The sequence below is a fragment of the Paenibacillus sp. SER-28 genome, from assembly GCF_052906305.1.
In genome coordinates this window covers 749,423-807,093 of sequence record NZ_JBRECM010000001.1, presented here as the reverse complement: position 1 = coordinate 807,093, position 57,671 = coordinate 749,423, and the positions used below count along the sequence as shown (strand labels likewise).

The following is a 57,671-nucleotide window of genomic DNA, read 5'->3' as shown; positions in this document are numbered from 1 at the left end:
CGGTCCGGATCTCAGGAGACAGCTCCTTAGCCCGGCGTAATGCGGCACGCTCAAAAGAGGTTAATACCACCTCTCCCTCCATCCCTCTCATCACAATTTCACGGAGTACGGCTTTCTCCAATCCTGGATACATATCTCCCGCTGTTTTAAGCTCAATATTGAGCGATACGCGGCCACGACATAAATCCAGTACTTGTGCGAGGGAAGGGATCATTTCTCCACGGTATTCTGCACTTTTCCAGCTACCAGCATCAAGTTGTTGCAATGCTTTCCAGTCCGAATCCTTTACTCGCCCTGTACCATTCGTCGTTCGCTCCAGCGTAAAATCATGAATTACCACCGGAACACCGTCCTTTGACAGCTGTACATCCAGCTCAATCCAGTGTACAAATGGCTGCTTCAACGCAAGCTTAAAGGCTGCCATCGTGTTCTCGGGAGCAATCCCCGAAAAACCGCGGTGAGCCACGCACAAATGATTCATCTTGTTATGACCTCCATCCACAAAGGAGTCCCTCATACGATCGTTCCGTCAATTCCCATATAAAAAATTTCTTTTCGAATTTCTATTGAGCGCTTACTGTACCATCCGTCCCTATCGAGACATTTCCCGGTGACAGTGCCGCCACTCTTTGCAAAATTTTGCTGGCCTCCGTATCCTTCAATGGGATTGGTTGACCTAGCTCCGCCCGGTAAGGGGTCAGCTTCATTTCGCAAGCCCCTTTTCGGGTACAGGTTGCCTGAAATATCGCTGTATCCCAAGTGGCTGGCACCGTTGATTTAGAAAAAATAAAATTGCCTGTGCTGTATGCGATCCATTTACCTTTATATTGTTCCATCCCTTGAAGCACATGTGGATGACCGCCAATGACAAGATCAGCTCCAGCATCAATAAAAGCGTGCGATAACTCGGTTTGATGAGGCTCAAGTGCAGTAGCGCGCTCCTTCCCCCAATGGGCAATGACAATCACCAGATCGGCCTGCATTCGTGCCTCACGGATGGACTTTACGATAGCGGTCGAATCATAGGCTCCTGCTACACCGGGCAGTTTGGCGCCCGCATTCCAGTTGGCTTCAGGCATGACACGTGTAGTCCCCAACAACGCAATTTTAATCCCTTTACGTTCAAAATAATGCGGCGCATACGCTTCTTTTGCATTACGTCCAGCTCCAGCATGGGCAATACCTTTTTCATCGAGATATTTCAGTGTATCCAGTAATCCGCCTGTGCCCTGATCCAAAATGTGATTGTTGGCCAAATTGACAGCGTCTATCCCTGCCTCAGCCAACGCAGTTAACGCCTTGGGCGAAGATTTATACACATACGTTTTATTTAACGCACCCACACCATTCGTTGTCACGGGCGTTTCCAGATTGGCCATCGTCAGATCGTCTTTATGAAACAAGTTTCCGAGATATTGATATGGAAAATCAAACCCATTCTGCTCCAATCGCTGCTCAACTTTACCGGAAAATTGCACATCCCCTACAAAGTGAAGCGTAACTGTCGGAGAATCTGCATCGTCTGTTTTTGATTTTTTTACATCCTCCGTTCCTCCCTTATCGGCGGATGGATTACCGTCGTATACATCCTTGGACATATCGTTCCCTGCCTGCCCGTCTTTCCCCGAGGATAATTTTGCTCCTGAAGAGCTGCCTTCGGGAGCATTTGTGTCAGACGTTGTCGCGGGACGATGGCTTGTGTCTGAAGCAGCAGAATGCTTCGTTTCATCGTCAGCAAATTGCTTATCTGCATGTGGGCCTTCGTCCAGCTGTTTATTTGACAAGGCTGTATCACTTTCACTGACCGAGGGAGTAGACCTCTCTTCACTAGCAGATCCCGTTTGGATTTTCTTCTCCGTTTGCGAATACCCGCCATTTTCCGCAAGAGAGCCACTGTTGTCGTGTTCAAATATGTAATAATAACCGAAAAGACCTACGATCATAAGCAGTAGGACCAGATTCGTAATGATCCAAGCCTTGCCTATTTTTGGTTTTCTTGCTTTCTTGCAACCTTCATTTCGCTGTGATCTGGGAGGGTACATTCTTCACTCCTTCTATGCTATTGCATTTGCATAACTTCTTTATTAGCTGGCGAATTTTACACCTTCTCCATTATATATCAAATTTCAATATAAATAGAACCCCTCGCATGGATCGCGAAGGGTTCATCATCAAACATTTACACCTCTACCTTAACCGCTTCCTGCTGTGTCGTTTGGACGGCATTAGAGGCCCATTCCTTAGCCTGACGGATGCAGTCCGGTAAACCAATCGCATCATAGCCAGCGCCCAAAACATATACTCCCGGCATGGCAGTGCGTAACTCTTCCCGCAAATCAGCTATAGCCTGCGGGTGCCCTACCGGATATTGCGGCATGGAATTGCGAAGACGTGTAATTTCCGTGAACAGCGGAGTTGCTGTAACTCCCATCATCTCTTTCAAATCCTTACGTACCAGTGCAGTCAGCTCATCATCCGGTAACTCTACAGTGTCTTCAGCTCCTGCTCGCCCTACATAACAGCGCAACAGCACCTTATCGTCCGGGCTAGTATGTAGCCACTTGGCAGACGTCCATGTACAAGCGGTCACGCTGCGTCCTTCTTTGCGAGGAACCAGAAAACCAGAGCCGTCAAAGACGTTCTCAATATCTGTTTTATCAAAGGCCATGACCACGTTTGCTACGGAGACGTAATTAACGGCTTCCAGTGCAGCCACATTGACATGATCTCGCAATAGCGGCGCAGCAGCAAAGTTGGGAGTCGTTACAAAAATATCATCCGCCTCCAGCGTCTCTCCATTGTCCAGCATAACGCGATATGGGCTGCCTTCACTTTCCGTTGTCTTTGTGAATTCAGTAACAGCAATTCCGGTGCGTAAATCACAATCATACAAATCATTCAGCAACGCATGCACCAAACTTTGCAAGCCTTGACGGAAGGTCAAAAAGGCGCTTTTTTTCGTCCCCGTATGTGTTTCAGCTGGTTTTCGACCTGTCATCATCCCGTGAATGAGGCTTCCGTATTGCTGCTCTACCTCAGCAAATTGTGGGAAGGTCGCTTGCAAACTTAGCGTCTTCATGTTGGCAGCATAAATCCCTGCCAGCAGTGGCTCGGTTACATTCTCTAGCACTTCTTTGCCCAGTCGGCGTTCAATAAAATCACCTAACGCCTCATCTCCCGGTACACGGCGAGGCGGAAGGACAAAATCCATCATAGCCCGCATTTTCCCGCCTAAAGAGATCAAGCCGCTACGCAAAAAGGGTTTCAGCTCTGTTGGAATCCCCAGCACCAGCCCAGGAGGCATCGGATGAAGCTGTCCTTCATGCAAAATGTATGTCTTTTTAGCCTCAGGATTTGTGCTCACCAGCTCATGATCCAGCTCCAGCTCTTTTGCTAGGTCTATCATAGCTGTTTTACGGGCCAGAAAAGAATCTGGCCCCTTTTCAATTACAAAACCATCTTTATGCAGCGTTTCAATTTTCCCGCCCAGCACGGAAGCTTTCTCCACCAGCGTGATTCGAGGTGTGTAGCCAGCTTCTTTGTACATTTTTCGTGTATAAAAAGCAGTGCTAAGCCCGGTCAAGCCTCCGCCTACAATTACAATATTACGTAACTTTTGCTCCATTATGTCCTCATCCCTTTTTCCATTGGTCTATGATGACATCACTAAGCGTCTCCATATACTGTGGATCACTGTTGAGTGAATCAATACGCTGAAAACGCATATCCAATTCCTTCGCCAACGCCTGTGCTTCAATATCCAGATCGTATAACACCTCTAAGTGATCAGAAACAAAGCCAACTGGCGCAGCCAGCACATACTCCACTTGCTCCTCTTTAAGGCTGTGCATGGTATCCAAAATGTCTGGCCCCAACCATGGCTCTGCTGTACGACCAGCGCTTTGCCACGTAAACTGCCAGTTGGTAATTCCCGCTTTGTCCGCAACAGCCTGCGAAGTCGCCATTAATTGCTCCACATAAGGATCACCCATAGCCAAAATCCGTTCGGGCAAGCTGTGCGCACTAAACAGAACACGAACCTCATCCCGTTTGGCTCCAGCTTCTTCAAAAAGCGCCAGTTTGGCGTTCACACGCTCAGTCAGCGTCTTAATCAGCTTAGGATGAAGATAATAGCTCTCCACAAATGATATGGCCAGATCCAGTTCCTGTGCCTTAGCCTGTGCGCGCTTAATATAAGTGCCTACACTCATAACGGAATAATGCGGAGCCAGCACGACACCTACCGCTGCACGGATGCCATCTTGCATCATAGCTTCCACACCGTCCTCAATAAACGGTTTGGCATGTTTGAGTCCCTGATAACAGACAAATTCAATGTCCGGGTTGCGATTTTCCCGATTTAAGGTTTCCTGCAGGTTTTGAACCTGCCGATCCGTATTCTGACGCAGCGGAAACACACCGCCCACAATAGCTTCATAACGATCCTTTAATTCCTTTAATTGCTCCGGCGAAGGAGCATTACCACGACGAATATGTGTATAATAGGCTTCCACCTGATCCAGACTCTCCGGCGTCCCGTAGGACATGACCAGTACACCCACTTTGGTTTTCATTAGTAGACCACCTCTTAACATTTCTAATGTATTAATTTTTTGACAAAACCGAACGGGAATACTCATGCACATAATTAGTAAGCTCTCTTAGCTTATCTAGCGAGGCTTCAGGAAATAAACCGTGACCGAGATTGAAAATGTAACCCGGCTCCAATATGCCTTCATCTACAATGGTTTTCGCATACTGCTTGATCACATCGATTGGCGCAGTAAGCACATAAGGATCCAGATTTCCCTGTACACCAAAACCGTTGCCCAAGCGACGACGTCCTTCAGGTATACTTACCCGCCAGTCCAGTCCAATCACATCGGCTTTTAACCCATTCAAGTGTGGAAGCAATTCACCAGAGCTTACGCCCGGGAAATAAATTTTAGGTACATCCAGATCAGATAATTCATGGAAAATACGTGTGATAGTCGGCAGCACAAAAGTTTGAAAATCATAAGGCGAGAGCGCACCTACCCAGCTATCAAACAATTGAAAAGCCTTACCGCCATTAGCGATATGAGCTCGCACGTATGTAATAACCATGTCCCCTAGCTTATCCATCAGGCGATGCCACAACTCAGGCTCTCCATACATCATCGCTTTGGTGCGAATATATCCTTTGGAGGGTCTTCCTTCTATTAAATAGCTTGCAATGGTAAAAGGCGCTCCAGCGAATGTAATCAATGGCACGTTCAGTTCACGGTCCAAAATACGAATCGTTTCCAAAATATGACCCAAATCGCGTTCCACATCAATCGGACGCAACTTGTCTACGTCTGCAGCTGACCGGATCGGATTATCAATAACCGGACCAATATTTTTGACAATATCAAAATCAACCCCTAGCGAGGCTACCGGATTCATAATATCAGAATATAAAATTGCAGCGTCTACCCCAAGCTTGCGCACGGGCATCAAAGTCACTTCTGCGGCCAGCTCGGGCTGGCGGCATATTTCAAGCAACGTGTATTTTTCTTTAATTTTGCGATACTCAGGGTCATACCTTCCGGCCTGCCGCATGTACCATACGGGAATATGATCCACAGCTTGCTTGCGGCAAGCGCGGATAAAAGTATCATTGTAGGTCATGACTTCAGCCTCCAGTTCGAATCATAAATACTATATTTTATTATGCCCTTTTTCAAGAGTCGTAACAACCGCAGCTCTCGAACAAACCATGACAAACCCATGACATTTGGATAAAGTTTCAATGAAGTGTGCTATACTAGAGAAATGGCTTTTTTAAAGCTCGGGAGAAGTTATGCTTTGATAAGTAGGATTTACAACAGGATGAGAATGGGCAGAAAGGAAGTGAAAGCACATTGAAAACGTGGGAGACATGGAAAATCAATCTCATTGTGCTTTGGTTCGGTCAGTTTCTGGTCAATGCGGGTATTACGATGATTACTCCGTTCCTTGCCCTGTATCTGGCTCAGGACCTTCATGTGAAGGGAGAGCACGATATTGGTCTATGGGCCGGAGTTATTTTTGCCGCTAACTTTTTGACCTCATTTATGTTCCAGCCTTTGTGGGGGAAGCTGGCTGACCGATATGGACGTAAAGTCATGCTGCTTCGCTCAGGCTTTGGTATGGCTTTGGTCATCGGATGTATGGGTTTGGTCACCCACCCGTGGCAACTGCTGGCGCTTCGCCTGCTGAACGGTACGATTTCGGGTTTCAATCCGGCATCGATTTCCTTAGTGTCGGGTACCACTCCCAAAGAGCGAACCGGATTCGCTATGGGAATTATGCAATCCGGTCAGATGGCTGGCACGATTCTCGGCCCTCTGCTAGGCGGATTTTTGGCTGACTGGGTCGGATTCAGACCGATTTTTTATATTACAGGCACTCTAATTTTTATAGCCTCGCTTATCGCAATGTTTCTGGTTAAAGAAAATTTCAGCAAAACGGAAGCTGCACGCATACCACAAATTTCGGTTCTTGCCGGATTAAAGGAGTTAAGCCATACGCCCCAGCTTCCGGCTTTGTTCACCGTAACGTTTTTGCTCCAGTTTGCCATGATCAGTACGGTGTCTCTCCTGCCGTTGTATGTGCAAAAGCTGTATGGATCGGCAGAAGGAATTGCGCTGATTGCCGGGTTTGTTACGGCTATTACAGGTGTATCCAATATGGTTGCTGCACCGCTCCTTGGAAGACTGAGTGACAAGATAGGAGCACACAAGATCTTGACCATTGCACTGCTTGGAACGGCGGTTATGCTTATTCCGCAGGCTTTTGTCAATGAAGTATGGCAACTTGTCATTATCCGTTTTTTCATGGGTGTATTTATGGGAGGTCTGCTGCCAAGCGTAAATGCGCTGATTCGCACGTATACACCGGAAGGAATGGAAAGCCGTTCTTTCGGCTTCAATACCAGTTCGCTGGCGCTGGGGAATATGCTGGGTGCTGTCATTGGCGGGGTGCTATCCGGGTTTATCGGCATCGAAGGACTGTTTATCATGTCAGGTGTCCTGTTAATCGTCAACATATTCTGGGTACGCATGAAGCTCTTTGATCGTAAGGCTACGCCTGATTTCAGGTAAGATAACCTTCGGGTAAGACAAGCCCGCCTTAACAGACAAGAACCTCCTTGTTCACACTGCTGTGGACAAGGAGGTTCTTTTTTACATAGCTATACATATGGATGAATGCTATTTAACTCGAGCTAGCGCCAATCCATCGTAAGCTGGCAAAAGCGTGCTGACCAGCCGCGGATCTGTTGCTATCGTCTCGTTAAACCGTCTCACGGCTTGGACGGCAGGGCCGTTCTTATCCGTATTCAGCGTTCGTCCGCGAAGGAAACAGTTGTCTCCCGCAATAATGGCACCCGGATTCGCCAGAGCAATCGCATATTCCAGATACACCGGGTAATTTTCCTTATCTGCATCTATGAAGAAAAAATCGAAAGTTCTTCCCTCTTCCTGAAGTTCCTTCAAGCTGTCCGCTGCGGGTCCGATACGGTATTCGACACGGTCACCGTAGCCGTTGTTTTCCATATGTCGATGTGCCAGCGCTGCGTACGCTTCTTTCAGCTCCAGTGACACAATGCGACCCTTTTCTCCCAGCCCACGGGCTAAACATAATCCGCTGTAGCCGCCTAATGCGCCGATTTCCAATACATGCTGTGCGCCAGATACTTCAATTAGAAAGGTCAACAGTTTTCCGTAAGGATGGGCAACGGATACTTCCGGCATACCTTCTTTAACGATAGCCTCCCTGATACTGCGCAGTGCTTCATCCTCTTGTACCAGCTGGTCTACATATTGTTCAGGCGTCATATTTGGTGTAATTTCCACGGTTCATCTCTCCTTCTTGCTTAATCATAACGTAGGTTGGACGTGGTGTCCTTCGTAAATTTTTTACCTTAATGATTTGTCTCTTCGAGTACAATGACCTATACTATAGGGATTGAACCAAGCTTACATGATTATGGGGACGGAGTGAATACGTTTAATGACTCAACTGCAACTAATTGCAACTGCGCCAATGGGACTTGAAGCCGTCGTGGCCCGGGAACTCAGAGAACTCGGGTACGAAGATCTGACCGTTGAAAATGGCCGCGTCGTTTTTACCGGAGATTATATGGATATATGCCGGTGTAACCTGTGGCTTCGCACATCAGACCGCGTGCTTATAAAAATGGGTGAATTTGCTGCAACTACCTTCGACGAGCTGTTCGAGGGTACCAAAGCATTGCCTTGGCAGGATTGGATTCCTGTAGATGGTGAATTTCCCGTAGAGGGACGTTCGCACAAATCACAGCTTAGTAGCGTACCAGCCAGTCAGGGAATCGTCAAGAAGGCGATTGTAGAGAAACTCAAGGAAACCTACCACACAGATTGGTTTGCTGAAGATGGCCCTCGTTACGTCATTGAGGTCATTCTATTGAATGATCGTGCGTTACTGACACTTGATACGACCGGTCCAGGACTGCACAAACGCGGCTATCGTAAGCTCGTTACAGAGGCGCCTCTCAAAGAAACGATGGCTTCTGCTCTTATTCAGCTTAGTCGCTGGAGCCCTGACCGACCATTCTATGACCCATGCTGCGGTTCCGGTACTTTGTTGGTCGAAGCTGCCATGCAAGCCTGGAACATTGCGCCAGGCCTGAGACGTACCTTTAACTCGGAAGACTGGCCTGTCATTGGCAGAGAATTATGGGATCAGGCTCGCGACGAGGCGATGGATTTGACCCGCGATGACATTCCTTTTGAGATTGCAGGTAGCGATATCGACCCAAATGCCATACAAGTTGCTGAGGCAGCTGTAAAAGCAGCAGGCTTTGCTAAAGACATCCCTCTTAAGGTGATGCCTGTAACTAAAGTCAGACTCGAAGGACAATATGGTGTGATGATTACAAACCCACCTTATGGCGAGAGACTGAGCGAGCAATCCGAGGTGGAAAAGCTGATCCGTTCACTCGCACGCACGGCAGCCGAAATGAAGACTTGGTCCTTCTTTGCCATCAGTTCCACCAAGCAATTTGAGCATTATTGGGGCCGAAAAGCAGACAAACGCCGGAAGTTGTTTAACGGCCGGATCGAATGCCAATACTATCAGTATCTAGGCCCTCTGCCTCCGCGCCGCAAAGATACTTCGCCGTTGCAGCCTTAAATATGATGAAGCCTAGGCCAGGAAACGAACTCTCTGTTCGTTGTTCTGGCCTGATTTGTGCTGTATTTTCTTTACTTAATCATTGAAATGCGCGAGATGAGCGCTATAATAATTAAAGGCATTTCGGTTTTAACATTACGTTAATATGTAGTTTATACTAGCCGAACATTTCTGCCAGAGGGGGTAAAGTGTTGCTTATTCGCACGTCCAGTGCAAGTCGCACTGGTAACACGTTCAGCAGAATGCTGCTGTCTCAATATTTTGGATTAGGTCTGTTTTTTGTACTTATGATCGGCAAGCTCGTACTGATTCACTATAACTTGCATGCCCAAAATATTGACATGAATCCGCTGGATTATGTCATCGCTATTGGTTCGCTTTTACTTGTGAGCTTCTGGACCTTATGGCTGCCACGTCGCGGACGTTTGATTGCTCTTGTGGTGCTCGATATGTTGCTCACCGCGCTCATTTATTCCGACATGGTTTATTATCGTTATTTCCAGGATTTCATTACGATTCCCGTCTTACTTCAAGCCGGACAAGTTGATTCTCTAGGCGGAAGTATCGCATCCCTTATGTACTGGTGGGACATTTTCTTTTTTGCAGACTGGATTCTATTCATTCCGTATGTCATATTTGTGGCTTCCTTACGACGTCGACTTACAACGAATGATACTTATTTAGAAGCATCCCGAAGCTCGTTCACAAAGAGATTTTTTCTGCTTCGCTTCTCCAAAGGAGCATTGGCCTTCCTGATTGGCTACGTATTAACATTTGGGCCGATCAAATATTATACCTCCACATGGGCAACTGGCATATTTGTCGGCAACTGGTGGTCGATGGCCTTGTACAACGTAACCGGATTGATCGGATTTCATGGATATGACATCTACCGCTATGGTCAGGATCACCTTGGTCCCCAGCCTACATTGGCTCAAGCAGAATCCGATAAGGATAAGGAATGGTTTAATCAGCACCAGAAGTTGCTTCAGGTTAAAAATGATCTATCTGGCAAGTATAAGGGCAAAAACGTGATGGTCATTCAAGCTGAAGCGTTCATGAACTTTTTTATCGGCAAACAGATCAACGGTCAAGCGATTACGCCTAATTTTGACAAACTGACGAAGGAAAGCATGTATTTCAACAATTATTTTCACCAGACTGCGCAGGGCCGTACTTCGGACGCGGACTTCTCTACACATGCTTCGCTGCATCCGCTCCCTACAGGCTCCGTATTTATCCGTTATGCGGACCATAAATTCGATACGTTACCTTCCATTTTGAAGGATACTGGGTATAGTCCCAATGCGTTTCACGTGTACGACAGCAGCTTCTGGAACCGTTACACCATGTATAAGGCAATGAACTATGACAAGTTCTACAGTAAAAAAGATTTTAAAATAGATGAGCCACTGGGTTGGTCCCTGGGAGATAAATCCTTTTTCCGTCAAACGCTCAATGATCTCACCACCGAAGTTAAGCAGCCGTTCTACGCCTATATGGTCGGTATCTCGAGCCATCATCCGTACAACCTGTCACCTGACGCGGTAGATTTAGATGTTGGCGAGTTTGAAGGCACGATATTCGGAGACTATCTGAAATCCGTCCATTATGTGGATGAAGCTCTGGGCGAATTGGTAGATCAGATGAAGAAAGACGGATTATGGGATAATACGATCCTGATGTTTTATGGGGATCATGACAATTCTATTAAAGACAAAGCACTGTATGAGAAATTTTTAGACAAGCCACTTACGGATCTCGACATGCAGAAAATCATGAATCAGGTACCATTGCTTGTGCATCTTCCTGATGGAAGTCAGGCGGGCACGTATTCGGAACCGGCAGGTCAGTTGGATCTGACGCCTTCCGTAATGCACCTACTTGGGATTTCTACAAAACCATATCATTTTATGGGAAACGATCTGTTTAGCGGGAAGCCTCGTATGGTTGTACTGCGTACTGGTGCTTTCACCGATGGACGAGTGTACTACATTCCATCGGAGGACGGTACATTCTCCAAAGGAACCTGTTACAACCTGAGTACAGGCCAGCCTACAGATGTCAACGCCTGCGGACCGGGATATACCGAAGCTCTCAATCGGTTGAACATATCTGATCAGGTTATCACATACGATCTTATTCGCGAATGGGAACCACAAACAAAGAAGTAACTCCTTCTGTATCTAATAGACTTTCTGTGGGAGGTTGCTGACATAGCATCCTCCCCGGACTCCTTTAAGGATGTCGATCGCTTAACTACCATGCATATAACAAAAAAGCACGATCCATCAGCTTGTACGCTGTGGATCGTGCTTTTTTATATGGATTGTCACTCGACTGCGCTCGTTACCATTCACAAATACTTAGGAACGCAACGTTTTTTTAGCCTCTTCAAGCCGTTCTACCTCTTCACCAAGCATGTCCTCCGCAACTTCTACTGCATCGTCACCAAGGCTATCCTTCGCCTGCTGTATGGCATGTTCCGCATGAGTGCGAGATTGCTCCGCCTGTTCAATCAGTTGCTCAGCCGGATGTGACAATGCTTGAGAGACGGCATTGTGCAGCCTGTCCACCGAGTTTTGTGTTTGAGCCTCAACGCTGTGATTGTCGAGATTGGAATCATATTGGGCCATGAGTCACACCTCCTTCTGGGCAGTGTTCTACATCCATTAGCATGGATCAGAAGAAGGGGAACTATTCAAAAAAAAAATGCAAATGCTGCGTACTGGAACTATTTGATAAAGCGCGCAGCCTTCTCCAATACTTCATCCTCTGTGGCTGCACTCACATAACGTCCGTTCACATACACAAACGCCCGTTTTCCACAAGGACCGCAATACGATTTGCAGCCGATTTTGATCTCGGCATCTGGTGCCATCTTTTGCAACTTGGGCAAGATCGTTTTCAAGCGGATATGATTGCATTCATCACATACGCGAATATCATTGGCCATCTGTCATCCCTCCGAGCTCCGGCTTAGTGGTCGCCGTGATTACCTTGGGAAGGGTTAGTAATGACAAATCCTTCTTCGGGGAAGTACAAGTAATCAATTTTCACACCATCCAGCAGCGGCTGGCCGTTTTCCAAAATGACGTTAATGCCTTTATCTGTAGATACGACAGTATCTGTTTCTTTAGGCGTGTCCAAATCCAGCCCGTAATGAGCATGATCTCCATGAGCATGAGTAATAACAACGCGCAGGCTCTTTCCTTGGTTCTCTTCCTTATCCAGTTCAAGTTTCAATACTTTAGCTGCGTTACGAGTAATTTTGCAGTTCATCAAACTTCATCTCCTTCATATTCATTAAATGAAATGTGGTTCATTGGATACATATCCACACCACACAACCTAGCGGGTAAAATCAACAACTCAAATAATTAGCCTCTATCCCAGAGGGAAAGAGGTACTACGGCGGCACAGCTGCGCCTGAAACATCGTCATGAGCCAATAGATCACAATTATGTTCAGCATAGCAAAAGGCAATATTCCTATTGTAAAGAAAATCGTGAAAAATCGCAATCACGAAATTCATAAGCTTATCTACCGAACACGTACATGCTGTTTTTCAAGCACATCTGGATATTTTCGTTCGGCACGGGTGACAAACCAATTCATAAGCAATAGCGTCACACCAATATCGTCGATGGGCATAAACGGCATGACATCAGGTAATACCCAATAGAGCAACACAGGCACCGCAAAGAGTAATTTTTCTCCCAGCGGAATCCTTGATGAAGTAATCAATCGGGGCATACGACGAAATACATGTGACCATTGACGGAGAGATAGTAGTCTTTTCCACTTCATAGGTTGTTCACTCCATTTCCAATGCTCCTAAGTATATATACCCCATTGAAGGGACATGTAAAGAGGAACACTTATAAAAAACGTGTTCCTCCTAATACGCGCAAATGATTCGATACGTTTCAGTAGGCCGAATTTTTTACCATGACAGCACTGTTGCCATTAACATGCCCACTTCTGCTGCAATATCATCGTAATCACGCATGGGCAGCGGATTTACACCTAGACCGACTTCAACGGTAAACCCTGGTTTACCAAATCGCTGTATAAACCAATCCTTGTACCCTGCATCGCTACCACCCAGTTTTACCGCCCGGTACCCTGTTGCGGCAGCTAGACGTAAGGCCCAATCTCGGCTCTCCTTAGGCTCTAGATCCCGATAATTCCAATAGATCTCCTGTCCCTGACTGTGTATAGATAACACCATGTCGAACTGTTCGCGCTCCGTCAGATCGGCAAGCGCCTTGGACTCTGGTTCAGACAAAGGTGCAGGTCCTGCATAGTCTCGTCGAGACGGACCTGTTTTACCGCGTCTGCGTACCTCTTCTTCCCAATATGCCGGAAATTGATCGTTGAGGTCAACACCACGAACATTGGCCTTCCAACCGCGATAATCAGCACGTCCTTCATTCCACTTTTCGAGGTCATGATACAACGGATGAGTTGGGAGTACACCTTGTTGCACCAGCTCTACCCCATCCGGGTTGACCATCGGGACCACCCATAAGGATGTGTGCTCCAGCAAATCCCGCGGAGAACCTCCATACACCCATTGAGAGGTCCCTACATGTTCTTCAGTCCCATCGATCCCTTGTGCATATTGCTCTATAAAACGCAGCAAACAAGGCGTCGTCAGCCATTCATTAGCATGAACAGAAGCATTGGCATGAATTTTACGCGTTCCCTGCCCAATACGTACATAAGGAATATCCTTCCCCATGACACTGGTGCCAATGCTGCCAACTTCAATAAATGGATATCTGTGGGCCAAGGCCGCTAGGTCTTCCTTTAAATCTTCATATCCATACTCTCCACGTAATCGTACAATCTGATCCTGATGGTCTTCAGGAATAACAATTGTTTTTCCTTCCGTAAAATCATGCTCCGCAAGTCCTGGATTGGCTAGCCGTAACTCATCAAGCTCCACACCAAACTGCTTGGCAATCTGTCTTGCATACTCACCAGGCTGAATAACGTATTTACGATCCGTAGACGGACGAATATATAACACTTGACCACTAATCAGATAGGGTTGCGTGGCGGCCCACGGATTATCTACGATTAAAGTATCCGCCGATAGTTTAAAAGCCGAGGCGACCCGGTGCAATGTATCTCCTTTTTGAACGATATATTCCCTCATCTTACTACGCCCCTTCCATCTGCCTTACTGCATGTTATGCAGACGCGGCGTGTCTTGATGTAGCGAAAAGCAAAACAACCGACTTCATTTGCCCAATGACAAAAAAAGTCGGTTGTCTCGTTAATCCAAATTGGTGACTTGCCAGACGACAGGCGTTTGGCGAATTTGCTCCCCGAGCCACTGTGCGGCAATGCGCTGGAACAATTCAGGATCGCCGGAACAAAAAAGCTGATGTACCGGCGTTTCGTCCCCAGCTTCCAACTTGCCTTTGTTATACAAAATGGTGCTCGTCTCACGCGCCGTTTCATCTGCCGAGCTAATGAGCTTTACTGCAGGTCCCATGACTTCTTGAATCGTTTCCTTCAAAAAAGGATAATGCGTACAACCAAGAATCAGACAATCAATCGGATACGTTTGAATAGGTCTCAATGTCTCCTCCACAACCTGCGATGTCGTCTTGGAGCGGAATAACCCTTGTTCCACTAATGGAACAAGCGCAGGACAAGCATGGCTTACCACGTCTACATAAGGAGACAATTGCTTGAGCGCAGCTGTATACGCCCCGCTTCGAATCGTACCGACAGTCCCAATCACCCCGACATGCCCGGTAGCAGTCGCGCTGATCGCAGCACGAGCCCCGGGGTGAATGACTCCGATCACCGGAATGGATACCTTTTGGCTTATATAGTCCAATGCCGCGGCAGTAGCCGTGTTACAAGCAATAATAATGACTTTCGGATCAAATTGGATCAGAAAATCAACCATTTGCTCTGTAAATTTTTTAACCTCTTCCGATGGTCGGGGGCCATACGGAGTGCGCGCAGTGTCTCCAAAATAAATGATTTTTTCCCGCGGAAGCTGACGCATGACTTCTTTTACAACCGTCAAACCTCCTACACCGGAATCCAATATTGCAATCGCTTGCTGCACGTGCACACCGCTTCCTTTTTTGTTCAAATATGAGTTGTTTCATCTCGGAAAGCTATCCGTTGCTACATACCTTATGTCGTATTCGTGTAAAAGGTACCCCAAAAGATTACCCTAAAACGAGGAAGTGATCAATAAAAAGGCTCCACCCCAACGGGAGAAGCCACGAATTCAAACTGTATTCAGTATTTCGCCTACGTTTTTACAGACCGTTACAGAGCATCTTTTTCCGTATCTTCTTGAACAGTCGCTGATGAAATACTAACCTCAGGAACAATTTCACCCTTTTTACGCCATTGCCCGATTTCATGAATGACGGCTGAGGCTGTCTCCTTAATTTTGTCAGTATACTCAATTGAGGTGTCTGAAATTTTCCCCGCTAGCTCCTGTCCCTTATCACTTACGTTGCGCGCCTGATCTGTAATATTCTGACGCAGCTCACGACCTGACTTAGGGGCAAATAACAAAGCAGCAACCGAACCAACAATGCTGCCTGCCAACGCGCCTCGGATAAAACTTTTGCAATTCTCCTTCATCATCATCTCTCCCTTGTGCCCGGGCGAATGCCCATCTGTTAGTGCATTATAAGCATGGAGAGCTTGTCATGATACAGAAAACAAGCCTGAAAAGTTTTACTTTTTTTTAGAGCGAATACGATACAGGCAACAGCGGCCCCCATCCGCTAAACAATCCTCACGAACAACCTCGGCATCAAGCAGCTCCTCAAACATTTGCTGCTCGCATTCACAAGCCTTGCGGTAACGGCCTGCAATTTGTGAGATAGGACAATTGTATTCCACAATAGAGTAGCTACCATCCTCTTCCTCACGCCACTCTGCCATATATCCGGAAGCATTTTGGATGCCCGAAAGCTTTTCCACACGTGAAGCCAGTGTAGTCTCCCCCTCCATGTGAGGGGCGTAGCGCTTCATCATTTTACGTTTTCTACCATCAAACAGCGAGTAAACAGCTTCCATTCCCTGTTCTTCATCCAGCTCCTCTAACAGTTCCAGTAACAGATGATCATAATTACGAGGAAACTGCTCGCTTCCCTGCTCGCTCAGACTGTATAAAAACGTCGGGCGTCCCATCGCCTGTCTCACGATCGTAGCCACGATCAGACCATCCTGCTCCATCAATTTGAGATGCCTGCGCACTCCCATTTCGGTAATGCCCAATTGAGCTGCCAAGCTTCCGACGCCCACAGGTCCCTGGGTTTTCAATAATGTCATGATCATGCGCCTAGTGGGCATTTCGGGTACGATATACTTATCCGTCACTTTTGCCTTTACACTCCCTCGGGCTGGGGACCCAATTCCTTATTTAAATAATCATGCACGTTAGATGCAAAAAGCTCCAGCAACCCAGGCAGCTTTGGTGTAAGCGGGTGAAGGCTTGTCCGGTCCCAATGAAAGTACTCCTGTACTAGGGGTTTACGTAAGCCTACCAGCTCTACTAGCGAATGAAATACGGTATCATCCAGTACACCTTCCTCATGAATGATACCGATAATATCCTCATAGCTACTGGCGTCACGCATAATAAATCCGTCGATGATATAGCTTCCTACGTCCGTTACCGTCTCAATCGCCAGATGAAGGCAGCGCTCCTGCACTAGTCCCTGCAACAGATCGCCGTTCCAGGCAGCAGAAGTCTGGCGAAGTCCGGCGACAATGTCGGGAACAGCCCCTAGTCGAAGCTCAATTTGTTCCCGGTTGACATAATACAAGGTCCTGCACCTCCAGTAATCGCTTTAGATTTCATAATCAACTGCGATAGATACATCCTTCACTTCATTCATGTGTACAATAATTTCCTGATGCACAGGGTGTACCTGATACGTTTGCAAATCCTCCAGTGTTTCGACAACAGCGGTAAGGGAAATATCATAAGAACGTTCCGAACGAATCACATCCGTACCTACTTCGAGTGACAGCAGCTCTTTGATTTTGCCGTTCATACTGCGCAAAATGGATGCTGTGTGCTCAATGCTTTCAGGGGAGCGGTCTTTCAATTTGAACAAAACAATATGTTTAATCATGCGTATAGGCTCCTTATCTTAAAAATGTTCTCTTGAAAATTTTATCATAACGCCCCACATACGGAAAGAAACTTTGTAATTCTAGCGATCTTTTCCGCCATTTTTACCATCAGACTCCTTGTCCTTTAATAGGGCAAAAAAATTCTTGAGCTTCGGTGGGAGCGGCAGACCCATTCGTGAACAGTTTTCCGTAATAGAGATTAATTCATTGGATAAATAAAAATACGTCGCCGCCCCTTTCATGATTTCGGTACCCATCAGGAGATCCACGTGATGAGCCAAAGAAATCACCATTAGCATTAAAGCCTTTCTCGCCAGCCCCCAAAAGCCGGCTTTACTGCTCAAACCTTGCCCAGTCTTAATTGCTGCGGCGACTCCAGTCACATAATCAACAGCCATTGCAACCGTGAATAGCACCATTAGCTGATTCCAGCCGCCAAAGGCAAACGTAATAAGGGCTCCTGCGGTAGCGCAAATCATACTAAACATATTCGGATTAATATTCATACCTCTCCTCCTCTCGGGGCGGTTACTGTAATATATGCAGCGACATGGTAACCCGTAAAGTCATATGACCTGTGCATAGACATGAATTCATAGATTCATATAAAGCATCCTGCAAACTTCACAACTCCGAGCAAATACAACAAAAAGACACCTTTTCAACCACTATATAAATGGTTGAAAAGGTGTCTTTTCTTTCATGCTATTCAATTAACGATGATCATTCCAAAAATTAAGCGGAGTCATGTTATCATTCAACGGCTCGAACGAATAGCCTTCTTTCTGCAAAGCAGCCATGATTTGTGGAAGCACCTTGATCGTAGATGGCTTATCATGCATAAGAACGACTGGTGTTCTGCCTTGCTTTTTCAATCTCTTAATATCACTTAGGACAGTCTGTACAAAATGCTCTGGATTTTTAGTATAACGCCAATCATTGGAATCAATGTTCCAGTCCCAAATATGATAGCCTGCGCCCGTCAGTTGATCGCGGTATGCTTTCTTCAAATATGGTTTGCTGCCATAAGGTGTACGAATCAAAGAAGTGCGTTTTCCTGTAGCCTTAAATAAAATTTCGTTATCCTGATTCATCTCTGCCAATGCTGCTGCAGGAGATGCATAGATTTTCTTCACCTGATGCGTCATCCCATGCAAGCCCAAACCGTGACCCGCCTCTACCATTCTTTTCATCACTGCGCTATGTTGACGAATTTCAGGTCCCAGCATGAAGAAAGTAGCCTTCGCATTGTATTTGTCCAAGATATCTAGCAGCTGCGACGTATGCGCCGTAGGACCATCATCGAAGCTCAAATAAATCGTACGGCTGGATGATGAGGCAGTTCCCTTGTTGCCTGTATTGCTGGCTTTGCCCGGTTTGACAGCTGCATACTGTTTAATTTCTGTTGCGAATGTATTCAAAAACTGAGCATCAGACAAACTAGCGTTTGCATTCTGAATTCGATACAGATTACTTGTAGGAACCGTAATAGTGAAGCCAAACGCATCGGTCAAAGTGCGAATGGGCACCATTGTACGATCTCCACGCTCGAACACATCCCCCTTGTTCAAATCCAGCGTAAAGCTGCGATTATGTCCAGTCAGTACCAATGTATTTCCGTTGGCCGAAGTAGAAATCCCCATCTTTTGCCCTAATGTAACGATAGGAACATACAACTTATCATTTTTCATTACGGGCTGAATGGTATTCGAATCTAGCAACACATCATTGACCCCCAGCAAAGGAGCCTTCGCTTGTGCACTCGCCGTATTCGTATGTATACCTAGCAAACCCAAACAACAGATTGCCATCAAGCATACAGCCATCCATTTTGCATTTAAAAGCTTCATTCATTACACCATCCTGTGCTGTATTTTATAATGTGCGGGAGCTATCTCTAGCTTGTCTATGAAGTTATACAGACATGACGATATAGACATGGCAATATAGACATTCACTCAACATATAGAACATAAACGCATATGAACCGACTGAACCGGACGTCTTTTCGTTCCCCCTATATATATTAATAGATTACCAGACTATAGTAGGTAAATATAGTAAAACAATTTGAAAACAATCTCGCAACCCCCCTGCCAGAGAAGGTTACAAAGTTGTGAATAAATTTTGATAGAACTAGAACCTACCAGAAGAAAATAAAGGTAAGGTACTTGGAGCAAGATACAGTGGTATCTGAAGACTTTGAGTTTCTAATAGAAAATGGAGTGTCAAAAAGGAGTATCATTCAACCCATTTACTTAATACTAGGTGTTGATGTAAAGAAAGACCTTGAGGATTGCCGCCCCCAAGATCTTTCCATTTGCCTATTCTATTAATGATACCTCGAACCTCTTTTTAACTTCATCCAGATAATTAGCAAGAAACAAATCCTTATTTGTAAATCCTAAATAATATTCGTAGTCTTCCTCATCAATAGACGAATAATATTCCTGATGGAATAAAACATTGAAATGTTGTTTAAAATCTGAACCCTTCTTAATGACAATACATCTAAATAAATTATCAATTTCAATTGCTTTAATAATTTCTTCTTTTTTCACCGCCGAAAACCACATTATTTTCGGCGGTGTCTGATTCGGTTCATCCCAATGAGGTATAGATTCCCCCCATGGCAATACCCACTCAGAATTCACAAAAACACACCTCTCTAAGATGAATTCCTGTATATTTACATCAAATGAATCCATATTCCTTTTGTAAAAGGAAAATAATATGATTGAATCCTTTTCAATAAATAAGCTTATCAAGTCAGCAATGTTCTCTATTGACATATTATGCTTAATAACACCATAAGGACGTTTAAAATTTATTTCCAAATTCATCATCCTATCATTCGAAATAATAGTAATCCAATGTGGTTCTACCTGTCTTAGGGTAAATGTATTAAAAATGCATTGGAACATATTGGTCAGGATCATAGATTTATTATCAGTCAAGAAGTTTTAATAACAAAGCCACAACACGAAACTATCTGGTATTGTGTACAGGCATACTAGAGGAATATTATACGGGAGCAAAGAGGGTTAAGTTCGTTTGGACTTAGCCGCATCATTTATTTGGCACCGGGTGGCGGTAAAAGAAATACCTTGAGTGGATTTACTCCTCTCAAGGCCGTAAACTACAGTGGGTTCTAGGTCAAATTATACTATTAGAAATATCCATATTGATTCTTTTTAGCTGTATCGCCAAGTTCCAATCCAAAGGCTTGGTCTTTGATGAGCTAAACCAGTTAGCCCCCTCACTTAGCCACCTAATCCTATATTCTTCGATTGACTCTGGAATGTCCTTTGCATCATCATCAAATCCAGACTCAAATCCACAACAATTACATATTTCGTGAGTTGGAAAACCATGTTTATCCCATTGAGGATAATTCAACTCATTATAACCACAGACTGCACAAATAAATTTACTCATAATGACATCCTTATACTCCTTTTGCTATTGTAATCCCCATGAAATAATTGTAACCAGCATTTTGGTCACTACTTCCAAAGTTAAGTTTATAAAGACTCCCTATGTGGTTAAATAATTCAAAATTCTACTTCAATACTTGTGCATTTCCAGCTTCTACATCAATTAAAAAAACTCTAGGATCCATACCATACCTACCGTTGTTATTTTCATCCAATGTAGACAACTCATATTAATTCGGTACTTTTGTCGGTTTTAAAATCTCCAATCCCAGCCATCGCTACCTCCACCGGTTGACACATTTTTCAAATGCAATTGTTCCCGACTGTTCCTCCGAAAAGGATTGATTAAGTCAATACGATATTCATATCCACTCTTTCTCCCTGAATAAAATCAAACTGTACAATTCAATTCTGCTATTAACAATGTAAAGCAACTACTATGCCAACAACCTATTCAAAAATTATTTATAAAAAGAATAAAAATTACAATAGGAAACCATATAGTAGAATAATCTCCATTAGTCTTTACGAGAGTTGATTTGAGTCTTGTATTAGTATCACCAAATTAATCGAATAGATTTTACCAGTAATGTTTCAATAAAAAAATATAATAAATTTATTGATTTTAGTACATGGCTCGCAAATATTGAAGTTCTGTGGTGCTGCCCCATAGCTCAACCGAGTAATGAAATGGATTGGATACCTTCTCCAGCTAAGATGTTTTATCTCGCCAAATGTCATAGTTATGTTACTAGACTTATAGAATTATACGTGGACGTAAAAAAGCACCTGAAATCACCAAAGGGTTTCAAGTGCTTTATAAATTTATTTTAAGTTACTCAGACAGTTGTCCATTGTGGCTTTGATTGTGACACAAAGCACACTCGTTGACAACTAGTTATTGCTAGAACAAGCGAGAATTAATCTCGTTTGTGGTTTAATAAAGCCCCTTCTCGAAAAAAGGAATATTTCATCTTTTCTTATTTTTTGGCTTCAGGAAAATTATCCTTGATTGGTGGGGTAGAGTCCCAGCTTAACAGTTTAATATGGTACTTATCAAGTAATTCATTTGAATTGGAAAATTGAGTATTAATAGTCCTTCCATCATTTTCAAAAACCCTTCCATCTTTTTTAATGATAATGCCTTCTTGTTCAATAAATATAGAGTCAGCAACGGTTTGCTGATACTCGTCGGTGCTATCCAAATCACCCATATAGTACTCTGCAATCCCTGGATAATAGGATATTTCTATTCTGCTATTGACTTCTAGCACCGGTAGTAATCTATCTCCACCGGCTAATCTTTCCTTCCACTTACGATATTTGCCGCGAGCTTCATTTGAACCAATGCCATCATATTCGCATATTAAAGTATCTTGAATAACCTTTCGTTGCCCGTTAATTTCATATTCCAAACGAAATGGAAATTTCCCATATGTGATTTCAGGGTGTGAAGGATTAGGTTCTAATTGATTCCCTATGAATATTAGAAGCCAAGGTAAAGCAATGAACAATATGATTGCAAATATCAACAACAACGGAATGCTTAGATATAACAATGTTTTTTTCACTTTCATTTATACCTCTTCTCCTTCAAAGCATTTATTACGGAGTCCATTTTATGGTTTCTGACCATTTGCCAAGCCTTATATGCTTTAGAGTGCCACCACTTAATTTTATACTGCGTAGGTAAGTAAACCGTTTTTCCAGTGCCTACTTCACCCAAAGTCATGTTCAAAATTTCGTCCGTAACTACATAATTCGTTGCACTTGCAGTATAGTTCCTATCACTTAAACCATATTTACCTAGTGAAGGTACTGCAGGATTAATTGTAATGACATTTTTATTAGTCACTATAATCCTTACAATCATAAGAGAAGAACATATTACCTCCATTTCCATAAAAAATGTCACAATTTAATATATCAGCACCTTAAACTTCCATTTTTATAGGCCAAATGGACCTTATTTTCCATAAACCGGTTAAGCCCATGGGATTAAAAGAAAATCAGGAGAGGAGTCACTTGCAAAGCCCCCTTCGGGTATAGTAGTATGTGGTTAAAAAAATCGGAGGGTATATGCCTAAACAACAAGATAAACATTCCATTCAGGCGTGGTCTCTGATCAATCGCAAATATTTGGGAAAAGGCGTGCGTGTCAAACGTTTTCGTAAACCAACACGCTGTCAAGTACGCAATCGCGTTTTGCTTGCCGTTTTGATGGCTAATGACATTAAACTGTCCCAACTTGCCGAGGAGCTTTCCATTTCCTCCCGTAGTGTCAGTGCGTGGGTATATGAAGGTCGCATTCCCGGCAACACTAATCTGGAAAAGACGTGTAATACACTTGGTTATCCGCACCATATTCTATTTAATGAAGAGGTTGTCCGGCGTTCACCACTCATCTGTCAACCATCGCCGTCCCGTTTTATGAAACGGACTGTGACTCGTTCTCCGGTTAAAAATCGGATCTTGGCGGGTCTGTGCATGGTACATGATATTTCGGTGACCGATGTGAGTCATTGGATTGGCGTTCACCCCGGTACATTTCGGAAATGGTTGCATCAGGGTACCGTTCCTTCGCAAACCTTCCAGGATCAGGCGGAACAGTTTTTCCGTATTCCAAAATCCATTTTGTTTGCTGATGCCATGCTGAAAAAGTAAAAATGTCCGTAAACCGAAACGATTGTAATTTTCATGAAAGTCTTTGAAAGGAACGCATTACCATCTTTCATCCACTGAGACTTTCACATCATGTAATTCACAGAATATAAAATGCAAAAAAAAGCACAGGCTGCCGATTCCTCGGTGTACTGTGCTTTTTAGATAACAGAGTTTTAAATACTTCTTGCTTATATTTTGTCAGTTTCTTAAAAATGAATGCTTGCCGTTTCAGTTGAACGTCTGGCTTCTTCCTTGATGGTCTTTAGCTTTTTCATCACCGGGTTGCCTCCACGTCCAAAGTAGTCGTGAAGACGGCTGTATTCCTCGTACAGCTTATCATACACGGCCGCGTTCTCAGGGATCGGCTTGAAGCTCTCGTCCCGTACACGAGCCATATGAAGCGCTGCTTCGACGATATCGTCGTATCCTCCAGCTTCAGCTCCCGCAGCCACTGCTGCGAACATGGCCGCACCCAATGCAGGAGTTTGGGTAGAAGCTGCCACCTTAATCTCCGGTTTATATTCAGCCGCTTTACGCTCCAGCCATACATGGACGTTCACACCTTCCGCAACTGCCTGCTCCTTCACTTCGCCAGGAACAGCATGATCCACAAACCATGCGAAAATGTCTCCTACCGCCGATTGTCCAGCCTCATACCCGTAATAGCCCGGAATAATTCCGTTCTCTACAACGCCACACATCCCCTCTACTTCTTTTTCTTCCTCACCGAGGAGCATATGGCAAATGGAAGTTCCCATCGCCATCACCAGCTTGCCTGGTGTGACGACGCCTACTGCCGGAACAGCCGCATGTGCATCCACATTGCCTACCGCTACTGCCGTTCCCGGATTCAGTCCGAGTTTTGCAGCCATATCCTCTGTTAATCCACCCGCACGGGCACCCAAATCATAAATCTCACCGCGCAGCTTTGTATCCGTCAAATTATCTAGACGCGGATCGAGCGCTTTGAAAAATTCACGATCCGGATAACCCTCGTGATGATGGTAAATAGACTTGTAGCCAGCTGTACACTGATTCCGTTTCAGTTCCCCACTGAGCTGGGAAATTACCCAGTCGGTCGCTTCTACAAAGAGGTCTGTTTGATTATAAATGTCCGGTGCCTCGTTCAGAGTTTGCCAAATTTTTGCGATCATCCATTCGGAAGAAATTTTCCCTCCATAGCGGGGCAGAAACGTCTCTCCGCGCTGGGAGGCAATGGCTTTAAACGATCCGCTTCATCCTGTGCTGCATGATGCTTCCACAGTTTCACCCAACTATGCGGGTTATCTTTCAGGTTCTCGTCAAAACACAACGGTTGTCCCTGCGCGTCAATCGGCAGCATCGTACATGCTGTGAAATCAATTCCAATCCCGATGATATCGTCTGGAGAAATCCCTGTCTCCTTCATAACAGCAGGTATGGAAGTAGTCAGCACTTCAATATAATCAGCCGGATGTTCCAGCGCCCAATCCATTTCCAATTTGCGTCCGCTACCAGGCAGCACTTCATCCATAACTCCATGACGGTAAGGTGTTACATGTGTAGCAATTTCAGCTCCGTCAGACAGGTCAACAATAACCGCACGGCCGGACTCCGTTCCATAATCGACACCAATTGTATACTTGCTCATTTGTGTGCCTCCTCCTTTTTTGTTTGACCATAATAAGCATTCGCCCATGCTTGTGCAGAAAATGCTTACCCAGCAGCGACTGATCCACTAAGGTGAATTCTGGATTCCGAACGAAAGAACGGTATAATGCCAGATGATGTGTAGGCGTATCTGACGAAGGCCGAAGGTCAACCTCGACAATATCGCCTTGTAGAATCAGTACAACCAGTTGCTCCGCTTTCAGTTCTTCATAGGCCAGGCCTTGGAAGAGCCAAATTGGCCTTCCATACTTCCTTTTTCAATTGTTCTAATATGTATAAGACACACCTTTTACTATCATTTCTGAAATCTGCAATGGAGGAGGTGACTGAAACTAACTTCAAATGGAAAATTACAGGAAGGTCTTAACGACCCTTTATCCTTGGTTCCGCTTTCATTATATGATTGTACGTACAACTTAGCCAGTCTTTTTTTATGTATTTTCTCGATAGATTTATGTACTCATTTTCAGAAAAAATATAACAAAAACAGCCTATTTCTGCAATCCAGAAAACAGACTGTTCGGTATGGCGAGAAACATGCCCATCAAATATTAAGCGTTAAAGCTGTATACTTACTAACTTGTCCTTACATGTTAAGAAATAAAAGCGACTGATCTTCCAGCCTAGTGTTCTCCAGGCATGACCTGGACAGACCCCGTAGATTCACGAACGATGAGCTCAGGAGGTAGTATTAACTGACGATCTTCTTCATGGTACCCCTTCTCTTCAATCATCGACAGCATGGTATCGGCAGCACGTAGCCCCAATTCTTCCTTTGGATGCCGAATTGTCGTTAGCTTGATTTCCGTTGCTGTCGCCAAAAATGAATCATCAAACCCAACCAACGATAGATCGTTGGGAATGTTCAGGCCCACCGAACGTACAATATCCAGGAGTCGAACAGCCAGCTCATCATTGTAGGTCACCCATCCAGTAGGACGCTCTCCCGCCTCCATCGCCAATAGCCTCGACGCACGTTGTAGCGGAATCTCATTTTTTTCTTCTGTCCGGTAAGTCGTTACTGCGTTCGGGTGTAGTGTCACACCATATTTGCGGTGAGCGGCCACAAATCCCTTCATACGAAGAATCCCCTGCATATCATCGGTTTTGAAAAATCCGGCCAAGCGTCGGTGCCCCAGCTTAATCAGATGCTCTGCCGCCAAAAAACCACCCTTTTCATCATCTACTCGCAGACATGGCGCATCCATTTCCTCATAACGCGCATTGATCATCAAATAAGGGATTTGGCGATTTTCCACGGTTAAATAATAGTTCAGATTGGGATTACGCTCTCCACTTTTGGTCGGTTCGATAATAATTCCGCTCAGCGGTTGACTCAACAGCATTTCCAGGCACTGACTTTCTTGCTCAGGGTCATTACCTGTGCTTGACAGCAGCATCTTATAGCCCTGACGACTCAATTTAGATTCAATTCCCTGTACAATGGATGGGAAAATATAATCCGATATATAGGTTGTAATGACTCCAATCGTCTTTGGATCTTCGGGCTGCTTGCTGTCCCGTGTCGCGACAAAGGTTCCCTTGCCCTGCATCCGAAACAGCCAGCCTTCCTGCACCAGCTCACCCAGCGCCTGACGCACCGTTTGCCGACTAACGGCAAATTGTTCAGACATTTCATGCTCAGATGGAAGCTGGCTTTGTGGTTCCAGTTTGGATGAATGAATCCAGGACAAAATTTCCTGTTTAACTTGTATATATTTAGGCGCCATAATTTCCTCCGTACTTGCAATATCGTGTACCTGTTCATATTCCACGATTATAGCATACCGTTCATTTGTACATACAAATGTTACAGGAACAGGATATCGTCGTATTGCTGCCGGAGGTGTAAACCCATTCGCTTATCCCTTCCTTGCCACACATGAGTGGCTGAATATCTAAAGGACAATTTGTGTAGAGGTTGCACATTACGAACGAAGCAATTGATGTTCATTCATATACTTAAGTCCAGTATAGCGATCACGCAAGGTATGAGCCGTGCGCAATGCACGAGCGAGCTGTTCCTCCGTAACCCCCAGCTCGGCAATGGTAGATGGGCCTCCGACCTGAGCCAGCCATGCACGCATCTGCTCCGACGTAGGCAATTCCAGATACACCTTAAATGCCTCTACATCCTGACTGGCTGCTAAATCCCTGTACAGGTCAGACAGCAATGCGGATGCTACGCCTACTTTGGCACCATGCAAAACTTGCTTGCGTCCCTCTGCAATAAAATCCATTTCAATTCGGTGGGAAATATGGTGCTCTCCCCCTGACGCTGGACGAGAATGATCTATCATCAGCATCGAAATACCGGATGCAATCAGCGCATTCATCAATACCTCGACCCCAGCCTTGCTACCTGCCGCAATCTCATCGACATGTTCTATACAGGCACGCAAAGCCTCCTCGGTAATGCGATTAGCCACAGGTGAATACGGCTCGTTTCCCAAATCTCTGGAAACATGCCAGTCCGCTAGTGAGGTGAACTTACCGAGCATATCGCCAAAACCAGCCGCAGTCATCGTCTGTGGCGCATTTGCCAGCACGGACAAATCAGCAAAGATCGCCTCTGGCGGAACTGCTTGGAATGTCTGCTTGCTGCCGTCCACAATTAGTGGTGCGCCTGCGGAGGTAAAACCATCCACCGAAGCAGCCGTCGGTACTGACAAGAACGGACGATTCATTTTATAACATACGAAGCGAACCAGATCATGAATCGTGCCGGAGCCTACAGCAAGTACAGCCTGACTCTTATCCGCCACACCCAGCAGCACCTTCATAATGTAGGCTTCATCAGCAATCACATCCCCTACAGCATTCGGAGGTAAGCGGACTACATCAACTGTCAAACCTGCCTCACGGATCAGCTCAGCCACTTTTGTTCCTGCCGCCACCGAAGTATGCTCATCTTCTACCAGAGTTACATGACGATAATCCTGTTGGTTCAGATAAGGGGCAACAGAGTCCAGTGCTCCATCCCGTACCTCAATAAACAATTCAACCTTTCGGTGAGGATGATCAGCGTTACTAGCCTGCGCCTCTTCGTTCCACAGCTTGATCTGTTCATTCATATTCATTTCATCAGCCTCCTGAAAAAGGAATAATTTGCACAAGAATGCTCCATAATGATTAATAGATTCCGTTTGAAAACGATTACTATTTAATTGTACGCACAAGTATGTGTCCAAGTCCAGCGAAAAAGTACAAGTTGCTTTTTAATTTACACATTCGAAAGGAACATGTTTATGAAATTTGGAACGGATATTGCCTGCGCACTTGGGTTATTGGCAGGTACAACGTTTGGCAGTGGTATTGCTTTTTTGTTCGGCTGGCAAGCTTATCGGGCCCTGACTTCTGTTGCAGTCTTTGGCGTTGTGGGAATTGTCATTACCATTGCCGTTTTTCGCTTGCTGCACCGTAAGTCACTTTCCACATCTAATTCTCGATAAATCCCGTTAGTGAAACGAGTGCAACTTGTTTTTTTGCCAATATACATAAAAAACGGGCACTCTTAAGCAATTGCATCGCTTGAGAGTACCCGTTTTTGTTTTACAAATATCACTTATGAAAGTGTATCAACCTATGGATTAACGTCTAATTCATAATCAATTTCATCAAACCCGAATCCAAATAATTGGAGGAAATCCAGACGGTATTGTTCGAGATCACCCAATTCAGATACGTTTTCTGTAGTGATTTCGGACCAAGCTGCTTTGACAGCCTGCTGCACATCGTCTCTCATTTCCCAGTTATCCAGCCGAATGCGTCCTTCTTCATCCGTTTCCACAGTGGACCCACTGTATAGCGTTTCGAACAGACGTTGCGCCTGCTCAATACATCCCTCGTGCAGTCCCTTTTCCTTCATGACCTTAAACAGCAAAGAAATATACAAAGGTACGACTGGAATAGCCGAACTGGATTGTGTAACCAAAGCTTTATTCACAGAAACGTAAGCTTTTCCATGATGACGCTCCAGTTGCTTTGTTAAAGTATGTGCTGTAGCTTCCAAATCATTTTTAGCTTGGCCAATGGTTCCTTTACGATAGATAGCCTCCGTAATTTCGGGACCAATATACGAGTAAGCCAGTGTGGTTACCCCTTCAGCCAGCAGATCAGCTTCTTCCAACGCTTTTAGCCACAAGGACCAATCTTCGCCACCCATTACCGTGATGGTGTTCTCAATTTCCTCCTGCGTAGCCGGTTCCAGCGTAATTTCTGATACGACACCTGTATTCGTATTCACTGTTTTATTAGAAAAAGACTGTCCGATAGGCTTGAGAACGGAATTAAAGGTCTCACCCGTATCGGGATGTGTCCGTCGCGGTGAAGCGACACTATATACAATCAGGTCTACCTTGCCCAGCTTTTCCTTTACCAGCTTCAACGTCTCCTGCTTAATTTCATGAGAAAAAGCATCTCCATTAATGCTTTCCGCTATGTAGCCAGCTGCTCTGGCCGCTCTTTCAAAGGCTGCCGTATTATACCAGCCTGCTGAAGCCGTGCGCCCCTCTGATGCGGGACGTTCATAGGATACCCCTATGGTGTCCGCTCCCAGACCGAAGCTCGCAGCAATACGAGAAGCCAGCCCGTATCCAGTAGATGCTCCGATCACAAGTACCTTTTTAGCTCCTTGTATTGATGTGCTTTCTTTGATGTAGTTGATCTGACGGTTAACATGAGCCGCGCATCCTGCAGGATGTGCAGTCGTACATATAAAACCACGGATTTTCGGTTTAATAATCATTGCAAGGGTCCCCCTACTTTAGCATTCATTTAATATGGATGTAATGGTTGTCCAGTCATAACTATATAGCAAATCAGCTTGCGGCTCAACACATAACATAACACTTGAAGACAGCCGAAGAAAACTACCGTAAACATCATAGTCTGCAACGCTTTTTTACTCCACTATTCATTTTGAATCATTTTCTAACAACATCACATCTTCTCCTTGCTGTTGTCTTATTTGGATATTAGTCCTTCCCCAAGAACACATTAAGTCAATAATTTCATTTGCTGTAATTCCATATTCCGTTATATAATACTCCACTTTTGGAGGCATTTGATTATACACATGTCTACCTATGATACCATCCTTTTCAAGTTCGCGAAGTTGCTGTATAAGAACCTTTTGAGAAATGCCTGAAATACTACGCTGTAATTCACTTGTCCTTTTTCTACCAGACATTAATAAACATATGATTAATGATTTCCATTTACCTCCGATGATCTCAAGTGTTGCTTCTATGCCTAAATTATATTGTTTCATAGTACCACCTCTTCAACGCTAAAAATAACAAAGTTTATCTAATTAATTCTATAATCGCATATCTTCACTTTAAGTCCAATGCATACTTTCAAGTAACTATCTTACTTTATTGTGTGTATTTACTTTTTTTGAAGCATACAGAATAATAATAGAGCATCTATAAAGGCAAATATGTTACGTAAGAAAGGTGATTTATGATGAAAACTCTTGTGATTTTAGCTCATCCCAATATCGAAGATTCTAGAGTAAATAACAGATGGAAACGAGAATTACTTCAATATACCAATGAAATTACAATTCATGAGATTTATAAAGAGTATCCAAACTGGAGCATTGATGTTTTGAAAGAACAACAGCTACTTGAAGCATACGATAATGTCATATTTCAATTCCCTTTGTATTGGTATAGTTACCCTCCTTTATTAAAAAAGTGGTTCGATGATGTTTTTACCCATGGATGGGCTTATGGTTCAAAGGGTGATAAGTTAAAAGGAAAGAGGCTAGGGATAGCCATGTCCATTGGCGATAAAAAAGAAAATTACTTACCTACTGGTTCCGTTTCTTTTACTGTAGATGAAGTTATAGCACCTTTTAAGGCAAGCGCAGTGCATGTTGGCGCCATACCATTACCCTATTTCGCTGTCTTCGGAGCCTCGTTTCAAGCAAGCGACGAAGACATTGATCAGAGTGCAAAAGACTATATTAAATATATATTTCAGTATAAATAGAATAGTTATAATGGTACACGCATCTTAACCATATAAAAACAGGCTCTTGGTGGCATCCAGCCAATCCAAGAACCTGTAAATGTTAGGCTATGATGCGGTCGAGAGGACTCGAACCTCCACGGGGGGTTAGCCCACACGGACCTGAACCGTGCGCGTCTGCCAATTCCGCCACGACCGCATATTATGTATTCATACCGATGTTTTTCAATCACGGCAATTTAGATTATATCTTCCATAGAACATAAAATCAAGCTATTTTTATATTATATTTTCTATGAATCATTTCCGTAAATATAAGAAAATAACTGGATATCACAAACCAGATATGGTAAAATGGGTCCATCAGGAAAGGAGGTGCGTCAACATCAATAATCATATGTTGAGCGTATCCCTTACCCGGTCCGTTATTCTCTAATTTACAGAGTTGACGGAGGCGCGGGATACGGATCAAAGCTTTAAATAAGCGCCACGGGTAGAAAGACCGTCCTCGGACGGTCTTTTTTATTTCAGCATCATCTATAAGATTACATACTGCACTGTGAAAGAGGAGATACGATGTCGATTAGACCCGCAAATGTGGAAGAGCTCAACGAGTTGGCAGCCATCTGGCTAGATGCTTCCATAGAAGCCCATCATTTTATTGCTCCGCAGTATTGGGCATCACAAGTTACCGAGATGGAAAACAGGTACCTTCCTCTCGCTCAAAACTACGTTATCCTACAAGATGATCATAGCATTGGCGGCTTCGTTTCCATGTTGGATGGATACTTAGCAGCTCTGTTTATACGTGTTGATTCTCAAAGAAAAGGCTATGGCAAGTTACTACTAGATTGGGTGAAGAAGCAACATAATGAGATTCAATTAAAGGTATACCAGTCAAACACAAAAGCATTTAACTTCTATACTAAAAATGGATTTACCATTCAAGCGGAATCTGTTGATGCCGAAACTGACGAGAAAGAATTTGTAATGGTATGGACAAAACATGAACGATATTGAAGCACCATTAGCTATACAATCTTCTTATTTAACCCATAGACCTCGGTATATAAAATCTCTTTAAACGGAGCAAAATCCTGTTCAGCCAGCGCACCTGGATAGCTCATAATTTGAAGCCGCAGATCAGCCTGTCCTTCTCTTAAAGGAGGCTGTACATAGTCAAAATGGTTCAGATGAAACCCCAAACGTTCGTAAAAACCAATTCTTCTCCGAGTCCATTCATCCACTGGTGGCTCAACCTCCAGTACTACCGGTTTATCGGACTGTGAAATAAACTTGCTCATAAGCTCTTTACCTAACCCGCCACCTCGTATAGCCGAATCTACGGCAATGTGCTCTACAAACCGAAAATCTGTAAACTCCCATCCCGCCAAAAAAGCAATTGTTTGCCCTTGTTCGTCCTTTTGGGTAAGTAAACGATAACATGGATGATGAAGCAGAGCACTCTGTGACTCGAATGTCCTGCATTCCGTTTCAGGAAAAGAAGCCTCCATAATCGCATATACTTGAGAGAATTCAAGTTCATTCATTTATACTTTCAACTCCTCTAACGTTAACTTGTTGGTCTACTAATGTCATTTACATTAGGGCCCTAACCCTTTAGACCTTGTTTAATTCCATAAGCGTCAGCAATATGTGTTCCAACAGCTCTGGAATGTCTTCCATTTGATCTTCGTTAATTTGTCTGGAAAATCGGAGTTCAATCCTGTTTTGGTATGTAGACGTCTTCTCTCCATAAATCTGACTAAGCGTTTGTACCGGTCGAAGATCGGGCTTCCAAATTTCGGTCAGTATATTTTCAATCCGGCTGCATTGTGACTCAATTTCACGAATTTCCATGTAAAAACTCAGCAACAAGACACATCCCGGAATTTGATCTTTGATTTCCAAAATTTCAGCAGCCAAGTTGTTTAAATCCGCCTTCAGTTGAATCTCTGCTGTCACACTCGGATGTTCTCTCAGTCTGAATTGGACAGCAAATTCACGTGACATCACAGACATTTCCAATCTGTCGATTCGCTGCGTAATGTCAATACGTGAATCCAGATTATCCAGATCGTAAACCGTATTTTCCAGGGCCACTTTTAAATTATCAAAAACGGTCGGGTCGAACATATATTTTTCACCTCCAATTATGGAGTATAACATAGCTTGTGTTACTCCTAAAATAGGATGCCCCTTTTCACGACAGCATATTAAGACGGGATTTTATAGTATACAGTAAGTTGGCTAACTCTTAATTGAAGTTTAGTGAATAAATTTGTAAAAACGCATAATTGTGACAAAAAAAATATATTTTTTTGATTATTATCCTTTTTACGTTCCAATATATTGGAATATACTATATAATACTGGATGGGATTGGTTATACATATTCATATAAATCCCAAAATATAAGAAGGGAAGAGATTATTAAATGAAAAAGTCAGTTTTTTCCACACTAGGTCTTGCACTTCTATTAAGCACATCCACCGCCGTTGCATCTGCTCAAGAAGCAGCACCCGCATTACAAAAGGAATCTATCCAGCTATCTGGAAATGGGACTGACAGAGAGCCTAATAATAGCTTTGAAGAAGCAAGCGAAATTTTTTTAGGTGATGATATATATGGAAGCATTGGAGAACTTATTGATGGAAGATACTATGACACCTACGACGTTTACAAATTCAAGGTTTTTGAAACCAAGTGGGTTGATTTTAAACTTGAAGGAGATAAGTATCCGAGTGCGTGGTTAAAAATGGTTTTACGTGACAGCAATGGTCATAAGATAAAGTCGGCAAATGATGGTCAGTACACTTTAGGTAAAGAACTTGAAGCAGGCAAATGGTACTACTTAGAAGTAGAAACGCCAGGCTACGAAATCGGTCAATTGTTCTGGTATAAAATTTCCGCTACAATTGGGCAATAAAATACGTTGCCTTCGTAGATTCAAATAAAGAGTCTAGCCTCTATTTTAAGGTATAAGGCTCTTTTAGTTCAGATTACATTATTCATTCGTGCCACTCCAGTCCATTAATTGTGTCTATTTACACTAAACACGAGCTAAAGCCCGAGTAGGAAAACTTGTCGGATCCTTAAATGCCTCACAGATATATTCACCTCTACCTATTATTTCATCTCACACATCAAGTCCATTTTTAAATAATTCCCAATTTAGTATTTATATTTTACTCATTTATCTCCATGATTTTAACCCCCTTAAAAACCCTAAAAAAGAAAGGAACTTTACTATGAAAAAGACATTGTTAGCTTCATTAGGCCTGACACTTATGCTAAGTACTTCTGCCAGTGTCGCTTTAGCCGAAGAAGCAAATACAACAAAAGACTTAACTCCTGCCTCTGTACTTGAATATCATGAACAGGAACCAAATGATAGTTTTGAACAGGCTAACTACTATTTTATAGGTGATGCTGTTATCGGAAGACTTGGTGTAGAGGGAGTGCCTGGAGTCTGGGAAGCCTACGATGTATATAAAATTAAGGCTTTTGAATCACAAAAAGCTCATTTTACAATTCAGGGAGACAGATATTCAGATTCCTGGTTGCAAATGACTGTTTACGATAATACTGGTAGTAAAATGAAACGTTCAAGAGATGGTCAATATTCTTTAGATGTAGAACTTGAAAAAGGTAAAGAATACTACCTAGCCGTCGAGGTTTTTCCAGGACTTCAACCTGGAGGGCATATATTTGACTATAAAGTCTCTTCTGAAGCTGTAAGGTAGACTAATTAAATTTATGTAACTTTTCAAGTAGTGAATCATTATTTAATGCCCGTTGTCGTATTGGATACATGCAACAGGCACATATAAAAACTAAAAAATCCCTAACTACGCCAAAAAGCCTCACCCCTTTCTCAAGGGGCGAGGCTTTTGTGGTTCAGTCATTCCATTTGGTGCACTCAGTTCTTTTACCCCTGTGTAAGTCTTACGACAAACGTGAGCTAAAGTCCTCGTAGGAGAACTGACGGATTACCTTGATGCCTTCTTCGTCGTTGTAGCTGGCGATGGCTGGCAGGTTGACTCCGTTGAACATGTGGTTTTTGACCATCGTGTAATGGGCCATGTCGCAGAATACAAGCTTGTCTCCCGGCTTCAGTGGCTCTTTAAAGGAATAGTCTCCAATCACATCTCCAGCCAAGCACGTAAGTCCCCCAAGTCTGTAGGTGTATGCATACTCGCCAGGCTGGCCTGCATCAATGATGTTCGGGCGATATGGCATAGCCAGCACGTCAGGCATATGACATTCAGCCGAAGTATCCAGAATGGCAATATCCATTCCGTTTTTCATCGTATCTAGGACTGTAGCAACCAGATATCCAGTATTCAAAGCAATAGCTTCGCCTGGCTCCAGATAAACCTGCACACCATATTTATCCTGAAAATATTGAATACAGCGTACCAGCGTGTCCAGATCATAGTCTTCTCTGGTAATATGGTGACCGCCGCCGAAATTGAGCCATTTCATGTTCTTAATGTATGGCCCGAATTTCTCATCCACGACTTTAATGGTACGCTCTAGCGTATCTGAATTCTGTTCACACATCGTATGAAAATGAATACCGTCAACGCCATCCAGATCCTCAGGTCTAAAGTTAGCCAGGGTCACACCCATTCTGGAGTTGTTGTAGCAAGGATCATACAGCGGCGTTTCGATTTCCGAATATTCTGGATTAACCCGAATGCCGATGTCGATTTTTTTGGAAGTTACGCCTTGCACTCTGCTTTTGTAGCGTTTCAGTTGATCAAAGGAGTTGAAAACAATATGGTCAACATACTCCAATAGCTCATCAAATTCACTGTCAACATAAGCAGGTGCGTATACGTGAACCTCCTTGTCCATTTTTTCGCGACCAAGTCGTGCTTCGAACAACGAACTGGAGGTTACGCCTTTTAAGTATTTGCCAACCAGAGGAAAGGTCGAAAACATCGAAAATCCCTTAAGAGCGAGCAAAATACTGCAGCCCGTCCGCTCTTGAACGGAATTTAAGACCTCAAGGTTTTTGACAAGAAGTCTTTCGTCAACAAGATAACAAGGTAATGGAAGTCCTGTAATATCAATATTCATCGCAGACCTCAATCAAGCAACGTTGGCGTAAAGTTCTCTTGCCATGGCAATCCGTGTTTATTTAGTGCTTCCATAAATGGATCTGGATCAAATTCCTCAACGTTGTAAACGCCTGGTTTTTTCCAGATACCTTTGATGATAAGCATTGCGCCGATCATGGCAGGAACACCAGTTGTGTAAGAAATGGCTTGGGAGCCAACCTCTGCATAACATTCCTCATGATCACAAACATTGTAAACATAATACGTTTTTGGTTTTCCATCTTTCACGCCTTGGATGATGCAACCAATGTTCGTTTTGCCTTTTGTTCTTGGTCCCAGAGAAGCTGGGTCTGGCAAAATAGCTTTCAGGAATTGCAGTGGAATGATTTGTTGTCCTTCGTAATCAATAGGCTCGATCGAAGTCATGCCTACGTTTTGAAGTACATTCAAATGATTCAGATAATTGTCCGAGAACGTCATCCAGAAGCGGATTTTTTTCACGCCTTTAATATTCACTGCAAGAGATTCCAGTTCTTCATGGTACAAAAGATATATATTTTTCGGTCCAATTTCAGGAAGGTCGTATACCTTTTTCTCAGAAAGTGGCTCAGTTTCAATCCATTCTCCGTTTTCAAAGTAACGGCCCTTCGCCGTAATTTCACGAATATTGATTTCCGGATTAAAGTTAGTTGCAAAAGGATATCCGTGGTCCCCTGCATTCGCATCCACAATATCAATCGTATGAATTTCATCAAAGTAGTGCTTTTGAGCATAAGCCGTAAATACTCCAGTTACGCCTGGATCAAAACCGCTGCCCAGCAGAGCTGTAATTCCTGCTTTTTCGAATCTTTCTTTGTAGGCCCATTGCCAGCTGTATTCAAACTTCGGCGTATCCGGCGGTTCATAGTTCGCCGTATCAACGTAATGAACACCTGTCTCAAGGCAAGCATCCATTATCGTCAAATCCTGATAAGGGAGAGCCACATTGATAACTACATCCGGTTGAAAGCTTCGAATCAAGTCAATGACCATGTCGGTGTTGTCAGCATCAAGCTGAGCCGTTTGAATCTTCGTACGACCTCCACCCAGCTTCTCTTTAAGCGCATCGCATTTCTCAACAGTTCTGCTTGCGATACAAATTTCTTCAAATACATCTGGGTTTTGGCAACATTTATGCACCACAACGCTGGCCACGCCACCGGCGCCAATAATCAATGCTTTTCCCAAAATAAATAACCTCCTTATTCCATACGCTAATCGCTAATCATTCTTGCAAACAAAATGATTATAAAGACATCCCACCAAATAATCAAGAAAAACGACAATTTGCTGTATCAAAATTCACAGGAACATGTCACAAAAACTTTACAAATCCCAAAATTAGGCATAAAAACTCCGTAAAGTGTGCAGAAAACAAACATTACCTCATACACTCCAGAGAAGTCAGCACGTATTTAACGGAAGTTTTTTTGAATCTAATGCTCATAGTCCTAAAGAGTTAATACTATCTTATTTCTAAACAAAAGACCACCCCTCCGCATCCTATGAAGAAGATTCATGGGGTGGTAAAATAATGGGCTGATAGCGTAATGCCTCATCTACGATCTCTGCTGCACTCAAGTCACGGTCATCCCAGTAGATCAAATTACTGATCCCCGGATGGGGCGTATTTTGCTTCACTATGGTCAGCATACTGTCGATTTCCTCTTCTGTTCCCTCACCTCTGATTATTTTTTCCACTAACTCTATAAGCTCACTTCGATCCAAATTTTGGAGTTCCTTTCTATCTCTATCCAGACTCATATAATTGCCCTCCTTTGTATTGAGTATGATCGGCATTGTGTGGGCCCATCCCTTCTTCTGTAAGCGCTATATGACCTATTATGGAGATTTAAGAAGTGTTTATGATAAATAAAGCCGCCCCCAGTATGGGAACGGCTCTATACAGTAATAAAGCTTGTTAAACCATGATTTTGCAAATATCGTTCGTGAATTCAACCGGATCTTGCAGTGGCAAGCCTTCGATCAGCAAAGCCTGATTATACAGTAATGCCGTATAGAGGTTTACCTTCTCCTTATCCTTGTCAAAAGCTTCTTTCAAAGAGTTAAACACCGCATGGTTTACGTTGATTTCCAGCACTTTATTCGCTTTGACATCGGCGTTATTAGGCATGGCGTTCAAGATTTTTTCCATCTCAATCGTCACTTCGCCGTCTGCGGACAGACATACCGGATGTGTCTTCAAGCGCTTGGAGGCTTTAACACTGGATACCTTGCCTTCCAGCAAGCCCTTCATATACTCGAACAGCCCTTTGTTGTCGTTTTGTTCTGCTTCTGTTTCTTTCTCGTTTTCGTCAGGCTCAATGCCCAGATCGCCGCTCGATACAGATTTGAATTCTTTCTCTTTGTAGCTTAAGAGCATTTTAATAGCGAACTCATCAATATCATCGGTGAAATACAGAATTTCGTAGCCTTTGTCAGCCACCATTTCGGTTTGCGGCAGTTTTTCAATACGCTCATTGGACTCCCCGGAAGCATAATAAATATACTTCTGATCCTCTGGCATACGCGATACGTATTCGTCCAAAGTAACCTGCTTTTTCTCTGTAGAAGAGTAGAACATGAGCAGATCCTGGAGAGTTTCTTTATGTCTGCCGTAATCGTTGTAGATACCAAATTTCAATTGTCTGCCAAATGATTTGTAGAATTGATCATATTTCTCCCGGTCATTTTTGAGCAAGGTCAGCAATTGACCTTTGATTTTGCTTTCGATATTTTTGGCAATCAGCTTCAGCTGACGGTCATGCTGCAGCATTTCTCTGGAAATGTTGAGCGACAGGCTTTCGGAGTCGACCATCCCTTTGACAAAGCTAAAATAATCCGGCAGCAGGTCAGGAGATTTTTCCATAATCAGCACACCGTTGGCATACAACTCCAGCCCTTTTTCATATTCCTTGGAGTAGAAATCAAACGGAATATTTTCAGGAATAAACAGAATAGCTTGGTACACTACCGCGCCATCCGCACTGACGTGGATATGCTGGAGCGGCTTGTCGTAGCCATAGCGTTTTTCCGCGTAGAAATTTTGATAATCCTCGTCGGTCAGCTCGCTTTTGTTTTTTCTCCAGATAGGAACCATGCTGTTAATACGCTGTTCTTCTTCGTAATCCTCGAACTCGTTGTCGCTTCCCTCTTTCAGACGCTTGCCTGTAATATCCATTTTAATCGGATAGCGGATAAAGTCGGAGTATTTTTTAATCAGTGCTTTTAAACGGTACTCGTCCAAATATTCATCGTAGGACTCATCTTCGGTGTTTGCCTTGATTTTCAGAACTATCTCGGTTCCGACCTCGTCCTTCTCAGCTGCCTCAATGGTATACCCGTCTGCACCTGTGGATTCCCATTTATATGCAGTATCGCTTCCCAAAGCCTTGGTAGTCACTGTAACCACATCGGCTACCATAAAAGCTGAATAGAAACCGACGCCGAATTGACCGATGATGTCATGACCATCCTTGGATTCATTTTCATTTTTGAATGCCAGTGAACCACTTTTAGCAATAACACCCAGGTTATTTTCTAGCTCTTCCTTGGTCATACCAATCCCGGTATCACGCAGGGTTAGCGTTCTGTTATCCTTATCGGCAGTTACTTTGATATAATAATTTTCTTTGTCAAAGACCAGTTGATCATCCGTCAATGCTTTGTAATAAATTTTGTCAATCGCATCACTTGCATTGGAGATCAGCTCTCTTAGGAAAATTTCCTTTTGCGTGTAAATCGAGTTAATCATCATTTCGAGCAGACGCTTGGACTCAGCCTGAAACTGTTTTTTCTCCATTCGGATATCTCCTTTCAAATATGAACCTATGTAAGGCCAGCGGATATGAGCTATGCAAACGATTCAACTTTGTTAGCACTCCCATCATTCGAGTGCTAGCCTACCTTTTTTATATCATTCCTCATTTTTTATGTCAATATCTCGGTCGACTAAACATTAAAATTACATTTCAGGAAATCGTTAGTGTCTAATGTGCTTAAACATCACGTTAAACATTTCGACAGAAGATGGAAACAGCCCCTGTACATGGGGAAGCAGATTACTCCTGATCCGCAGCTCATCCTCATTCAAATGCTGTAGGTCCTCATGAAAGAACCAAACAATAGGATAATCGCCGTCCTTATGTCTGCTGCCTGCATTTAAACAAACGGGACCCTGGTCGTCCTCTGCTATTGCAAAAGGAATGTAGCCTGCTGACAGAAGAGGTGACCATTGATCAAGCAAATCATAAAATGCCTTTAAGCCTTGACCTACAGGCAGACGTGGGAACTCAACAAACGTACAATCGCTCCAGTATACTCCCGGGATAGACTCATTATCGAATTGTAAAGATACATAATGGTAGGACATGATAAAACTCCTCAGCAGGGGCGGCAGCTCAAAATGGTATTTTTCCTCCATCTCCCGAACTTCCTGTTCAGTAATCTGTGAAAGGAGAGGCTTCCACTTGATCCATCCCTCCTCGTCAACATTTCCATCACGCATTTCCATCGGTACATTTTCTTCCACATCCATAAAAAAGGCTTCATCCATCTGAGCAAATAGTTCCTTCATGGATGTACGAATATCCGCTTTCTTGTCCATGTCTTCACACCTCTTTCCTCTCTATTCACATTTTGCATCATGGGTTAATGCCAAATGCCCTCTATCTGAAAATAGCATTGTAATCATGTGCTGCTACGCTTTTTAAGTTCAGCTTATCAGAACTTGCTTTTATCACCATTTGCGGAATATTAGTATTACCAGCGCAAGGGCTCATAGTTCCGCCAGATCACCCAACGCGCTGTCTCGTGAATTGGCGCGGTGCCAATGCTATATTCGTCCTTCGTGCCGCTCTGCAAATCAATCAAATGAAGCATACCGCCATACGTTCCAACCGCCAACATACTTTCATCAGGTGTAACTGCCAGCCCGGATATCGTACTGCCGACAAAATAGCGCCAAAGTTCACGGCCCTCCCTGTCAATCAGACGGAGATAACCGTAGGCATCACCCAAAATAGATCCTTGTGTCAGCGCTGTTGCAGCGTATACTCGCATTTCTTCATTCATCATCGGCCATTCTTCCTTATTCTGAGCAAGACCCTGCTCCACCTCAGCAATCGACACTTGAATGGTAGCACCGTTGTAGAAATGACAGGCATTGTACCAGACGTCCAGATCATCTTTGGAAAATAGAGCATAATGCGGATAACTAGAACTTGGCTCCAATGTATGCACCGTCTTATCAGACAGATCCATAAGCATATGCTCACTCATCTGGCTACCGTAAGCAATCCAACGTCCATCCCTCGACACAGCTCCATGGGCCATATCCACAATCGTGTCTTCCAACTCTAGTTTTCTTCGTTCAGACGCCTGGGGATGGATCAAATCCACCTGATCACCAGCCAGCAAATAAACGCCGTAACCGCAAACCAGCAGAAGTCGCTGTCCATCGCCAAACGGAATCACTTCATCTAATATATCTTCAGGATGCTCCTCATCTCCCAAGCACTCCAGATCAGGAATGGATGCTTTTAAGCGGCCTTGTATATCCTTCCACTGAAAATGTGCTGTCTCTTCTCCTTGCAGATTTAAGTCCGGTTGACGAACAATCCGAATCCCCTGTCCATCCACCAACGCAAAATAAGTCCCGTCCGGCGAACAGCCTACTCGATGCAGTCCGGGGATTTGCAAGATTCTATCTTTTCCCGTCACATAGATCGTCCCGCGTTCCCGAGGATTGCCCGCATGTAGAATGACTTCATTGCCTCCATTCACAAAAGCTATCGGCCTAACGGCTTGCAAAGCCTCCTCGAACGCTGGTGTAAGCGGCCAAGACGCGGCTGGAATCTCTCGACGTAACTGCTCCATTTCACCAGCCTGATTCGCCTCCCGAATCATACGAAAAATATCTTTGGCCATCTTGGGGCGTTCGTCCTGGTTTGGCTCTGATTGCTCCTGCTGCCATTTCATGATTCAACCAACTCATTTGCTTCCCCCATCCAGTGTATGTATGCCCTGTTTATTCTACAGGCTTTGTTCATTCTGTTAGGTGGTTTCTCACCTTTGTCAACACAGACCACAGGTCTGTCACTGCCTTCACCTCTTCATAGTCCAGAAAGGCATCTCGTTTGTCATAGTATTTTACCGCTATAATCACCATCTGAAGCGTCACTGGCTGTCCAGCAGCCTTAAGGACTTCCACAATACTTTCGAAGGTCGCCAACTCAAACCAGGTTTGAACCTGACGATCCGGCACCCACTTGGGAATATACTCGTCCTGTTCGTTGGTTACGACTGTACCCTCCTCTGCACATTCCTCTAGCCAATGCTCATCCCAATAATAAATCGGTGTGTGAACAGGGTCTTGATCCCATTGATCCACATTCACATATAACCAGTTATTATGCAGTTGCCCCACGCTACGCACCAATTCCTGCAATCCTTCAAATACACGATAAGACGGGCGCTCTCTGCGACGGTAATCCTCAAGTCTTGTCTCATACCTGCTCATCTCCAACCTCCCGCTTCCTATATCAGCTAAACACTCAAAATTCGCATAACATACATTTACAACTTATAAAACCCGATATAATTACAAGCACCTCGTAAAGTGTCAAGACTACATAAGGAGATTGATCTATTCATGAAAAGAACCACCGCACTTGTTATCCTGTCCTTGCTATTACTGGTATCCCCGATCTACGCTGCTGCCCCAGCACCTATGCTGGTCTATGTGGACCAGAGTAACCACTCCTTCATCCCGCTTCGTCTTCTGAACAGCTATGAAGGGATCACATTCAATTTAACGGCAGCGGACAAAAAAATAGAAATTGCGCAAGGCAATACTCGGATCACCCTATTTGCCGGGAAATCTACTGCCAAAGTGAATGATCAAACGGTCCATTTGCAAAATGCTCCTTTTACCGATAACGGTTCGACCTATGTCCCCTTGCAGTTCATCAGTCAAAATCTAAACCTGCAAGTCTCATGGCAAAAGGAAACCTCAGCTGTACGCATTAAGCAAGGTGCAACGTCCGTCACGCTTCCGGTACATACTGGCAAGCTACCCGGAAACACTACACCCATTACGACAGCTCATAAAAGCTTCAAGGTCGGGTCTCGTACATTTTCCGCTAAGGTGGTCACCATCTCTATGCTCCATCCCAAGGTAAGCCTGGACGTGGCACTGGCAGGCGATTCCATTGGTAAAGTGGAAGACTTAAGTAGTCTCGCCAAACGTAACCAAGCGGTTGTAGCCATCAATGGTACATTCTTTGATGCCTATACCAAAAGCTCTTACAAAACGCCTTACGGCTATCTGGTCAGTCACGGAAAGATGTTGAAAAAAAGCTCTGGCGACCAACGAACGGTCTTCACCTACGATACTAATCATTTAGCTGAGCTGGTGTCGGGTTCTGCCTTTGAACAACGCTTAAGCCAAGGTAGCGTCGAAGGTGCCCTTCAAGCCGGGCCTCGTCTGGTCACGAACGGTCAGGTTTCCCTAAATGTCAAAGCCGAAGGCTTCAAGGACCCTAAAATATTAACAGGCGGCGGCGCCCGCAGCGCACTCGGGATGAGTCGGGATCATAAGCTGATCCTCCTGACCACAAGTGGAGCGACTATACCGCAGCTCGCCCAAATGATGAAGCAGGCTGGCGCTTATCAGGCCATGAATCTGGACGGCGGTGCTTCCAGCGGGCTGTATTACAACGGCTCCTACCTCACCACACCCGGCCGCCAAATCAGCAATGCCATTATTGTAAAGTATCAATAGACAGATAAAGGGCTGTCTTCACGGATGTGTAAGTCGTGGGGATAGCCTTTTTTCTATTTCCCCAGTTTAGGTTGTCCGGCCTCCACCTGTTCAGGCGGCTTGTATGGGCCGTTACGGGTTGCCTACAACCTACAATCGAATCAAACCTGTAAAGCTATTGCTGCCTTCGCTTCCTTTTTTTAAAGAAAGATAAATACGATTGTCTTCTCTGCTCGCCAAGCATTCATAAAATCCCGGTTGCACAGAAAGGAACGTTCCTCCCCATACGCATTCAGGCTCCAGTCCACCACTTGTGGCTTCCTCCCCTGCTCCAATAAATAGGTTGCCTGAGGGAACCTTCAAAAACAGCCGTACAGTAGGCTTGTCGATATGATCTGTCATCAAAACCTCATAGGTCCCGTCGGCTCCCAGATTCAAAAAAGCTACATTTCCTTTGTTCAACTCGCCCAGCTCGTCCTCTTCGATGGACCACCAATCCGGATCATCGTCCAAACGGTGCTTAAGAGCTTGCGTATCAAATAAGCAAAGAGTCGCCGTGTCTGTCGTAAATTGAAATGGACTGCTTGCCGTATTCATCATGCGATCCTCCTGATTTTGGTCAGCGAATTTCTGTTTTTCCACGTCTTACGCTATCCGTATTGCCATATATTTGAGGGAAAATCTCCCTGTATGTAAAGTATAACAATGCTTGCAGGGCCAGACAACATGTTGGGCTAACACCCATTCTGCATAAAAAGCCCTCCCTCACGATGTCGTGAAAGAAGGCCGATTTGTGGATTTAAGCGATGCTAACCTGCTGTTAGATCAAAAAAGACTTAGTAATAATTACCAACAAAATGAACAATACCAAAATCGCTCCTGTGGATGTCCATGCTCCACCGTAACCTACTTCACCCATGTCTGAATCCCTCCTTGCGTTAAAGCTTACTCTTATCGTATGAAGAAAAGCGGATAACGACAGGGCGAATCGGCAAGTTTATTTGCCATGGAAGGACTACTCAGAAAATGGACTGATACGTTTGAGATAGATCGCTAATGACTCTGGATGACAACTGGCAGAGAATGTCGTCCGTTCTTCGCAGTAACCTGCTCACATCCCTGTGCTTCATCTTTTGAAGGAGCGGGGTTTCTAACTGGGATGAAAGAAATTGAGTGGTGCCTATAAATACAACAACATCCAATCCCGGGTTGGTTTCGGTATGTAATAAGTGCAGCAGATCAGTCATAGACAGGAATCCGGGAGGGAAACGGCTGTTGTTTTCTTTCATATATAGTGCTTTCAACATGGAGGTCAACGCCCAGTCACATAGGATAATGCAGCATTGGACTTGATTGTGCTTGTACAGGATTTGGGCTAGTTTCATGTGGTAATGGGATAGAGTGTGGAAATCAGTTATTGAATTATGTAGATGTTGTGAGGGTCGGGACGGTTGAGTGGGACTTGGAATAAAGGTAGAAGGAGCTTCTTTCATATCTATTCCTCCAGAGAATTTAAAGATTAGTCTTATTATACTCTAAAATAATACTTATAGATATAATACTTGCTAAATATACGATTCTTAATCTCATGTTTACCCAATAAAATCTTGTCTACACTTTTTAGTAGAAGGGGTGTAGATAAATGCAGGACAAAGAAGTACTAAAGCTAGTTGGGGCTAGAATAAGAGTGTTACGCAAAGAAAAAGGCCTCTCACAAGAAGCTCTTGGGGAAAAAGGTGGATTTCATTTTACATACATTGGACAGATCGAACGTGGAGAAAAGAATGTTTCTTTGATAAATGTAGCTAAAATTGCAAAAGCACTAGACGTAAACTTAGTTCAGTTGTTTTCATATGTAAGCGAGGACCCCAAAATTGTGGAGTCTGATGAAGATATTATAGAAATTATTACGATGCTCAAAAAGTCGAGTCCAGAGAAAGTACGTTTGGCGAGGAATGTAATAAGGGAGATTATCAACTAAAGAAGAATGAAATGTTTCAATTAAGAAAACTAAGCTAGCCCACCTGTGGCTTATAAAGTGTCCTCTATAATGAACATTGGAAAATCCCCGGGTTCAACCGAGAGAAATTCTAGGCTTGCATTTTTTATGCCCGCAAAAAAAGGAGAAAATTATAGACTTATGCTGACACTGTAAAATAAGGGCCATTTAGCCTACATCTCGAAGAAAAGTGGACCTATCCACAGATTACCAAGCATTTGGAGATTCAGAATCAGGTCAAGCGATAGATAAGAAGTATCGTGAGCAAGGCGAATTCGGCTTGTTAGTCCAACAGGGGGAACATGAAGAATACAAGAATCAAGATCAGTATGTGCAACAGTTGAAACGGGAGAATGAAATGCTAAAAAGTGTTTGGAAAACTGGAAGCAGGAGGAGAGCAACAAAAATATGCTATGATCGCAAAGTTAGCAACCGAATACCTGGTGATCCAACTCTGTCTGTTGTTCGGGGTGTCTAGAGGTGAATATTACGCCTATTTGAAGCGCAAGGATACCGACCGGGATGGCAAGCAAAGGCACTGATTCAAGCGGTATATCGACGCTACGAAAGAATTTATGAATACCGCCAGTTCCAATTGTTACTGCTTCACGATCACTGAGTTTGGATGAACCACAAGAAGGCACTGTGGCTCTTGCAGACGCTGGGTATCCGCTCGCAGATTCACCGCAAACAGCATATGAATTATAAGGTTTTGCTTCAAGAACGAGTGATCGAAAATCTCTTAAAGCGAGCATTTCAGGCGGAGCAACCGAACCAAAAATGGGTAATGGATGTGACACAATATCATGTACAGGATACGTGGCTTTATCTCTGGGTGATTAAAGACTTGTTAAACAATGAGATTGTAGTCTATCACATCAGCCTTCTTAATGATAGCGAATTGGTTCTGCGAACCTTTGCGAAGTCCTTTGAAAAGCTTAAGGACGTGACCAGACCGGTCATTCACAGCAACCAGGATTCCAGTGCACGCCTCATGCTTACCATGATATGCTGCATCAGGTTAGCGCCCAAATCAGCATGTTTCGCCAGAAGGTTAGAACAAATAATAAAAGTTCATTAATTCACTAAACTTCATTTATCTCGTATCATAGCTGATTCCTCAGCCATCCCATACATGTGATAAAAATACCCCTGAAGCTCAATTAATTCACAAAATGTTCCCCGCTCCACAATTGTTCCATCAGCGAATACAAAGATCATATCATATCGTTCTAGCACTGATTTTGACAGCCGATGAGTAACCATTACACAAGTAGTGTTCTCCAAATCCAGTACAGTTTCTTCAATAGCATTTGCCGTTTCATAATCTAGTGACGAAGTCGGTTCATCCATTAGCAATAAGGGAGTATGACGTATCAAGGTTCTTGCAATCGCTATCCTTTGCTTCTCCCCCCCAGACAGTATACTTCCTTTCTCTCCAACCTGGGTATCTATACCTTCTGGCAACTTATTTATTAATGTAATCAAACCGGATTTTAGGATTACGTCAGCGATCTCATCATTTGAATACGTTTGGTATAGTAAAATATTATCCCTAATGTTGCTATCGAATAAAAAAACATCCTGATGTAGTACAGACTCCAATCGGCACCACTCCTCAACATCAATCTCCTTTAAATTCACATCGTCCACACTAATCGTACCTTCATAGTTCTCATACTGTTTCATAAGGAGCCGTAACACAGTTGATTTTCCTGATCCGCTCGGCCCTACCAAGGCGTATTTTTTTCCCTGTTGCAATTCCATATTCAACCTGTGAACATTAAAACTGTTTTCTTTATAACCAAAAGATACTTCTTTTAGTGAAATCTTATTCTTAATCGTCGGTTTGTGAATGTACGCTACATCCTGATGCTCTGTATGTAAAAAGTCTGTAATCTTTGCCGATATATCACGTAATGATTTAATCTGAGTTATATATTGAATGCTCATTTGTATTGGATTGACGATACTATTGGTCAATTGTACACAAGCAATCATGGTCCCTAAGGTAATAAGCTGCCGTAATGTGAGAAAACTACCGATGATAAACACTGAAATAAACATAAAGCCGCCGAAAACTTCACTTATAGAGGTAACCCATGCACTCAATCTCAAAAATGCATATTTATTTTTTTCTACTTCCCTATTAAGATGATCATATTGCCCCTTGACATACTTCTCAATGCCAAAACTCTTAATTACTGCGAATCCTGAATACATATCGTTCGTATTAATTATGAATTTCTCTACAGCATCGGCCACTTTTCTCTTTCGATTTACCAGTTTTTTCTCAAACATACGAGGGATAAACATGGATAAGAGCGTTAACAAAAGAAGACAAATTACAATAGTAGGACTGAGCAGAAACATGCCAACTAAGGATGCTGAAAACGAGATACACATTCCAATTAACGAGAATATGTTTTTAAAATAGTCATCTTCAATCATCTTGATATCATTACTAAAAATAGATATATATTTAGCACTGTTATAAGCAGAAAACTGAGTCAGGCTTTTATTCATAATATGTCCGAAAACAACTTCTTTCAAATATAACATCGTCTTCTGAATATAAGAAGCATGGAACAAATTAGTTAATAGCCTAAGAATTGCACCTATCACAATAAAAGATAAGGCCAAAATAGCTGTCCCGACAAACTCTTGCTCGCTCCCTACGGTAACAACGTCTACCAGGTCTTTGAAGATAAAGGCCATATACATATTCATTAGACTCGACAGAATAATAAATGTGATGAGCAACATTAACTTGTATCTATACTTTAGTAAAAATACAATCATCACTTAGCCCCCGTCATAATAAACATAGTATTCATTTATTTCACTAGTCGCCACGCTATGATATATTTATATTACTATTTTGCTGAAGAATTGTAGCCTTACACATTAATAATCCCTCTACGTTTTGCGGCAATTACAGCCTCTAATCTGGAACTAACTTTAAATTTATTAAAAATATTAGTTAAATAATATTCAATTGTCCGTTGGCTGACACAGAAAATAGTAGCGAGTTCCTTGTTACTTTTTCCCTCAGCAATCCACTCTAAAATAGAACGCTCCTTGTTGTTAAGCGGTACATAATCCATCATTCCTTCATGGTGATGCAGCTGTTGTAACAGAGATACGGGTAAAACGGCGATTCCATCCAATGCACTTCGAACAGCTCGAATCAATTGTTCTGAGGAAAATTCTTTATCAATAAATGCTATAACTCCCATGTGTAATAACTTATCTATCATTGTATACGTATGAACCTGACCGACAAATAGTATAGGTGTAGCCTGAATCCCACGTATATGCTCTAATTCTTCCAAGATAATCTTATTCAGATAATAAATACAGAGATTAAAACTATATTTCACCATTTCCTCTGCAGCTTCGATTGTAGAGGCGACACGTGTGACACAAAAATATCCTTCTTGTCCAATAAATGACTTAGTAACCTCACCTGATTCAAGATGATCATCCATAAGTAATATGCTATACATTCATCTAACCCCCTATGCATTGTATACATACTTATTCGATTTTTCGAGTAGAGAAATAACCGCCTGTTAACATAAGACAGGCGGCCATAGATGTTTAAGGTTAAGATTTATACATAATACAGCCATGTTTATTATCTACCCAGCAAAAACCAGCTGGTACAACTGAGCTTTGAAGTGCTTTAGGCTCAATAATCCAACGCATTTTCCTCACCTCCTTTCAAGTCACAACAGATTAGATACGGACAAAGGTGAGGCTTACAATTCAAGTCGATAATAATTAAATCTTAACATTTCGTTTAAATTATATTTGTATTCACAGCAAACAGGCTGCTTGTCATTACTTTCAAATGCTTGTTGCGCACATCCTCCACCACACAAAGGTAGAACAGAACAACTTCGACATTTTTCAACTTTATAGGGTGAATAATCAAGCCACTTCTCTGCACGTTGATCTGAATTTATTAAATTACTAATATGACCTATGGTATACTTGGGGTTTCCTACGGTATTCCAACATTTTTGAATCCATCCATCTGGCTGCACAACGATTGAATTGGCTGCAATAGCAGCACAGATAACAGGAGCATACTGAGGGTAATAGGAAATGTTTAGCCCTTTTCTTAACGCTTTCTCGTACAAGCTCAGGATGATTCCCGAAAACTCCTGATTCGCAAAGCAGCTACCGCTACTTGAACAGCCTCCCGCAACGTAGTCGGTGGTAGCAGAGAAATAGATGCTAACCTTTTCCTTGAAGTCTTGTTGCATTATATAATCCATATATTCCTCTAATGAATCTACATTATGGAGATCCACATTTGAACGTATACTTATGTGAATTAGATCACATGTTTCTCTAATATTTTCTATAATTTGATCAAATGTCCCCTGTCGGTTCTCCAGAACTCTTCTTTTATCATGATTTGATTTGTTACCATCTATTGTAATCTGAATATTTTTCAAGCCCAAATCCCTCAAAACAGCAGCACGCCTCCTAGTAAGTAAATATCCATTACTTACCATATCGTGTGACACTTCGATGTGTTTTTCCGCAGCCATTGCATTCATTTTCTCCATAAGAAGGGTGACCTTCTTAAACTCAAGAAGCGGCTCTCCCCCCGTCCAATTTACAACTACATGCTTCAAATCTGAAGCCTCCATGGAGGTTTGTACATAATTCAAAATATCTTGCTGTACTTGAGTTGTAAATGAACGATTACCCGATTTTTCCGTTAGGTTCTCGAAACAATAAGAGCATCTAAAGTTACAATTAAAGGTAGGCAAAATAGTGAGGTGTAATGTGTGTTTCTGATACCTTGTTGCAGTAAACAGTTTCTCCATTGTCTCCAACTCATCAATGGGATGCATGTATATAAATTGTCCCTGAATTAAATGTTCCAACTCTTCACAATGTATAAGGTGAGAAAAATCCTTATTAACAAGAGCATCATACAAATCCTTTTTTATTTCTCCCAAACCGTTAGTTAAACTGTTATATATTAAATACTTTCCATCATCTACCCCATCCAGTTTCAAGTACTCGTTGTAAGATGAGATTTCCATATTCATTCCTCCCAATCTTAGTATTAGGTACTAGATTGACTTCATTTTCAGCGCATAAAAAGTTTCCATTAAGCGGATAATAATCATTCATATATTAATATATTTATATTTTACCATTAATTTTCGGGAAAATCACCGTAAATTAACCGCAAACCACAAAAAATAGTTTTTCCCGATTAGTCTCCCGTTTATTAGTTAATAAATAATTTAAAAGTAAAGTCCTCACACTATCAATTATAATTGTTGAACATTATGCGAATTTTTAGTAACGGTGCCAAGGACTACATTGTCTATACCAATCACGAAAGGGCCCCTCGAATGTTCTCGCGTAGACCACGTCTCATTTCTCCAAGCCACTTATGGCTTACCTTGGCAAAAAACCGGGCGAATCCAGGAGATGAACTGAATGTCCTCGGTAGGATCTATATCTAGTAGCCTCCTAGGTATTCTCTAATTCTTCAATTCTTACTGTTTTCCTCTATGCTAGAGACAAAATATCCAACAAAGACGATCGCAATGAATGATGCCCCGATAATCAATAACATGCGCGTGTCTGGATTGAACTACATTCCAACCATCACTTGCGACAAGAAGAGAATTGTGATGTAGTTGCTGATTGGGAAAAAAAGTGACCTAAAGGGAGGATCACCTATTTCGTTCTTCCACTGAATTTAAATTAAATGATTGCCAATGTAACCCCAGGTAAAAGGGCTTGTCAATAATTTTATGTAAAAATTTGTTATATATTACTACATAGAGAAGGATACTCTTTTTTCGAAGATGTTGACCGGCACGGTATGAAAGAAAACAGACAATTGACTAGTGAGAGAGGGGGAAAACTTTGCTATTGCTGATGAGTTATTAGCAAAGAAATAGTTGACTCTAGATATTTTATAACACGAAAATAGTGTGCCAAAGGACAAAAATCTAGCCTTCAAAATCACGCAGTTCAAAATATCCATCATTATTTTGGTTTTTACGATTGATGAGGCAGAGTCTTTCAAAATTTTTATGTAAACTCTTATTGATTGAATCCCCCGGGAGGGGGATTTCGCATTTCTAATGTAGGTTGTCGCCAACTCGTTTCCGGGAAGAAAATGGAAAGTTGTAGCAACATCTGGCCCCAATTCTGAATGCGCCCCGTCCATTTGCGGGTGACATCCATCGTCGCCAGGCAGAGCATTTTAAGCAGAGCTTTATCGGTGGGAAAGATACTCTTGCCTCTCGTCACTTTACGCAACTGCCAGGGTAGCTTTCGATCATGTTTGTAGTGTAAATCAGTTTACGGATCTCCGGTGGATAACTAAAAAAGGGCGAAAGTTCTTCCCCGTCGTTCTGCCAGGAACGTACAATGATCGGGTATTTACACTCTAGATTTCCTCGAAACATTCCAGCTCCAACTGTGCGCCTTCCTCGGTAGTTGCCTTGTAAATCGGCTTCAGATCGGCGGTGACTTTCTTGAGATCTTTGTAAGTCACGTACCGGGTGGAATTGCGAATTTAGTGAATGATGCACTTTTGAATTTCAGTCTCGGGATAGCAGGCGGCAGTGGCCCTAGAGAACTCACTCAGATTATCCACACAGATGAAGAGAATGTCCTGAACCCGGCAATTTCTCAAGTCATTCAGCACGCTGATTCAGAACTTGGAGGATTCGTTTTCGTCCATCCACATGCCCAATATATCCTTATTACCATCCAAATCCATGCCGATGACCATGTAGGCCGCTTTGTCCGCAATGGCCCCATCTTGCTTCACCTTGAAGTCGGTAGGTCCATGTAGACGATGGCGTACACGCCTTGAAGTGGCCGCTTCTGCCTTTCCTTGATGAGCGGAATGATCTTGTTCGTGACACTGGAAATGGGCGTCGGGGACACCTCGACGCCGTACAGATGCTGAAAGTGATCCTGAATTCACGGATGCTGACTACTTTGACGTACAGGGCCATGATTTGGTCTTCAATGCCCGTTACGTTGGGCCGATGCTTCTGAACAACGACAGTCTCAAATCCATCCAATTGATCCCGAGGAACAGCAATCTCTTGTTCGCCGTACTCACTCCCCACCGTAACCATTCGATTACTTCCATTTACTAGGTTTAGGAGTTTGCACAATCTATTTTACAGACTCATGAGACTCTCTTTTTCAATAATGTCCAAGGCTAATGATGAATGACACCTTCACCTAGTCTTTTATATAGCAGAAACCTTTAAGTTAATAAAACCTATTTATCCCCTAAACTAAACCCTTACTTCCAAATCTCGTCTGCAATCTCTTTAATGAAAGCAAGCTTTTTCCACTGCTGCTCTTCTGTCAGAATATTGCCTTCTTCTGTCGAAGCGAAGCCGCATTGTGGGCTGAGGCAGATGTGGTTGATGTCGACGAATTGAGTCGCTTCCTTAATGCGGTTAATGACCGTCTGCTTGTCTTCCAGTTCACCCGTTTTGGAGGAAACGAGGCCCAGTACGACCTGCTTTTGATCTTTCAGATGCTTAAGCGGTGTGAAATCACCTGCACGGTCGGTGTCGAATTCGAGATAGTAGCCGTCGATGTTGTCGATGCCGAACAGGGTTTCGGCTACAGGCTCATAGCCGCCAGAAGATGCCCAGGTGGAATGGTAGTTTCCACGGCATACGTGAGTCGTAACGACCAAATCGGCTGGAAGATCCTTCACCGTTTCCTGATTCACGCGGGCAAACAGCTTTTTGGTATCTTCCACATTCTCACCCGCATGCTGTCTAGCTTCCCAATAGTTTTTATCACAGAGCATACCCCATGTGCAATCATCCAGTTGTAAGCTGCGGCAGCCCTCATTGTACAACGCTTGAATCACGGATTTGTAGGCTTTGGCGATATCCGTCACCAGTTCATCCAGATTGCTGTAATACGTATCGGTTGTTTCTTTATTCTCTCCGCGCAACAGCTCGGCCAGGAACTGTGCAGGTGCCGGGATCGTTTGGCGTGCGATCGCATCCTCACCTGCTACTTGCTTCAGGAATTTGAAATCTTCAATGAAAGGATGACGGGAATGTCCGATTTTACCGGACAAGCGTGCGGTTTCCGCTCTTGTTTCCACACCTTGGAATTGGTAGCCGTTCGAAAGCTGTACCTTTTCCACACCATCCAGACCCCACATAAAATCAAGATGCCACCAGGAGCGTCTGAATTCACCGTCTGTCACGGCTTGAAGTCCTACGGATTTTTGCTTTTCCACTAGCTTGATAATTTCGTTATCTTCAATCTTTCTCAGCTCATCCGCAGAGATTTCATTGTTTTGAAATTGAATTCTGGCGTCTTTAATCGCTTGCGGGCGCAGAAAGCTGCCGACCATATCGTGTCTAAAAGGGGTCACTTTACGTTGGGATGCATTATCAAGGATGCTGCTCATTAGGGTTATCTCCTTTTTCGCTTCTGTAGTGAAGTTCTTGTAAGAAAGATAACATACATTTTCAGTTATAAGGTAACTCCAATAAACTATAGCTAGTTATAGCCTAAGGCTATACCCAACCTTTTATTCCCCTATCGCCTCATGCAGCGCTTCTACATAGACGGTGGCCAGCTTGGAGAGCGCAGCGTTTTTATGGCAAATCCATCCCACATTAATAGACTCATCACATTCCAGAGGAACGGAAATAATGTCGTTACCGTTCAGATCCGCACTGATCACCCCGGTAGAAATGGTATAGCCGTTCAAGCCAATGAGCAAATTAAAAAGGGTCGCCCGGTCATGGACACGAATGCTTTTGGGATGCGATAACGTACTGAGAATCTCCTCGGAAAAGTGAAAGGAATTGTACTCCCCTTGCTCAAAGGACAAATACGGATACGGATGTAGCTGGTCAATGGTCACGATGGACTGTCGGGATAGCGGATTATTGGCACTGATAAAAATATGTGGCTTGGCCGTAAACAGGCTGTTAAATTGCAGATTCGCATCTTTTAGCAGCTTGTTAATGACCTTAGCGTTAAATTCGTTCAGATACAGGATTCCGATCTCACTGCGCAGGCTTTTGACATCCTGTATGATTTCATGGGTTTTGGTCTCTCGCAAAGCCAATTCATACTCTTCTTGACCATATTGATTTACCAGATTTACGAATGCATTTACAGCAAAAGCGTAATGCTGCGTGGACACAGCAAAATGCTGTGGTGAAGGCTTGGCATCCAGATAGCGACTTTCCAGCAGCTCCGCCTGCTCAACGACCTGACGTGCATAACCGAGGAATTCCACGCCTTCCTTGGACAAAGAAATCCCCTTATTGGTACGCTCAAAAATGGTGATATGAATTTCTTCCTCCAGATCACGAATCGCGTTCGACAGACTGGGCTGGGAAATGAACAACCGCTTTGCCGCCTCATTCATGGAACCGCGATTGGCAACCTCAATGACATATTTTAATTGTTGTAAAGTCAATGCATGATGTCCTTTCCGTTTGTGTTTCTTCTATTATATAATACACGATCACACTTCTGGGAAAGGAGTAATTGGATGCTTGAATGAATTCAGACTCTCCCCAAGGCTATAAATACAAACACCCCCTCAAAATGGTAATATCCATTTCAAGGAGGTGCTTTTTCACGGCGGCTTTAATTAACGAATTTCACCGTTTGTGGAAATCAGCTTTTGATAACAATAGAAGCTTTGTTTACGAATACGACGCAGATCCTTGAGATCAAACTCCTCACGATCCACATAGATAAACCCGTAACGTTTGCTGAAGCCCTGATTAGTACTAACAAGGTCAATCGCAGACCACGGACAGAAGCCGAATACTTCTACACCGTCTGTAATTTCCAGTTGAATTATCTGGGTATCGCCTGCTTATCAGTAACAATGCAGAATAACAACACAATCATGCCAAAAAACTGCTAAACACTCGGAATCCCTTGCGCTTAGCAGTTTTTAGGTTCATGCTTAACTCTCTTTCTCTTTGCAAAACACCTCTTTGGCAACCTGCATAGCTGAGGCTGCCCGGGGCCATCCTACATAAAAGGCAAGCTGTGTAATGACCTCAACCAGTTCTTCCTCCGAAATTCCGTTCTCCTTGGCCAGTTTCAGATGATAAGGAAGTTGATTTACATGCTCACACGCTACCAGAGCGGCAACTGTAATGAGACTCCGTTCTCTGAGAGATAGCTCACTTCTTCTCCATACATCTCCAAAAAGAACATCCTCCGTATAACCTACAAAAGCGGGAGCAAAATCACCGATGGTTTCCCGAACACTCGATCTGATCAATTTATGCTTCATACAATCATCTGGGCAAGTCCGTTGCCAAAGGACCAATCCTCTAATTCAGTCTCTACCAGTGTCACAAATACATCCTCCGGTCTAACCTTACATTCAATAGATAAGAGTTCCGCTAACTTTTGGTAGAAACTCTTTTTTTGTTCCGTAGTTCTACCCGATCCCAATGTAATTTGGATGTACAGCAGCTTGTCTGTTCTGGATACATTCAAATAATCGGGACTATAATAAAACTCGCTTTGCTTATGAGCATGAAAAACCTGAAAGTAATCTTTTTCTGGAACCTGAAAATGTTCGATCAAAGCATTCATGATACAGCGACTAATCCAAGGCAACTCTTGCTCTGTGTATTGCTGCTCCATGTAGCCAATTCGTACAAATGGCATGTTCATCTCTCCTATTCGCTGGGATAAGATGATTGTACTCCTCTTATTTTCATCTGTATAATTGAAAACAATCATAAATATATTCAATTTTACCGATGGAGATGAACATGCGTGGATCTGAAAGAATTAACTACATTTCGTACCATAATCGAAGAAGGAACGTTTTCAAAAGCTGCTGCCAAATTAAACTACGCTCAGTCTACAGTCACGAACCAAATCCAGAGGCTAGAGAAAGAGCTGGGATTTCAGCTTTTTAAAAGGGGTTGGGATGCAGAGTTAACGTCCCCAGGCAAACTATATGCCGAGGAGATAAACGGGCTTATTCAGCATTGGAATTTTGTAATGGACCAGGCGAAGTCTCTGAAAAAAGAGGAGATTGGCACGCTCCATATCGGTGTGATTGAAACGGTGGCGGCTACCGTACTGCCCTTAGTTCCGCAGCAGTTTAGAGAGCATAAACCGAATATTACGTGCCATTTTACAGTTGGAAACACGGATGTACTCGCAAATGCTTTGGTGGACGGTAAGCTGGATTTTGCAATCTCCGGGGAACCTCACTCGATTCCTTCCTTACACTTTGAACCCGTATATCACGAACACATCGCCTTTATTGTGTCCCGTAATCACCCTTTTGCGGTAAAAAGTGAGCTTCAGCTCGAAGATCTGTACGAGTATCCGCTTATCGTCGGAGGTAAGAACTGCTTGTACCATATACGACTGGAGAAAGAGCTTTCACGCTTTCCGTCGATGCCGTTTTTTTATACTGTCAGTCAAATCTCGTCGATCGCCACATTTGTAAAAACGATTCCATCAGTTGGAGTGGTTCTATCGTCAATGCCTTTGCCGGAGGAACTGGCCACCGTCCCCCTCCAGTTAACAGACCCGAATATTCCTATTGGACTGCTACAAAACAACCATCACCAGCAGTATATGTCTTCGGCCCGAAAGCTATTTATACAGCTGGTTAAGGAGCTTTATAGGCTATAGCTCCAATGCAATAACTACTAATAAGCTACATCGGCAAAGCCGACACCTTTCCATAAAGAAAAAGCCGCCAA

Annotated in this window: 58 protein-coding genes, 1 tRNA gene and 4 pseudogenes (1 of these 63 cut by a window edge); 14 read left to right on the top strand and 49 right to left on the bottom strand. The window is 43.4% G+C overall.

Annotation, left to right across the window (positions count from 1 at the left end; all coding sequences use genetic code 11):
- The 5 genes from ACUYLD_RS03830 to hemE all read right to left on the bottom strand — a co-directional run.
- On the bottom strand, window positions 1–481 hold the 5' portion of the coding sequence (locus ACUYLD_RS03830; protein ID WP_440722933.1) for a glycerophosphodiester phosphodiesterase. The gene continues 290 nt to the left of window position 1, outside the view; only the first 481 of its 771 coding nucleotides appear in the window; it begins with the start codon at window positions 479–481; the stop codon falls past the left edge of the window.
- A gap of 82 nt (window positions 482–563) precedes the next feature.
- Complete coding sequence (locus ACUYLD_RS03825) at window positions 564–2,042, bottom strand: CapA family protein (RefSeq protein ID WP_446674452.1); 1,479 nt, start codon at window positions 2,040–2,042, stop codon at window positions 564–566.
- A gap of 137 nt (window positions 2,043–2,179) precedes the next feature.
- Window positions 2,180–3,625, bottom strand: a complete 1,446-nt coding sequence (hemG, locus tag ACUYLD_RS03820) for a protoporphyrinogen oxidase (RefSeq protein WP_446674451.1) — start codon at window positions 3,623–3,625, stop codon at window positions 2,180–2,182.
- Between the two features lie 7 nt (window positions 3,626–3,632).
- Window positions 3,633–4,574 (bottom strand): ferrochelatase, encoded by a 942-nt coding sequence (gene hemH / locus ACUYLD_RS03815; RefSeq protein WP_446674450.1) that lies wholly within the window; start codon window positions 4,572–4,574, stop codon window positions 3,633–3,635.
- 31 nt (window positions 4,575–4,605) lie between these two features.
- Window positions 4,606–5,652 (bottom strand): uroporphyrinogen decarboxylase, encoded by a 1,047-nt coding sequence (gene hemE / locus ACUYLD_RS03810; protein ID WP_061828618.1) that lies wholly within the window; start codon window positions 5,650–5,652, stop codon window positions 4,606–4,608.
- A 233-nt stretch (window positions 5,653–5,885) separates the two neighbouring features.
- On the opposite strand from hemE, the gene ACUYLD_RS03805 reads away from it, so the two are divergent.
- Window positions 5,886–7,106 (top strand): MFS transporter, encoded by a 1,221-nt coding sequence (locus ACUYLD_RS03805; RefSeq protein WP_025722314.1) that lies wholly within the window; start codon window positions 5,886–5,888, stop codon window positions 7,104–7,106.
- A gap of 108 nt (window positions 7,107–7,214) precedes the next feature.
- Here the strand turns inward: ACUYLD_RS03805 and ACUYLD_RS03800 are convergent, their stop codons facing one another.
- Window positions 7,215–7,859, bottom strand: a complete 645-nt coding sequence (locus ACUYLD_RS03800) for an O-methyltransferase (protein ID WP_023987995.1) — start codon at window positions 7,857–7,859, stop codon at window positions 7,215–7,217.
- A gap of 157 nt (window positions 7,860–8,016) precedes the next feature.
- On the opposite strand from ACUYLD_RS03800, the gene ACUYLD_RS03795 reads away from it, so the two are divergent.
- Together ACUYLD_RS03795 and ACUYLD_RS03790 are read left to right on the top strand one after the other, a co-directional pair.
- Entirely contained in the window at window positions 8,017–9,177 is a 1,161-nt protein-coding gene (locus ACUYLD_RS03795; RefSeq protein WP_023987994.1) for a THUMP domain-containing class I SAM-dependent RNA methyltransferase, read from the top strand.
- A gap of 188 nt (window positions 9,178–9,365) precedes the next feature.
- Window positions 9,366–11,351 carry an LTA synthase family protein gene (locus tag ACUYLD_RS03790; protein ID WP_446674449.1) on the top strand — a complete coding sequence of 662 codons (1,986 nt, stop codon included), beginning with the start codon at window positions 9,366–9,368 and terminating at the stop codon, window positions 11,349–11,351.
- 192 nt (window positions 11,352–11,543) lie between these two features.
- Here the strand turns inward: ACUYLD_RS03790 and ACUYLD_RS03785 are convergent, their stop codons facing one another.
- From ACUYLD_RS03785 to ACUYLD_RS03715, 15 genes are all read right to left on the bottom strand, one after another.
- Window positions 11,544–11,813, bottom strand: a complete 270-nt coding sequence (locus tag ACUYLD_RS03785; RefSeq protein WP_446674448.1) for a hypothetical protein — start codon at window positions 11,811–11,813, stop codon at window positions 11,544–11,546.
- A 98-nt stretch (window positions 11,814–11,911) separates the two neighbouring features.
- Window positions 11,912–12,133: a DUF1450 domain-containing protein gene (locus ACUYLD_RS03780; RefSeq protein WP_007429791.1), complete on the bottom strand. Its 222-nt coding sequence runs from the start codon at window positions 12,131–12,133 to the stop codon at window positions 11,912–11,914.
- A gap of 23 nt (window positions 12,134–12,156) precedes the next feature.
- Entirely contained in the window at window positions 12,157–12,459 is a 303-nt protein-coding gene (locus ACUYLD_RS03775; protein WP_446674447.1) for an iron-sulfur cluster assembly accessory protein, read from the bottom strand.
- 261 nt (window positions 12,460–12,720) lie between these two features.
- Window positions 12,721–12,987, bottom strand: a complete 267-nt coding sequence (locus tag ACUYLD_RS03770) for a hypothetical protein (protein ID WP_029516685.1) — start codon at window positions 12,985–12,987, stop codon at window positions 12,721–12,723.
- 136 nt (window positions 12,988–13,123) lie between these two features.
- A complete protein-coding gene (locus ACUYLD_RS03765; protein ID WP_446674446.1) occupies window positions 13,124–14,344 on the bottom strand; it encodes a M14 family zinc carboxypeptidase in 1,221 nt (406 codons plus the stop codon).
- A gap of 120 nt (window positions 14,345–14,464) precedes the next feature.
- On the bottom strand, window positions 14,465–15,274 hold the full coding sequence (gene racE / locus ACUYLD_RS03760) for a glutamate racemase (protein WP_023987989.1): 810 nt from the start codon (window positions 15,272–15,274) through the stop codon (window positions 14,465–14,467).
- A gap of 209 nt (window positions 15,275–15,483) precedes the next feature.
- Window positions 15,484–15,807 (bottom strand): YtxH domain-containing protein, encoded by a 324-nt coding sequence (locus tag ACUYLD_RS03755; protein WP_061828623.1) that lies wholly within the window; start codon window positions 15,805–15,807, stop codon window positions 15,484–15,486.
- Between the two features lie 96 nt (window positions 15,808–15,903).
- Window positions 15,904–16,551 (bottom strand): helix-turn-helix transcriptional regulator, encoded by a 648-nt coding sequence (locus ACUYLD_RS03750; RefSeq protein WP_023987987.1) that lies wholly within the window; start codon window positions 16,549–16,551, stop codon window positions 15,904–15,906.
- An 8-nt stretch (window positions 16,552–16,559) separates the two neighbouring features.
- Complete coding sequence (locus ACUYLD_RS03745; protein ID WP_023987986.1) at window positions 16,560–17,000, bottom strand: DUF86 domain-containing protein; 441 nt, start codon at window positions 16,998–17,000, stop codon at window positions 16,560–16,562.
- A gap of 24 nt (window positions 17,001–17,024) precedes the next feature.
- Window positions 17,025–17,312 (bottom strand): Dabb family protein, encoded by a 288-nt coding sequence (locus ACUYLD_RS03740; RefSeq protein ID WP_013309679.1) that lies wholly within the window; start codon window positions 17,310–17,312, stop codon window positions 17,025–17,027.
- 81 nt (window positions 17,313–17,393) lie between these two features.
- Entirely contained in the window at window positions 17,394–17,819 is a 426-nt protein-coding gene (locus tag ACUYLD_RS03735) for a phage holin family protein (RefSeq protein WP_028542844.1), read from the bottom strand.
- 207 nt (window positions 17,820–18,026) lie between these two features.
- Window positions 18,027–19,163, bottom strand: a complete 1,137-nt coding sequence (locus tag ACUYLD_RS03730; RefSeq protein ID WP_446674445.1) for a polysaccharide deacetylase family protein — start codon at window positions 19,161–19,163, stop codon at window positions 18,027–18,029.
- A 474-nt stretch (window positions 19,164–19,637) separates the two neighbouring features.
- On the bottom strand, window positions 19,638–20,156 hold the full coding sequence (locus ACUYLD_RS03725) for a hypothetical protein (protein WP_446674580.1): 519 nt from the start codon (window positions 20,154–20,156) through the stop codon (window positions 19,638–19,640).
- A 313-nt stretch (window positions 20,157–20,469) separates the two neighbouring features.
- On the bottom strand, window positions 20,470–20,751 hold the full coding sequence (locus tag ACUYLD_RS03720; RefSeq protein WP_446674444.1) for a hypothetical protein: 282 nt from the start codon (window positions 20,749–20,751) through the stop codon (window positions 20,470–20,472).
- Between the two features lie 979 nt (window positions 20,752–21,730).
- On the bottom strand, window positions 21,731–22,327 hold the full coding sequence (locus ACUYLD_RS03715) for a hypothetical protein (protein ID WP_446674443.1): 597 nt from the start codon (window positions 22,325–22,327) through the stop codon (window positions 21,731–21,733).
- Window positions 22,328–22,829: 502 nt separating this feature from the next.
- Here ACUYLD_RS03715 and ACUYLD_RS03710 point away from each other — a divergent pair.
- Window positions 22,830–23,414: a helix-turn-helix domain-containing protein gene (locus ACUYLD_RS03710; protein ID WP_013370447.1), complete on the top strand. Its 585-nt coding sequence runs from the start codon at window positions 22,830–22,832 to the stop codon at window positions 23,412–23,414.
- Between the two features lie 206 nt (window positions 23,415–23,620).
- Here ACUYLD_RS03710 and ACUYLD_RS03705 read toward each other — a convergent pair.
- The 4 genes and pseudogenes from ACUYLD_RS03705 to ACUYLD_RS03690 all read right to left on the bottom strand — a co-directional run bounded on the left by ACUYLD_RS03705 (window position 23,621) and on the right by ACUYLD_RS03690 (window position 28,144).
- Window positions 23,621–25,092 (bottom strand): annotated as a pseudogene (locus tag ACUYLD_RS03705) (ribulokinase).
- 64 nt (window positions 25,093–25,156) lie between these two features.
- Window positions 25,157–25,337, bottom strand: a pseudogene (locus ACUYLD_RS03700) (class II aldolase/adducin family protein); the annotation flags it as partial.
- A 350-nt stretch (window positions 25,338–25,687) separates the two neighbouring features.
- Window positions 25,688–26,794, bottom strand: coding sequence for a substrate-binding domain-containing protein (locus ACUYLD_RS03695; protein ID WP_446674442.1), 1,107 nt, complete (start codon window positions 26,792–26,794; stop codon window positions 25,688–25,690).
- A 198-nt stretch (window positions 26,795–26,992) separates the two neighbouring features.
- The gene (locus ACUYLD_RS03690) at window positions 26,993–28,144 is read right to left on the bottom strand and encodes a sn-glycerol-1-phosphate dehydrogenase (protein ID WP_446674441.1); all 1,152 of its coding nucleotides are present in this window, start codon (window positions 28,142–28,144) and stop codon (window positions 26,993–26,995) included.
- A 168-nt stretch (window positions 28,145–28,312) separates the two neighbouring features.
- On the opposite strand from ACUYLD_RS03690, the gene ACUYLD_RS03685 reads away from it, so the two are divergent.
- Window positions 28,313–28,516, top strand: coding sequence for a hypothetical protein (locus ACUYLD_RS03685; protein ID WP_061828633.1), 204 nt, complete (start codon window positions 28,313–28,315; stop codon window positions 28,514–28,516).
- A 131-nt stretch (window positions 28,517–28,647) separates the two neighbouring features.
- On the opposite strand, the gene fabV is transcribed toward ACUYLD_RS03685, so the two are convergent.
- Together fabV and ACUYLD_RS03675 are read right to left on the bottom strand one after the other, a co-directional pair.
- Window positions 28,648–29,811: an enoyl-ACP reductase FabV gene (gene fabV / locus ACUYLD_RS03680; protein WP_446674440.1), complete on the bottom strand. Its 1,164-nt coding sequence runs from the start codon at window positions 29,809–29,811 to the stop codon at window positions 28,648–28,650.
- Window positions 29,812–29,979: 168 nt separating this feature from the next.
- Entirely contained in the window at window positions 29,980–30,336 is a 357-nt protein-coding gene (locus tag ACUYLD_RS03675; RefSeq protein WP_446674439.1) for a winged helix-turn-helix transcriptional regulator, read from the bottom strand.
- 197 nt (window positions 30,337–30,533) lie between these two features.
- On the opposite strand from ACUYLD_RS03675, the gene ACUYLD_RS03670 reads away from it, so the two are divergent.
- Window positions 30,534–31,064 carry an NAD(P)H-dependent oxidoreductase gene (locus tag ACUYLD_RS03670; protein WP_250262090.1) on the top strand — a complete coding sequence of 177 codons (531 nt, stop codon included), beginning with the start codon at window positions 30,534–30,536 and terminating at the stop codon, window positions 31,062–31,064.
- 93 nt (window positions 31,065–31,157) lie between these two features.
- Here the strand turns inward: ACUYLD_RS03670 and ACUYLD_RS03665 are convergent.
- Window positions 31,158–31,242: transfer RNA gene (locus ACUYLD_RS03665), tRNA-Leu, on the bottom strand.
- A 377-nt stretch (window positions 31,243–31,619) separates the two neighbouring features.
- Between ACUYLD_RS03665 and ACUYLD_RS03660 the strand changes: the two genes are divergently transcribed.
- On the top strand, window positions 31,620–32,063 hold the full coding sequence (locus ACUYLD_RS03660; protein ID WP_446674438.1) for an N-acetyltransferase: 444 nt from the start codon (window positions 31,620–31,622) through the stop codon (window positions 32,061–32,063).
- Between the two features lie 11 nt (window positions 32,064–32,074).
- Here ACUYLD_RS03660 and ACUYLD_RS03655 read toward each other — a convergent pair whose 3' ends face one another.
- Together ACUYLD_RS03655 and ACUYLD_RS03650 are read right to left on the bottom strand one after the other, a co-directional pair.
- The gene (locus ACUYLD_RS03655) at window positions 32,075–32,593 is read right to left on the bottom strand and encodes a GNAT family N-acetyltransferase (RefSeq protein ID WP_446674437.1); all 519 of its coding nucleotides are present in this window, start codon (window positions 32,591–32,593) and stop codon (window positions 32,075–32,077) included.
- Window positions 32,594–32,663: 70 nt separating this feature from the next.
- Entirely contained in the window at window positions 32,664–33,179 is a 516-nt protein-coding gene (locus tag ACUYLD_RS03650) for a hypothetical protein (protein WP_446674579.1), read from the bottom strand.
- Window positions 33,180–33,480: 301 nt separating this feature from the next.
- Between ACUYLD_RS03650 and ACUYLD_RS03645 the strand changes: the two genes are divergently transcribed.
- Window positions 33,481–33,972, top strand: a complete 492-nt coding sequence (locus ACUYLD_RS03645) for a hypothetical protein (protein WP_446674436.1) — start codon at window positions 33,481–33,483, stop codon at window positions 33,970–33,972.
- 322 nt (window positions 33,973–34,294) lie between these two features.
- Window positions 34,295–34,789 (top strand): hypothetical protein, encoded by a 495-nt coding sequence (locus tag ACUYLD_RS03640; protein WP_446674435.1) that lies wholly within the window; start codon window positions 34,295–34,297, stop codon window positions 34,787–34,789.
- Between the two features lie 202 nt (window positions 34,790–34,991).
- Here the strand turns inward: ACUYLD_RS03640 and nspC are convergent, their stop codons facing one another.
- The 7 genes from nspC to ACUYLD_RS03605 form a co-directional block, all read right to left on the bottom strand.
- The gene (nspC, locus tag ACUYLD_RS03635) at window positions 34,992–36,131 is read right to left on the bottom strand and encodes a carboxynorspermidine decarboxylase (protein WP_446674434.1); all 1,140 of its coding nucleotides are present in this window, start codon (window positions 36,129–36,131) and stop codon (window positions 34,992–34,994) included.
- 8 nt (window positions 36,132–36,139) lie between these two features.
- A complete protein-coding gene (locus ACUYLD_RS03630; protein ID WP_013309649.1) occupies window positions 36,140–37,339 on the bottom strand; it encodes a saccharopine dehydrogenase family protein in 1,200 nt (399 codons plus the stop codon).
- Window positions 37,340–37,654: 315 nt separating this feature from the next.
- The gene (locus tag ACUYLD_RS03625) at window positions 37,655–37,915 is read right to left on the bottom strand and encodes a bacteriocin immunity protein (RefSeq protein ID WP_250261824.1); all 261 of its coding nucleotides are present in this window, start codon (window positions 37,913–37,915) and stop codon (window positions 37,655–37,657) included.
- A gap of 157 nt (window positions 37,916–38,072) precedes the next feature.
- Window positions 38,073–39,953: a molecular chaperone HtpG gene (htpG, locus tag ACUYLD_RS03620; protein WP_446674433.1), complete on the bottom strand. Its 1,881-nt coding sequence runs from the start codon at window positions 39,951–39,953 to the stop codon at window positions 38,073–38,075.
- Between the two features lie 180 nt (window positions 39,954–40,133).
- Window positions 40,134–40,757: an SMI1/KNR4 family protein gene (locus ACUYLD_RS03615; RefSeq protein ID WP_061828644.1), complete on the bottom strand. Its 624-nt coding sequence runs from the start codon at window positions 40,755–40,757 to the stop codon at window positions 40,134–40,136.
- Between the two features lie 155 nt (window positions 40,758–40,912).
- Complete coding sequence (locus ACUYLD_RS03610; RefSeq protein ID WP_446674432.1) at window positions 40,913–42,130, bottom strand: hypothetical protein; 1,218 nt, start codon at window positions 42,128–42,130, stop codon at window positions 40,913–40,915.
- 67 nt (window positions 42,131–42,197) lie between these two features.
- Window positions 42,198–42,671, bottom strand: coding sequence for a DUF7716 domain-containing protein (locus tag ACUYLD_RS03605; RefSeq protein ID WP_165175922.1), 474 nt, complete (start codon window positions 42,669–42,671; stop codon window positions 42,198–42,200).
- A gap of 132 nt (window positions 42,672–42,803) precedes the next feature.
- Here ACUYLD_RS03605 and ACUYLD_RS03600 point away from each other — a divergent pair, with 132 nt between their 5' ends.
- On the top strand, window positions 42,804–43,934 hold the full coding sequence (locus ACUYLD_RS03600; RefSeq protein WP_446674431.1) for a phosphodiester glycosidase family protein: 1,131 nt from the start codon (window positions 42,804–42,806) through the stop codon (window positions 43,932–43,934).
- A 129-nt stretch (window positions 43,935–44,063) separates the two neighbouring features.
- On the opposite strand, the gene ACUYLD_RS03595 is transcribed toward ACUYLD_RS03600, so the two are convergent.
- The 3 genes from ACUYLD_RS03595 to ACUYLD_RS03585 form a co-directional block, all read right to left on the bottom strand.
- Complete coding sequence (locus tag ACUYLD_RS03595; protein ID WP_446674430.1) at window positions 44,064–44,513, bottom strand: DUF6386 family protein; 450 nt, start codon at window positions 44,511–44,513, stop codon at window positions 44,064–44,066.
- A 220-nt stretch (window positions 44,514–44,733) separates the two neighbouring features.
- Entirely contained in the window at window positions 44,734–44,832 is a 99-nt protein-coding gene (locus ACUYLD_RS03590; RefSeq protein WP_014599622.1) for a hypothetical protein, read from the bottom strand.
- Between the two features lie 100 nt (window positions 44,833–44,932).
- Window positions 44,933–45,220 (bottom strand): hypothetical protein, encoded by a 288-nt coding sequence (locus ACUYLD_RS03585; protein ID WP_446674429.1) that lies wholly within the window; start codon window positions 45,218–45,220, stop codon window positions 44,933–44,935.
- A 335-nt stretch (window positions 45,221–45,555) separates the two neighbouring features.
- Here ACUYLD_RS03585 and ACUYLD_RS03580 point away from each other — a divergent pair, with 335 nt between their 5' ends.
- From ACUYLD_RS03580 to ACUYLD_RS03570, 3 genes are all read left to right on the top strand, one after another.
- Window positions 45,556–45,894: a helix-turn-helix domain-containing protein gene (locus tag ACUYLD_RS03580; protein WP_250267980.1), complete on the top strand. Its 339-nt coding sequence runs from the start codon at window positions 45,556–45,558 to the stop codon at window positions 45,892–45,894.
- A 386-nt stretch (window positions 45,895–46,280) separates the two neighbouring features.
- The gene (locus ACUYLD_RS03575; protein WP_250267979.1) at window positions 46,281–46,454 is read left to right on the top strand and encodes a hypothetical protein; all 174 of its coding nucleotides are present in this window, start codon (window positions 46,281–46,283) and stop codon (window positions 46,452–46,454) included.
- An 83-nt stretch (window positions 46,455–46,537) separates the two neighbouring features.
- Complete coding sequence (locus tag ACUYLD_RS03570; RefSeq protein WP_250267978.1) at window positions 46,538–46,993, top strand: DDE-type integrase/transposase/recombinase; 456 nt, start codon at window positions 46,538–46,540, stop codon at window positions 46,991–46,993.
- Between the two features lie 11 nt (window positions 46,994–47,004).
- Here ACUYLD_RS03570 and ACUYLD_RS03565 read toward each other — a convergent pair whose 3' ends face one another.
- The 9 genes and pseudogenes from ACUYLD_RS03565 to ACUYLD_RS03525 all read right to left on the bottom strand — a co-directional run bounded on the left by ACUYLD_RS03565 (window position 47,005) and on the right by ACUYLD_RS03525 (window position 56,613).
- Window positions 47,005–48,714: an ABC transporter ATP-binding protein gene (locus ACUYLD_RS03565; protein WP_250267977.1), complete on the bottom strand. Its 1,710-nt coding sequence runs from the start codon at window positions 48,712–48,714 to the stop codon at window positions 47,005–47,007.
- Window positions 48,715–48,812: 98 nt separating this feature from the next.
- A complete protein-coding gene (locus ACUYLD_RS03560; RefSeq protein WP_250267976.1) occupies window positions 48,813–49,421 on the bottom strand; it encodes a response regulator transcription factor in 609 nt (202 codons plus the stop codon).
- A 255-nt stretch (window positions 49,422–49,676) separates the two neighbouring features.
- The gene (locus tag ACUYLD_RS03555) at window positions 49,677–50,981 is read right to left on the bottom strand and encodes a radical SAM protein (RefSeq protein WP_446674428.1); all 1,305 of its coding nucleotides are present in this window, start codon (window positions 50,979–50,981) and stop codon (window positions 49,677–49,679) included.
- A gap of 1,059 nt (window positions 50,982–52,040) precedes the next feature.
- Window positions 52,041–53,048: pseudogene (locus ACUYLD_RS03550) on the bottom strand (IS256 family transposase); the annotation flags it as partial.
- Window positions 53,049–53,227: 179 nt separating this feature from the next.
- Window positions 53,228–54,367 carry a 5-methyltetrahydropteroyltriglutamate--homocysteine S-methyltransferase gene (locus ACUYLD_RS03545; RefSeq protein WP_025719664.1) on the bottom strand — a complete coding sequence of 380 codons (1,140 nt, stop codon included), beginning with the start codon at window positions 54,365–54,367 and terminating at the stop codon, window positions 53,228–53,230.
- Between the two features lie 123 nt (window positions 54,368–54,490).
- Window positions 54,491–55,393 carry a LysR family transcriptional regulator gene (locus ACUYLD_RS03540; protein WP_023987954.1) on the bottom strand — a complete coding sequence of 301 codons (903 nt, stop codon included), beginning with the start codon at window positions 55,391–55,393 and terminating at the stop codon, window positions 54,491–54,493.
- Between the two features lie 177 nt (window positions 55,394–55,570).
- A pseudogene (locus ACUYLD_RS03535) lies at window positions 55,571–55,783 on the bottom strand (family 1 glycosylhydrolase); the annotation flags it as partial.
- A gap of 111 nt (window positions 55,784–55,894) precedes the next feature.
- A complete protein-coding gene (locus ACUYLD_RS03530) occupies window positions 55,895–56,230 on the bottom strand; it encodes a carboxymuconolactone decarboxylase family protein (protein WP_336076960.1) in 336 nt (111 codons plus the stop codon).
- Entirely contained in the window at window positions 56,227–56,613 is a 387-nt protein-coding gene (locus ACUYLD_RS03525) for a tautomerase family protein (RefSeq protein WP_446674427.1), read from the bottom strand. The genes ACUYLD_RS03530 and ACUYLD_RS03525 overlap by 4 nt, the downstream gene beginning before the upstream one ends.
- 111 nt (window positions 56,614–56,724) lie before the next feature.
- Between ACUYLD_RS03525 and ACUYLD_RS03520 the strand changes: the two genes are divergently transcribed.
- The gene (locus ACUYLD_RS03520; protein ID WP_446674426.1) at window positions 56,725–57,600 is read left to right on the top strand and encodes a LysR family transcriptional regulator; all 876 of its coding nucleotides are present in this window, start codon (window positions 56,725–56,727) and stop codon (window positions 57,598–57,600) included.
- Window positions 57,601–57,671: the final 71 nt, after the last annotated feature.

Bases quoted from the DNA above. Each gene is read 5' to 3' on its own strand.
- ACUYLD_RS03825 (WP_446674452.1), bottom strand. From the start codon at position 2,042: ATGTACCCTCCCAGATCACAGCGAAATGAAGGTTGCAAGAAAGCAAGA.
- hemG (WP_446674451.1), bottom strand. From the start codon at position 3,625: ATGGAGCAAAAGTTACGTAATATTGTAATTGTAGGCGGAGGCTTGACC.
- hemH (WP_446674450.1), bottom strand. From the start codon at position 4,574: ATGAAAACCAAAGTGGGTGTACTGGTCATGTCCTACGGGACGCCGGAG.
- hemE (WP_061828618.1), bottom strand. From the start codon at position 5,652: ATGACCTACAATGATACTTTTATCCGCGCTTGCCGCAAGCAAGCTGTG.
- ACUYLD_RS03795 (WP_023987994.1), top strand. From the start codon at position 8,017: ATGACTCAACTGCAACTAATTGCAACTGCGCCAATGGGACTTGAAGCC.
- ACUYLD_RS03785 (WP_446674448.1), bottom strand. From the start codon at position 11,813: ATGGCCCAATATGATTCCAATCTCGACAATCACAGCGTTGAGGCTCAA.
- ACUYLD_RS03780 (WP_007429791.1), bottom strand. From the start codon at position 12,133: ATGGCCAATGATATTCGCGTATGTGATGAATGCAATCATATCCGCTTG.
- ACUYLD_RS03775 (WP_446674447.1), bottom strand. From the start codon at position 12,459: ATGAACTGCAAAATTACTCGTAACGCAGCTAAAGTATTGAAACTTGAA.
- ACUYLD_RS03770 (WP_029516685.1), bottom strand. From the start codon at position 12,987: ATGAAGTGGAAAAGACTACTATCTCTCCGTCAATGGTCACATGTATTT.
- ACUYLD_RS03765 (WP_446674446.1), bottom strand. From the start codon at position 14,344: ATGAGGGAATATATCGTTCAAAAAGGAGATACATTGCACCGGGTCGCC.
- ACUYLD_RS03755 (WP_061828623.1), bottom strand. From the start codon at position 15,807: ATGAAGGAGAATTGCAAAAGTTTTATCCGAGGCGCGTTGGCAGGCAGC.
- ACUYLD_RS03740 (WP_013309679.1), bottom strand. From the start codon at position 17,312: ATGATTAAACATATTGTTTTGTTCAAATTGAAAGACCGCTCCCCTGAA.
- ACUYLD_RS03735 (WP_028542844.1), bottom strand. From the start codon at position 17,819: ATGAATATTAATCCGAATATGTTTAGTATGATTTGCGCTACCGCAGGA.
- ACUYLD_RS03730 (WP_446674445.1), bottom strand. From the start codon at position 19,163: ATGAAGCTTTTAAATGCAAAATGGATGGCTGTATGCTTGATGGCAATC.
- ACUYLD_RS03725 (WP_446674580.1), bottom strand. From the start codon at position 20,156: ATGAATTTGGAAATAAATTTTAAACGTCCTTATGGTGTTATTAAGCAT.
- ACUYLD_RS03720 (WP_446674444.1), bottom strand. From the start codon at position 20,751: ATGAGTAAATTTATTTGTGCAGTCTGTGGTTATAATGAGTTGAATTAT.
- ACUYLD_RS03715 (WP_446674443.1), bottom strand. From the start codon at position 22,327: ATGAAAGTGAAAAAAACATTGTTATATCTAAGCATTCCGTTGTTGTTG.
- ACUYLD_RS03710 (WP_013370447.1), top strand. From the start codon at position 22,830: ATGCCTAAACAACAAGATAAACATTCCATTCAGGCGTGGTCTCTGATC.
- ACUYLD_RS03695 (WP_446674442.1), bottom strand. From the start codon at position 26,794: ATGGCGCCTAAATATATACAAGTTAAACAGGAAATTTTGTCCTGGATT.
- ACUYLD_RS03690 (WP_446674441.1), bottom strand. From the start codon at position 28,144: ATGAATATGAATGAACAGATCAAGCTGTGGAACGAAGAGGCGCAGGCT.
- ACUYLD_RS03685 (WP_061828633.1), top strand. From the start codon at position 28,313: ATGAAATTTGGAACGGATATTGCCTGCGCACTTGGGTTATTGGCAGGT.
- fabV (WP_446674440.1), bottom strand. From the start codon at position 29,811: ATGATTATTAAACCGAAAATCCGTGGTTTTATATGTACGACTGCACAT.
- ACUYLD_RS03675 (WP_446674439.1), bottom strand. From the start codon at position 30,336: ATGAAACAATATAATTTAGGCATAGAAGCAACACTTGAGATCATCGGA.
- ACUYLD_RS03670 (WP_250262090.1), top strand. From the start codon at position 30,534: ATGAAAACTCTTGTGATTTTAGCTCATCCCAATATCGAAGATTCTAGA.
- ACUYLD_RS03660 (WP_446674438.1), top strand. From the start codon at position 31,620: ATGTCGATTAGACCCGCAAATGTGGAAGAGCTCAACGAGTTGGCAGCC.
- ACUYLD_RS03655 (WP_446674437.1), bottom strand. From the start codon at position 32,593: ATGAATGAACTTGAATTCTCTCAAGTATATGCGATTATGGAGGCTTCT.
- ACUYLD_RS03650 (WP_446674579.1), bottom strand. From the start codon at position 33,179: ATGTTCGACCCGACCGTTTTTGATAATTTAAAAGTGGCCCTGGAAAAT.
- ACUYLD_RS03645 (WP_446674436.1), top strand. From the start codon at position 33,481: ATGAAAAAGTCAGTTTTTTCCACACTAGGTCTTGCACTTCTATTAAGC.
- ACUYLD_RS03640 (WP_446674435.1), top strand. From the start codon at position 34,295: ATGAAAAAGACATTGTTAGCTTCATTAGGCCTGACACTTATGCTAAGT.
- nspC (WP_446674434.1), bottom strand. From the start codon at position 36,131: ATGAATATTGATATTACAGGACTTCCATTACCTTGTTATCTTGTTGAC.
- ACUYLD_RS03625 (WP_250261824.1), bottom strand. From the start codon at position 37,915: ATGAGTCTGGATAGAGATAGAAAGGAACTCCAAAATTTGGATCGAAGT.
- htpG (WP_446674433.1), bottom strand. From the start codon at position 39,953: ATGGAGAAAAAACAGTTTCAGGCTGAGTCCAAGCGTCTGCTCGAAATG.
- ACUYLD_RS03615 (WP_061828644.1), bottom strand. From the start codon at position 40,757: ATGGACAAGAAAGCGGATATTCGTACATCCATGAAGGAACTATTTGCT.
- ACUYLD_RS03610 (WP_446674432.1), bottom strand. From the start codon at position 42,130: ATGAAATGGCAGCAGGAGCAATCAGAGCCAAACCAGGACGAACGCCCC.
- ACUYLD_RS03605 (WP_165175922.1), bottom strand. From the start codon at position 42,671: ATGAGCAGGTATGAGACAAGACTTGAGGATTACCGTCGCAGAGAGCGC.
- ACUYLD_RS03600 (WP_446674431.1), top strand. From the start codon at position 42,804: ATGAAAAGAACCACCGCACTTGTTATCCTGTCCTTGCTATTACTGGTA.
- ACUYLD_RS03595 (WP_446674430.1), bottom strand. From the start codon at position 44,513: ATGATGAATACGGCAAGCAGTCCATTTCAATTTACGACAGACACGGCG.
- ACUYLD_RS03590 (WP_014599622.1), bottom strand. From the start codon at position 44,832: ATGGGTGAAGTAGGTTACGGTGGAGCATGGACATCCACAGGAGCGATT.
- ACUYLD_RS03585 (WP_446674429.1), bottom strand. From the start codon at position 45,220: ATGTTGAAAGCACTATATATGAAAGAAAACAACAGCCGTTTCCCTCCC.
- ACUYLD_RS03580 (WP_250267980.1), top strand. From the start codon at position 45,556: ATGCAGGACAAAGAAGTACTAAAGCTAGTTGGGGCTAGAATAAGAGTG.
- ACUYLD_RS03570 (WP_250267978.1), top strand. From the start codon at position 46,538: ATGAACCACAAGAAGGCACTGTGGCTCTTGCAGACGCTGGGTATCCGC.
- ACUYLD_RS03565 (WP_250267977.1), bottom strand. From the start codon at position 48,714: ATGATTGTATTTTTACTAAAGTATAGATACAAGTTAATGTTGCTCATC.
- ACUYLD_RS03560 (WP_250267976.1), bottom strand. From the start codon at position 49,421: ATGTATAGCATATTACTTATGGATGATCATCTTGAATCAGGTGAGGTT.
- ACUYLD_RS03555 (WP_446674428.1), bottom strand. From the start codon at position 50,981: ATGGAAATCTCATCTTACAACGAGTACTTGAAACTGGATGGGGTAGAT.
- ACUYLD_RS03545 (WP_025719664.1), bottom strand. From the start codon at position 54,367: ATGAGCAGCATCCTTGATAATGCATCCCAACGTAAAGTGACCCCTTTT.
- ACUYLD_RS03530 (WP_336076960.1), bottom strand. From the start codon at position 56,230: ATGAAGCATAAATTGATCAGATCGAGTGTTCGGGAAACCATCGGTGAT.
- ACUYLD_RS03525 (WP_446674427.1), bottom strand. From the start codon at position 56,613: ATGCCATTTGTACGAATTGGCTACATGGAGCAGCAATACACAGAGCAA.